This window comes from Achromobacter sp. 1014246743 (assembly GCF_059760725.1).
The window spans coordinates 54,500-109,049 of sequence record NZ_JCBANA010000006.1 but is presented as its reverse complement, the minus strand read 5'-3'; the positions used below and the strand labels follow the sequence as shown (position 1 = coordinate 109,049).

The 54,550-nt window shown below is 64.4% G+C and carries 59 protein-coding genes (2 of these 59 cut by a window edge); 43 read left to right on the top strand and 16 right to left on the bottom strand.

The annotated features are described in order from the left end of the window. The 16 genes from rplE to rplQ form a co-directional block, all read left to right on the top strand. Positions 1-469, top strand: partial view of a 50S ribosomal protein L5 gene (gene rplE / locus AC6LJ2_RS04550; RefSeq protein WP_263913059.1) — the 3' portion only. It extends 71 nt beyond the left edge of the window; 469 of the gene's 540 nt are visible here — the last part of the coding sequence; the start codon falls outside the window, past its left edge; it ends in the stop codon at positions 467-469. Positions 470-481: 12 nt separating this feature from the next. Further along, a complete protein-coding gene (gene rpsN / locus AC6LJ2_RS04545) occupies positions 482-787 on the top strand; it encodes a 30S ribosomal protein S14 (RefSeq protein WP_006227037.1) in 306 nt (101 codons plus the stop codon). Positions 788-797: 10 nt separating this feature from the next. Next, positions 798-1,193 (top strand): 30S ribosomal protein S8, encoded by a 396-nt coding sequence (rpsH, locus tag AC6LJ2_RS04540; protein WP_006216525.1) that lies wholly within the window; start codon positions 798-800, stop codon positions 1,191-1,193. Positions 1,194-1,205: 12 nt separating this feature from the next. Beyond that, complete coding sequence (gene rplF / locus AC6LJ2_RS04535; protein ID WP_025136329.1) at positions 1,206-1,739, top strand: 50S ribosomal protein L6; 534 nt, start codon at positions 1,206-1,208, stop codon at positions 1,737-1,739. A gap of 21 nt (positions 1,740-1,760) precedes the next feature. Continuing rightward, the gene (rplR, locus tag AC6LJ2_RS04530; protein WP_013397004.1) at positions 1,761-2,126 is read left to right on the top strand and encodes a 50S ribosomal protein L18; all 366 of its coding nucleotides are present in this window, start codon (positions 1,761-1,763) and stop codon (positions 2,124-2,126) included. Positions 2,127-2,141: 15 nt separating this feature from the next. Further along, positions 2,142-2,663 (top strand): 30S ribosomal protein S5, encoded by a 522-nt coding sequence (gene rpsE, locus AC6LJ2_RS04525; protein ID WP_006389628.1) that lies wholly within the window; start codon positions 2,142-2,144, stop codon positions 2,661-2,663. Positions 2,664-2,666: 3 nt separating this feature from the next. Next, positions 2,667-2,852, top strand: coding sequence for a 50S ribosomal protein L30 (gene rpmD, locus AC6LJ2_RS04520; protein ID WP_006216520.1), 186 nt, complete (start codon positions 2,667-2,669; stop codon positions 2,850-2,852). 9 nt (positions 2,853-2,861) lie between these two features. Continuing rightward, positions 2,862-3,302, top strand: a complete 441-nt coding sequence (gene rplO / locus AC6LJ2_RS04515) for a 50S ribosomal protein L15 (protein WP_043541568.1) — start codon at positions 2,862-2,864, stop codon at positions 3,300-3,302. 14 nt (positions 3,303-3,316) lie between these two features. Further along, positions 3,317-4,642 carry a preprotein translocase subunit SecY gene (secY, locus tag AC6LJ2_RS04510; RefSeq protein WP_025136326.1) on the top strand — a complete coding sequence of 442 codons (1,326 nt, stop codon included), beginning with the start codon at positions 3,317-3,319 and terminating at the stop codon, positions 4,640-4,642. A gap of 8 nt (positions 4,643-4,650) precedes the next feature. Continuing rightward, positions 4,651-4,869, top strand: coding sequence for a translation initiation factor IF-1 (gene infA / locus AC6LJ2_RS04505; RefSeq protein ID WP_003806927.1), 219 nt, complete (start codon positions 4,651-4,653; stop codon positions 4,867-4,869). 34 nt (positions 4,870-4,903) lie between these two features. Next, positions 4,904-5,017, top strand: a complete 114-nt coding sequence (gene rpmJ / locus AC6LJ2_RS04500) for a 50S ribosomal protein L36 (protein WP_003806928.1) — start codon at positions 4,904-4,906, stop codon at positions 5,015-5,017. A gap of 43 nt (positions 5,018-5,060) precedes the next feature. Beyond that, positions 5,061-5,426 carry a 30S ribosomal protein S13 gene (gene rpsM / locus AC6LJ2_RS04495; RefSeq protein WP_006216517.1) on the top strand — a complete coding sequence of 122 codons (366 nt, stop codon included), beginning with the start codon at positions 5,061-5,063 and terminating at the stop codon, positions 5,424-5,426. A 15-nt stretch (positions 5,427-5,441) separates the two neighbouring features. Further along, positions 5,442-5,843 carry a 30S ribosomal protein S11 gene (rpsK, locus tag AC6LJ2_RS04490; protein WP_006216516.1) on the top strand — a complete coding sequence of 134 codons (402 nt, stop codon included), beginning with the start codon at positions 5,442-5,444 and terminating at the stop codon, positions 5,841-5,843. Between the two features lie 11 nt (positions 5,844-5,854). After that, complete coding sequence (gene rpsD, locus AC6LJ2_RS04485; protein WP_263913058.1) at positions 5,855-6,478, top strand: 30S ribosomal protein S4; 624 nt, start codon at positions 5,855-5,857, stop codon at positions 6,476-6,478. Positions 6,479-6,694: 216 nt separating this feature from the next. After that, positions 6,695-7,681, top strand: a complete 987-nt coding sequence (locus tag AC6LJ2_RS04480; RefSeq protein ID WP_006216514.1) for a DNA-directed RNA polymerase subunit alpha — start codon at positions 6,695-6,697, stop codon at positions 7,679-7,681. A gap of 186 nt (positions 7,682-7,867) precedes the next feature. Continuing rightward, positions 7,868-8,263, top strand: a complete 396-nt coding sequence (gene rplQ / locus AC6LJ2_RS04475) for a 50S ribosomal protein L17 (protein WP_025136324.1) — start codon at positions 7,868-7,870, stop codon at positions 8,261-8,263. A 195-nt stretch (positions 8,264-8,458) separates the two neighbouring features. Here rplQ and AC6LJ2_RS04470 read toward each other — a convergent pair whose 3' ends face one another. Beyond that, complete coding sequence (locus tag AC6LJ2_RS04470; protein ID WP_263913057.1) at positions 8,459-8,896, bottom strand: HIT family protein; 438 nt, start codon at positions 8,894-8,896, stop codon at positions 8,459-8,461. A 130-nt stretch (positions 8,897-9,026) separates the two neighbouring features. Here AC6LJ2_RS04470 and cutA point away from each other — a divergent pair, with 130 nt between their 5' ends. From cutA to AC6LJ2_RS04455, 3 genes are all read left to right on the top strand, one after another. Further along, positions 9,027-9,374, top strand: coding sequence for a divalent cation tolerance protein CutA (cutA, locus tag AC6LJ2_RS04465; RefSeq protein WP_263913056.1), 348 nt, complete (start codon positions 9,027-9,029; stop codon positions 9,372-9,374). Next, entirely contained in the window at positions 9,374-11,242 is a 1,869-nt protein-coding gene (gene dsbD / locus AC6LJ2_RS04460) for a protein-disulfide reductase DsbD (protein WP_498150888.1), read from the top strand. The genes cutA and dsbD overlap by 1 nt, the downstream gene beginning before the upstream one ends. A gap of 131 nt (positions 11,243-11,373) precedes the next feature. After that, positions 11,374-12,225, top strand: coding sequence for a DMT family transporter (locus tag AC6LJ2_RS04455; protein WP_263913089.1), 852 nt, complete (start codon positions 11,374-11,376; stop codon positions 12,223-12,225). Here the strand turns inward: AC6LJ2_RS04455 and hemB are convergent. Next, positions 12,222-13,238, bottom strand: coding sequence for a porphobilinogen synthase (hemB, locus tag AC6LJ2_RS04450; RefSeq protein ID WP_263913054.1), 1,017 nt, complete (start codon positions 13,236-13,238; stop codon positions 12,222-12,224). The genes AC6LJ2_RS04455 and hemB overlap by 4 nt on opposite strands. Then, entirely contained in the window at positions 13,235-13,858 is a 624-nt protein-coding gene (gene yihA, locus AC6LJ2_RS04445) for a ribosome biogenesis GTP-binding protein YihA/YsxC (protein WP_025136320.1), read from the bottom strand. Before yihA ends, hemB begins: the two co-directional genes overlap by 4 nt. Positions 13,859-14,091: 233 nt before the next feature. On the opposite strand from yihA, the gene AC6LJ2_RS04440 reads away from it, so the two are divergent. The 3 genes from AC6LJ2_RS04440 to ccsB all read left to right on the top strand — a co-directional run bounded on the left by AC6LJ2_RS04440 (position 14,092) and on the right by ccsB (position 18,372). Next, entirely contained in the window at positions 14,092-14,793 is a 702-nt protein-coding gene (locus AC6LJ2_RS04440; RefSeq protein ID WP_498150887.1) for a c-type cytochrome, read from the top strand. 118 nt (positions 14,794-14,911) lie between these two features. After that, complete coding sequence (locus AC6LJ2_RS04435) at positions 14,912-16,990, top strand: cytochrome c biogenesis protein ResB (protein ID WP_263913052.1); 2,079 nt, start codon at positions 14,912-14,914, stop codon at positions 16,988-16,990. Positions 16,991-17,037: 47 nt separating this feature from the next. Next, positions 17,038-18,372 (top strand): c-type cytochrome biogenesis protein CcsB, encoded by a 1,335-nt coding sequence (gene ccsB, locus AC6LJ2_RS04430; RefSeq protein WP_263913088.1) that lies wholly within the window; start codon positions 17,038-17,040, stop codon positions 18,370-18,372. Positions 18,373-18,438: 66 nt separating this feature from the next. Here the strand turns inward: ccsB and lysA are convergent, their stop codons facing one another. After that, positions 18,439-19,731, bottom strand: coding sequence for a diaminopimelate decarboxylase (gene lysA, locus AC6LJ2_RS04425; protein ID WP_498150886.1), 1,293 nt, complete (start codon positions 19,729-19,731; stop codon positions 18,439-18,441). Continuing rightward, positions 19,728-19,895, bottom strand: coding sequence for an LPS translocon maturation chaperone LptM (gene lptM / locus AC6LJ2_RS04420; protein ID WP_263913087.1), 168 nt, complete (start codon positions 19,893-19,895; stop codon positions 19,728-19,730). The genes lysA and lptM overlap by 4 nt, the downstream gene beginning before the upstream one ends. 55 nt (positions 19,896-19,950) lie before the next feature. Between lptM and cyaY the strand changes: the two genes are divergently transcribed. After that, on the top strand, positions 19,951-20,280 hold the full coding sequence (cyaY, locus tag AC6LJ2_RS04415) for an iron donor protein CyaY (protein WP_025136314.1): 330 nt from the start codon (positions 19,951-19,953) through the stop codon (positions 20,278-20,280). 49 nt (positions 20,281-20,329) lie between these two features. On the opposite strand, the gene AC6LJ2_RS04410 is transcribed toward cyaY, so the two are convergent. Beyond that, the gene (locus tag AC6LJ2_RS04410) at positions 20,330-22,777 is read right to left on the bottom strand and encodes a PBP1A family penicillin-binding protein (RefSeq protein ID WP_263913050.1); all 2,448 of its coding nucleotides are present in this window, start codon (positions 22,775-22,777) and stop codon (positions 20,330-20,332) included. A 115-nt stretch (positions 22,778-22,892) separates the two neighbouring features. Here AC6LJ2_RS04410 and AC6LJ2_RS04405 point away from each other — a divergent pair, with 115 nt between their 5' ends. From AC6LJ2_RS04405 to AC6LJ2_RS04395, 3 genes are read left to right on the top strand one after another with little or no spacing between them, the layout of a single operon-like run. Next, positions 22,893-23,534, top strand: coding sequence for a shikimate kinase (locus AC6LJ2_RS04405; RefSeq protein ID WP_498150885.1), 642 nt, complete (start codon positions 22,893-22,895; stop codon positions 23,532-23,534). After that, complete coding sequence (aroB, locus tag AC6LJ2_RS04400) at positions 23,531-24,607, top strand: 3-dehydroquinate synthase (RefSeq protein WP_263913049.1); 1,077 nt, start codon at positions 23,531-23,533, stop codon at positions 24,605-24,607. Before AC6LJ2_RS04405 ends, aroB begins: the two co-directional genes overlap by 4 nt. 23 nt (positions 24,608-24,630) lie before the next feature. Continuing rightward, complete coding sequence (locus tag AC6LJ2_RS04395; protein WP_263913048.1) at positions 24,631-25,758, top strand: deoxyguanosinetriphosphate triphosphohydrolase; 1,128 nt, start codon at positions 24,631-24,633, stop codon at positions 25,756-25,758. A 50-nt stretch (positions 25,759-25,808) separates the two neighbouring features. Here the strand turns inward: AC6LJ2_RS04395 and AC6LJ2_RS04390 are convergent, their stop codons facing one another. Together AC6LJ2_RS04390 and uvrA are read right to left on the bottom strand one after the other, a co-directional pair. Then, positions 25,809-26,471, bottom strand: coding sequence for a glutathione S-transferase family protein (locus AC6LJ2_RS04390; RefSeq protein ID WP_263913047.1), 663 nt, complete (start codon positions 26,469-26,471; stop codon positions 25,809-25,811). Between the two features lie 29 nt (positions 26,472-26,500). Next, positions 26,501-29,356 (bottom strand): excinuclease ABC subunit UvrA, encoded by a 2,856-nt coding sequence (gene uvrA / locus AC6LJ2_RS04385; protein ID WP_445657852.1) that lies wholly within the window; start codon positions 29,354-29,356, stop codon positions 26,501-26,503. 179 nt (positions 29,357-29,535) lie between these two features. On the opposite strand from uvrA, the gene AC6LJ2_RS04380 reads away from it, so the two are divergent. From AC6LJ2_RS04380 to AC6LJ2_RS04355, 6 genes are all read left to right on the top strand, one after another. Beyond that, positions 29,536-30,720, top strand: coding sequence for an MFS transporter (locus AC6LJ2_RS04380; protein WP_263913046.1), 1,185 nt, complete (start codon positions 29,536-29,538; stop codon positions 30,718-30,720). A gap of 289 nt (positions 30,721-31,009) precedes the next feature. Continuing rightward, positions 31,010-31,531, top strand: coding sequence for a single-stranded DNA-binding protein (gene ssb / locus AC6LJ2_RS04375; RefSeq protein ID WP_263913045.1), 522 nt, complete (start codon positions 31,010-31,012; stop codon positions 31,529-31,531). A 432-nt stretch (positions 31,532-31,963) separates the two neighbouring features. Further along, the gene (locus AC6LJ2_RS04370) at positions 31,964-32,692 is read left to right on the top strand and encodes a class I SAM-dependent methyltransferase (protein ID WP_263913044.1); all 729 of its coding nucleotides are present in this window, start codon (positions 31,964-31,966) and stop codon (positions 32,690-32,692) included. A gap of 201 nt (positions 32,693-32,893) precedes the next feature. After that, positions 32,894-33,199 carry a DUF4148 domain-containing protein gene (locus AC6LJ2_RS04365; RefSeq protein ID WP_263913043.1) on the top strand — a complete coding sequence of 102 codons (306 nt, stop codon included), beginning with the start codon at positions 32,894-32,896 and terminating at the stop codon, positions 33,197-33,199. A gap of 119 nt (positions 33,200-33,318) precedes the next feature. Then, positions 33,319-33,624 (top strand): DUF4148 domain-containing protein, encoded by a 306-nt coding sequence (locus tag AC6LJ2_RS04360; protein WP_445657851.1) that lies wholly within the window; start codon positions 33,319-33,321, stop codon positions 33,622-33,624. Positions 33,625-33,750: 126 nt separating this feature from the next. Then, positions 33,751-34,341 (top strand): TetR/AcrR family transcriptional regulator, encoded by a 591-nt coding sequence (locus tag AC6LJ2_RS04355; RefSeq protein WP_263913041.1) that lies wholly within the window; start codon positions 33,751-33,753, stop codon positions 34,339-34,341. 87 nt (positions 34,342-34,428) lie between these two features. Here AC6LJ2_RS04355 and AC6LJ2_RS04350 read toward each other — a convergent pair whose 3' ends face one another. The 3 genes from AC6LJ2_RS04350 to AC6LJ2_RS04340 all read right to left on the bottom strand — a co-directional run bounded on the left by AC6LJ2_RS04350 (position 34,429) and on the right by AC6LJ2_RS04340 (position 38,505). Further along, positions 34,429-35,283, bottom strand: a complete 855-nt coding sequence (locus tag AC6LJ2_RS04350) for a cysteine hydrolase family protein (RefSeq protein WP_498150884.1) — start codon at positions 35,281-35,283, stop codon at positions 34,429-34,431. 309 nt (positions 35,284-35,592) lie between these two features. After that, positions 35,593-36,210: a TetR/AcrR family transcriptional regulator gene (locus AC6LJ2_RS04345; RefSeq protein WP_025136300.1), complete on the bottom strand. Its 618-nt coding sequence runs from the start codon at positions 36,208-36,210 to the stop codon at positions 35,593-35,595. Positions 36,211-36,330: 120 nt separating this feature from the next. Then, positions 36,331-38,505 (bottom strand): malate synthase G, encoded by a 2,175-nt coding sequence (locus AC6LJ2_RS04340; protein ID WP_498150883.1) that lies wholly within the window; start codon positions 38,503-38,505, stop codon positions 36,331-36,333. 235 nt (positions 38,506-38,740) lie between these two features. Between AC6LJ2_RS04340 and glcC the strand changes: the two genes are divergently transcribed. After that, a complete protein-coding gene (gene glcC, locus AC6LJ2_RS04335; RefSeq protein ID WP_263913037.1) occupies positions 38,741-39,502 on the top strand; it encodes a transcriptional regulator GlcC in 762 nt (253 codons plus the stop codon). 18 nt (positions 39,503-39,520) lie between these two features. Here the strand turns inward: glcC and AC6LJ2_RS04330 are convergent, their stop codons facing one another. From AC6LJ2_RS04330 to AC6LJ2_RS04310, 5 genes are all read right to left on the bottom strand, one after another. Beyond that, positions 39,521-40,639, bottom strand: a complete 1,119-nt coding sequence (locus tag AC6LJ2_RS04330) for a saccharopine dehydrogenase family protein (RefSeq protein ID WP_263913036.1) — start codon at positions 40,637-40,639, stop codon at positions 39,521-39,523. 205 nt (positions 40,640-40,844) lie between these two features. After that, on the bottom strand, positions 40,845-41,237 hold the full coding sequence (locus tag AC6LJ2_RS04325) for a DUF4148 domain-containing protein (protein ID WP_263913035.1): 393 nt from the start codon (positions 41,235-41,237) through the stop codon (positions 40,845-40,847). A 317-nt stretch (positions 41,238-41,554) separates the two neighbouring features. Further along, a complete protein-coding gene (locus AC6LJ2_RS04320; protein ID WP_263913034.1) occupies positions 41,555-41,959 on the bottom strand; it encodes a DUF1090 domain-containing protein in 405 nt (134 codons plus the stop codon). Positions 41,960-42,030: 71 nt separating this feature from the next. Next, positions 42,031-42,957 carry a 4-hydroxybenzoate octaprenyltransferase gene (ubiA, locus tag AC6LJ2_RS04315; protein WP_498150882.1) on the bottom strand — a complete coding sequence of 309 codons (927 nt, stop codon included), beginning with the start codon at positions 42,955-42,957 and terminating at the stop codon, positions 42,031-42,033. 100 nt (positions 42,958-43,057) lie between these two features. Next, entirely contained in the window at positions 43,058-44,260 is a 1,203-nt protein-coding gene (locus tag AC6LJ2_RS04310) for an aminotransferase-like domain-containing protein (protein ID WP_498150881.1), read from the bottom strand. Positions 44,261-44,429: 169 nt separating this feature from the next. Here AC6LJ2_RS04310 and AC6LJ2_RS04305 point away from each other — a divergent pair, with 169 nt between their 5' ends. The 10 genes from AC6LJ2_RS04305 to aspS all read left to right on the top strand — a co-directional run. Next, on the top strand, positions 44,430-44,915 hold the full coding sequence (locus AC6LJ2_RS04305) for a free L-methionine (R)-S-oxide reductase MsrC (protein ID WP_263913031.1): 486 nt from the start codon (positions 44,430-44,432) through the stop codon (positions 44,913-44,915). A 307-nt stretch (positions 44,916-45,222) separates the two neighbouring features. Continuing rightward, on the top strand, positions 45,223-46,116 hold the full coding sequence (gene dapA, locus AC6LJ2_RS04300) for a 4-hydroxy-tetrahydrodipicolinate synthase (RefSeq protein ID WP_263913030.1): 894 nt from the start codon (positions 45,223-45,225) through the stop codon (positions 46,114-46,116). A gap of 137 nt (positions 46,117-46,253) precedes the next feature. After that, the gene (locus AC6LJ2_RS04295) at positions 46,254-47,030 is read left to right on the top strand and encodes a sterol desaturase family protein (protein WP_263913029.1); all 777 of its coding nucleotides are present in this window, start codon (positions 46,254-46,256) and stop codon (positions 47,028-47,030) included. After that, the gene (locus AC6LJ2_RS04290) at positions 47,014-47,922 is read left to right on the top strand and encodes a fatty acid desaturase (RefSeq protein ID WP_263913028.1); all 909 of its coding nucleotides are present in this window, start codon (positions 47,014-47,016) and stop codon (positions 47,920-47,922) included. The genes AC6LJ2_RS04295 and AC6LJ2_RS04290 overlap by 17 nt, the downstream gene beginning before the upstream one ends. Positions 47,923-47,957: 35 nt before the next feature. Further along, positions 47,958-49,889 (top strand): iron-containing redox enzyme family protein, encoded by a 1,932-nt coding sequence (locus AC6LJ2_RS04285; RefSeq protein ID WP_263913027.1) that lies wholly within the window; start codon positions 47,958-47,960, stop codon positions 49,887-49,889. Next, positions 49,886-50,782, top strand: a complete 897-nt coding sequence (locus tag AC6LJ2_RS04280; protein WP_263913026.1) for a DUF6999 family protein — start codon at positions 49,886-49,888, stop codon at positions 50,780-50,782. The genes AC6LJ2_RS04285 and AC6LJ2_RS04280 overlap by 4 nt, the downstream gene beginning before the upstream one ends. A 172-nt stretch (positions 50,783-50,954) precedes the next feature. After that, positions 50,955-52,238, top strand: coding sequence for a putative Na+/H+ antiporter (locus tag AC6LJ2_RS04275; RefSeq protein WP_263913025.1), 1,284 nt, complete (start codon positions 50,955-50,957; stop codon positions 52,236-52,238). A 245-nt stretch (positions 52,239-52,483) separates the two neighbouring features. Beyond that, positions 52,484-52,813: an FmdB family zinc ribbon protein gene (locus AC6LJ2_RS04270; protein WP_498150880.1), complete on the top strand. Its 330-nt coding sequence runs from the start codon at positions 52,484-52,486 to the stop codon at positions 52,811-52,813. A 17-nt stretch (positions 52,814-52,830) separates the two neighbouring features. Beyond that, positions 52,831-53,496, top strand: a complete 666-nt coding sequence (locus AC6LJ2_RS04265) for a DUF502 domain-containing protein (protein WP_498150879.1) — start codon at positions 52,831-52,833, stop codon at positions 53,494-53,496. Positions 53,497-53,535: 39 nt separating this feature from the next. Continuing rightward, positions 53,536-54,550, top strand: the 5' portion of a protein-coding gene (gene aspS, locus AC6LJ2_RS04260; RefSeq protein ID WP_263913022.1) for an aspartate--tRNA ligase. It continues 773 nt past the right edge of the window; the window shows 1,015 of its 1,788 coding nt (coding positions 1-1,015); it begins with the start codon at positions 53,536-53,538; its stop codon lies off the right edge, out of view.

The following is a 54,550-nucleotide window of genomic DNA, read 5'->3' as shown; positions in this document are numbered from 1 at the left end:
CGTCATGGAAGTGCCGCGCATCACCAAGATCACCCTGAACATGGGTGTCTCGGAAGCCGTCGCCGACAAGAAGGTCATCGAACACGCTGTGGGTGACCTGACCAAGATCGCTGGCCAAAAGCCGGTCATCACCAAGACCAAGAAGGCTATCGCCGGTTTCAAGATCCGCGAAAACTACCCGATTGGTTGCATGGTCACGCTGCGTGGTCAACGCATGTACGAATTCCTGGATCGCCTGGTGGCGGTTGCGCTGCCTCGCGTGCGCGACTTCCGCGGTATCTCGGGTCGTGCGTTCGACGGCCGTGGCAACTACAACATCGGGGTGAAAGAGCAGATCATTTTCCCCGAAATCGAGTACGACAAGATCGACGCGCTGCGTGGGCTGAACATCAGCATCACCACCACCGCGAAGACCGACGAAGAAGCCAAGGCGCTGTTGACGGCCTTCAGCTTCCCGTTCCGTAACTAAGGGGCTGATGACGTGGCTAAACTTTCCCTCATCAATCGCGACATCAAGCGCGCCAAGCTGGCTGACAAGTTCGCTGCCAAGCGCGCTGAGTTGAAGTCGATCATCGACGACCAGTCGAAGACCGACGAAGAACGTTACCAAGCTCGGCTCAAGCTGCAACAGCTGCCGCGCAATGCCAACCCGACGCGTCAACGTAACCGTTGCGTGGTCACCGGTCGTCCGCGCGGTGTGTTCCGCAAGTTCGGCCTGACGCGCCACAAACTGCGTGAAATGGCGATGAAGGGCGAAATCCCCGGCATCACCAAGGCCAGCTGGTAGGAGAAACAATATGAGCATGAGCGATCCCATCGCCGATATGCTGACCCGCATTCGCAATGCGCAGCAAGTGGACAAAGTTACGGTGAGCATGCCCTCCTCGAAGCTGAAGGCGGCTATTGCCGCTGTGCTGAAAGACGAAGGCTACATCGACAGCTTTGAAATCAAGGGCACCCAGGCCAAGCCTGAGCTCGAGATCACCCTGAAGTACTACGCTGGCCGTCCGGTTATCGAGCGCATCGAACGCGTCTCGCGCCCTGGTCTGCGTATCTACAAGGGCCGTACCAGCATTCCTCAGGTCATGAACGGCCTGGGCGTGGCTATCGTTTCGACCTCGCGCGGCGTCATGACCGACCGTAAGGCTCGCGCCAACGGCGTCGGCGGCGAAGTGCTGTGCTACGTGGCCTAAGGAGAAATTCGAATGTCACGTATCGCTAAGTATCCGGTCGAACTGCCCAAGGGTGTCGAAGCTGACATCAAGCAGGATCAGATCACTGTCAAGGGCCCGCTGGGTTCCTTGACCCAAGCCCTGACTGGCGACGTCACGGTTGCGTTGGACAACGGCAAACTCACGTTTGTCGCCGCCAACGAAACCCGTCACGCCAACGCCATGTCGGGTACCGTGCGCGCGCTCGTGGCCAACATGGTCAACGGCGTGAGCAAGGGATTCGAGCGCAAGCTGAATCTGGTTGGCGTGGGTTACCGCGCCTCGATTCAAGGCGACGCCGTTAAGCTGCAGCTCGGTTTCTCGCACGACGTTTTGCACCAGTTGCCGGCCGGTATCAAGGCCGAATGCCCCACCCAGACGGAAATCGTCATCAAGGGCTCCAACAAGCAAGTCGTCGGTCAGGTGGCCGCTGAAATCCGCGCGTACCGCGAACCCGAACCCTACAAGGGCAAGGGTGTGCGTTACTCGGACGAACGCGTCGTCATCAAAGAAACCAAGAAGAAATAACGGCGCACGCAAGGACGAATCATGGACAAAAAAGTTTCCCGTTTGCGTCGTGCGGTTCCGACCCGCCGGAAGATCAACGAGCTGCGCGTTCACCGCCTCTCGATCTTCCGCTCGAACCAGCACATCTACGCCAATATCATTTCGCCGGAAGGCGATCGCGTTCTGGTCAGCGCCTCGACGGTGGAAGCCGAAGTGCGTGCGCAACTGGCCGGCCAAACCGGTCAGGGCGGCAACAAGGCCGCTGCTTCGCTGGTTGGCAAGCGCGTGGCCGAAAAGGCCAAGGCTGCCGGTATCGAACTGGTCGCTTTCGATCGCTCGGGCTTTCGTTACCATGGCCGCGTGAAAGCGCTGGCCGATGCCGCGCGTGAAGCCGGCCTGAAGTTCTAAGCGAGGATCTGTCAAATGGCTAAAGTACAAGGCAAGAACGCCGCGGAAAAAGAGAACGATGACGGCCTCCGCGAAAAGATGATCGCGGTCAACCGCGTGAGCAAAGTGGTCAAGGGTGGTCGCACCATGAGCTTTGCCGCGCTGACCGTGGTTGGCGATGGCGATGGCCGCGTCGGCATGGGCAAGGGCAAGGCGCGTGAAGTGCCGGTGTCCGTTCAGAAGGCTATGGAACAGGCCCGTCGCGGCATGTTCAAGGTGGCCCTGAAGAACGGCACGCTGCACCACACCGTGGTCGGCAAGCATGGCGCCGCTACCGTGCTGATTTCGCCCGCTGCTGAAGGTACCGGCGTTATCGCCGGCGGCCCGATGCGCGCTATTTTCGAAGTGATGGGTGTGCGTAACGTGGTTGCCAAGAGCCTGGGCTCGAGCAACCCCTACAACATGGTTCGCGCCACGTTGAATGGCCTGCGCGCCTCCCTGACCCCGGCGGATGTTGCTGCCAAGCGCGGCAAGACCGTCGAAGAAATCCTGGGGTAAATCATGGCTCAGAAGCAGATCAAAGTGACCCTCGTGCGCTCCGTGATCGGTACCAAGCAATCGCACCGTGACACGGTTCGCGGTTTGGGCTTGGGCCGCATCAACAGCAGCCGCGTGCTGGTCGATACGCCCGAGGTGCGTGGGATGATCCGTAAGGTGGATTATCTCGTTTCCGTCTCGGAAGCCTAAGGAATCACCATGTCGGATATGCAACTTAATTCGCTGAAGCCCGCTGAGGGCAGCAAGCACGCCAAGCGCCGCGTCGGCCGTGGTATCGGTTCGGGTCTGGGTAAAACCGCCGGCCGTGGCCACAAGGGTCAGAAGTCGCGCTCGGGCGGTTTCCATAAGGTTGGCTTCGAAGGCGGTCAAATGCCGCTGCAGCGTCGCCTGCCCAAGCGTGGTTTCACCCCGCTCGGTCAGCACCTGTACGCCGAAGTCCGTCTGTCGGACCTGCAAGCCCTGCCCATCGACGAAGTCGACGTGCAAGTGCTGAAGGCGGCTGGCGTGATTGGCCAGGCGGTTCGTTACGCCAAGGTCATCAAGTCGGGTGAACTCTCGCGCAAGGTCGTGCTCAAGGGCATTACCGCGACGGCTGGCGCTCGCGCCGCCATCGAAGCCGCGGGCGGCTCGCTTGCTTGATCACGAGGTGACGAGTGGCTAACGCGCAGGCATTGGGCAAAACCGGAGCACGGTACGGCGACCTTAAACGCCGCCTCGTGTTCCTGGTGCTCGCCCTGGTGGTTTACCGTTTGGGTACACACATCCCCGTACCGGGTATCAACCCGGATGCGCTGGCGGACTTGTTCCGTCAGAACCAGGGCGGGATCCTGGGCCTGTTCAACATGTTCTCGGGCGGGGCGCTCTCGCGCTTCTCGATTTTTGCCCTGGGGATCATGCCGTACATTTCGGCATCCATCATCATGCAGTTGATGTCGGTGGTGGTGCCGTCGCTGGAAGCGCTCAAGAAAGAGGGCGAAGCCGGTCGTCGGAAGATTACCCAATACACCCGCTACGGCACGGTCGTGCTGGCGCTGGTGCAGGCTGTGGGCATTTCGGTAGCGTTGGAGTCCCAGCAGGGACTGGTGATCGATCCGGGCATGCTGTTCCGCTTTACGACCGTCGTGACCCTGGTCACTGGCACCATGTTCGTCATGTGGCTGGGTGAACAGATCACGGAACGTGGTCTTGGCAACGGGATTTCCATCCTGATCTTCGCAGGTATCGTTGCGGGTCTGCCCGCGGCGCTGGCTGCACTGTTGGACCTGGTCCGCACCAACGCGATGTCTGTGCTTTCCGCACTGTTCATCGTGGCTCTGGTGGTGCTGGTTACCGCTTTTGTGGTGTTCGTGGAACGCGGACAGCGCAAGATCACGGTGAACTACGCCAAGCGTCAGGTCGGCAACAAGGTCTACGGTGGTCAAAGCTCGCACTTGCCGCTGAAGCTGAACATGGCCGGGGTGATTCCGCCGATCTTCGCGTCGTCGATCATCCTGTTCCCGGCAACGATCACGAGCTGGTTCTCCAGCAGTGAGAACATGCGCTGGCTTAGCGACCTGGCTGCGGCCCTGTCGCCTCGTCAACCGCTCTACATCACGCTGTACTCGGTCGCGATTATTTTCTTCTGCTTTTTCTACACGGCTCTGGTGTTCAACAGCCGCGAAACGGCGGACAACCTGAAGAAGAGTGGTGCGTTTGTTCCGGGCATTCGTCCGGGTGAACAAACAGCGCGCTACATCGACAAGATCCTGATGCGTCTGACGCTCGCAGGTGCCATCTACATCACGTTGGTGTGCCTGTTGCCGGAATTCTTGGTGATGCGCTGGAACGTTCCCTTCTATTTCGGTGGTACGTCTCTGTTGATTATTGTGGTGGTGACGATGGATTTCATGGCGCAGGTTCAGGCCTACATGATGTCTCACCAGTACGACTCGTTGCTCAAGAAGGCTAACTTCAAGGGCGCGGGTTTGCCGATGCGGTAAGCAAAAGAATGTCCAAGGACGACGTCATTCAGATGCAAGGCGAGGTTCTTGAGAACCTCCCGAACGCGACATTTCGCGTCAAGCTCGAAAACGGCCACGTGGTGTTGGGCCATATTTCCGGCAAGATGCGTATGCATTACATCCGGATCCTGCCGGGTGACAAGGTCACAGTGGAGCTCACGCCCTATGATCTGACGCGAGCCAGGATAGTTTTCCGCTCCAAATGAGCGGAACCGGATTACGGAAAATTAGGAGTCAACCATGAAAGTAATGGCATCGGTTAAGCGGATCTGCCGCAACTGCAAAGTTATCAAACGTCACGGCGTGGTGCGTGTTATCTGCACCGACCCGCGTCACAAGCAGCGTCAAGGCTAACTCGGGTTAGCGACTACGCAACAGATTTATTCAAGGAATAGTCATGGCCCGTATTGCTGGCATTAACATCCCGCCGCAACAGCACGCCGAGATCGGCCTGACCGCCATTTTTGGCATCGGTCGTACGCGCGCTCGCAAGATTTGCGAAGCGGCAAACGTACCCTTTGACAAAAAGGTCAAGGATCTGAACGACGCTGAATTGGAACGCGTCCGCGAACATGTTGGTTTGTTCACGGTTGAAGGCGACCTGCGTCGTGAAGTACAGCTCTCGATCAAGCGTTTGATCGACCTGGGAACCTACCGCGGTATGCGTCACAAGCGCGGTTTGCCCGTGCGCGGCCAGCGCACTCGCACCAACGCCCGGACCCGCAAGGGCCCGCGTCGTGCTGCTGCGTCCCTGAAGAAATAATCGAGGAACTGGATTATGGCGAAAGCTTCCACCAGCGGCGCTTCGCGCGTGCGCAAAAAGGTCAAGAAGAACGTCTCGGACGGCATCGCGCACGTTCACGCTTCGTTCAACAACACCATCATCACCATCACCGACCGTCAGGGCAACGCTTTGTCGTGGGCCACTTCGGGCGGTGCTGGCTTCAAGGGTTCGCGTAAGTCGACCCCGTTCGCCGCGCAGGTCGCTGCTGAAACGGCTGGCCGCGTTGCGCTGGAATACGGCATCAAGACGCTGGAAGTTCGCATCAAGGGCCCCGGTCCTGGCCGCGAATCCTCCGTTCGCGCTCTGAACGCGCTGGGCATCAAGATTTCGAGCATTGCCGACATCACGCCCGTTCCGCACAACGGCTGCCGTCCGCCGAAGCGTCGTCGTATCTAAAGGGAATCCACATGGCACGTTATATTGGACCCAAATGCAAGCTCTCGCGCCGCGAGGGTACTGACCTGTTCCTGAAGAGCGCCCGTCGCTCGCTGGATTCCAAGTGCAAGCTGGATTCCAAGCCTGGCCAACACGGCCGCACTTCGGGTGCCCGCACTTCCGACTACGGCCTGCAGCTGCGCGAAAAGCAAAAGCTCAAGCGCATGTACGGCGTGCTGGAAAAGCAATTCCGCAAGTACTTCGCTGAAGCCGAGCGTCGCCGTGGCAACACCGGCGAAACGCTGATCCAGCTGCTGGAATCGCGCCTGGACAACGTCGTCTACCGCATGGGCTTCGGCTCGACCCGCGCTGAAGCTCGCCAGCTGGTGAGCCACCGCGCCATCGAACTGAACGGCCATACCGCCGACATCGCTTCGATGCTGGTCAAGGCTGGCGACGTGGTCTCGATCCGTGAAAAGGCCAAGAAACAAGGCCGTATCAAGGAATCGCTCGACCTGGCCACCAGCATCGGCATCCCCCAGTGGGTGGAAGTCGACACGACCAAGCTGACCGGTACGTTCAAGTCGGTCCCCGATCGCGCTGACGTCGCTCGCGACATCAACGAATCGATGGTCGTCGAACTGTACTCGCGTTAATCACGCCTGCCGGCGCCTCCTTCGCAAGGCGCTGGCGAGCTGGTCTCGCGACCCGTTTGCATGTCCCGCAGCAGCCCGCTTTCCGCCTTTTGGCGGCGGCGGGCTTTGCGGTAAGTATCGGCCGGTGTTTTTTGCACCGACCGAGTTTCATGTTTCACCCTGTCCATCAGCCTTATCGGTGTAACGAGCCGAGGGTATTGAAAAGGAACACAGTACATGTCCACTCAAGGTTTCCTGAAGCCGCGCTCCATTGAAGTCGAACCGGTCGGCACCCACCATGCCAAGATCGTGATGGAGCCGTTCGAGCGTGGCTACGGTCATACGCTGGGCAACGCCCTGCGCCGCATCCTGCTGTCTTCGATGACCGGCTACGCGCCGACCGAAGTCCAGATGACGGGCGTGGTGCACGAATACTCGACCATCCCGGGCGTTCGCGAAGATGTCGTCGACATCTTGCTGAACCTGAAGGGCGTGGTCTTCAAGCTGCACAATCGTGACGAAGTCACCCTGGTCCTGCGCAAGACCGGCGCCGGCACCGTGCTGGCCAGCGACATCGAGCTGCCGCACGACGTCGAGATCATCAACCCCGGCCATGCCATCTGCAACCTGACGGACGCAGGCAAGCTGGAAATGCAGATCAAGGTCGAAAAGGGCCGCGGCTACGTGCCGGGCAACGTGCGCGCGCTGTCGGAAGACCGTACCCACACCATCGGCCGCATCGTGCTGGACGCGTCGTTCAGCCCGGTTCGCCGCGTGAGCTACGCGGTTGAAAGCGCCCGTGTGGAACAGCGCACCGACCTGGACAAGCTGGTCCTGGACATCGAAACCAACGGCGTGATCTCGCCCGAGGAAGCGGTGCGTCAGTCGGCCCGCATCCTGATGGACCAGATCTCGGTTTTCGCTGCCCTGGAAGGCGCTGGCGATTCGTACGAAGCTCCGGTTCGCGGCACGCCGCAGATCGACCCGGTCCTGCTGCGTCCGGTCGACGACCTGGAACTGACCGTGCGTTCGGCCAACTGCCTGAAGGCCGAAAACATCTACTACATCGGCGACCTGATCCAGCGTACCGAAAACGAGCTGCTCAAGACCCCGAACCTGGGTCGCAAGTCGCTCAACGAGATCAAGGAAGTCCTGGCTGCACGTGGCTTGACCCTCGGCATGAAGCTCGAGAACTGGCCGCCCCTGGGCCTGGAGCGTCCCTAAGTCTTGAAGGGTGGCGCCTCTGGAAAGGGGCGTCTCCCGCAGCGCCCGGCCTCACCGCCGGGCGGTTTGCGAAACCGTCGTAAAATGCACCGTTTTCTACCGGACCGCGGCCTGATTGCAGGTTGATAGAAGAGCCGGACAACCCGATGGCGGAAACGCCTTCAATAGATTCAAAGGATACTTATCATGCGTCACGGTAATGGCTTGCGTAAGCTCAACCGCACCAGCAGTCACCGTCTTGCCATGTTCCGCAACATGGCCGTTTCGTTGATCACCCACGAAGCCATCAAGACCACGCTGCCGAAGGCGAAAGAATTGCGCCGCGTCATCGAACCCCTGATCACGCTGGGTAAAGAACCCACCCTCGCGAACAAGCGTCTGGCTTTTGCCCGTCTGCGCGATCGCGACGCCGTGGTGAAGCTGTTCGCCGAAATCGGCCCGCGCTACGCGGCCCGTAACGGCGGCTACACCCGCGTGCTGAAGATGGGTTTCCGTCAGGGCGACAACGCTCCCATGGCTTTCATGGAGCTGGTCGACCGTCCGGAAGTCGATGAAGCCGCTGAGGACAGCGCCGCCGAATAAGCTTCGGTTGCGCGATGAGTAGCAAGGGCGGGTCTTCGGACCCGCCCTTGTTTTTTGTGGCGTCCGGATAAGCGCCGTCCGAGTGAGGGGCAACGGGTACAAGATCCGGTCACGGGCTCAAGTGAAGCGGCGCAGGGCCCGGGATCAGATCAGCGCGTTGGCTGACGGCGCCAGAACGGTCTCCGGGAGCGCCCGCTACGACGCGTGCAGTTCGCCCCGCAATTGTGCCGCGGCGGCCTCCAGCGCCTCTTTAGACGCCTGTGGCGGCATCCGGAAGGTCAGGTCCTGCTGCGCGATGTACTGGGTCGAGGTGACGTCCTGCGGATGGTGCATGGGAATCACGTGCGCATGGGTGTGAGCCACGTGTATGCCCGTGAACGCGAATGCCACGCGGTCTACGTTGTACAGGCGCTTCATGTGCCGCCCCAGCTTCTGGCCCAGGTTGACGATGTGCCCGGCCAGGTCGGCTGGCATGTCTTCGTAGTAGGGGTAGTGCTGCTTGGGGATGATGAGCGTGTGCCCCGCGCGCACCGGCTGGATGTCCAGGAACGCCATCAGGCGGTCGTCTTCGTGGATGATGTGGGCCGGGATTTCGTGGCGGGCGATGCGGCAGAACAGGCAGTTATCGGACATGCTTGCCTCGGTGGGTACGGAGACGCGCGACGGCGCGGCGCAGCCGCAAGTCCGGCCGTGGAGGGCGGTGGCGGCAATACCGATAAAATACCCCGAGTTACATCCCACACGGCTACCCCAAGGAGGCCCCATGTTGCGCGATGACGACGTCGTGCTGGTCATCAGCAACGCGCCGGACCTGCTGCTGGCCAAACGTATCGCCCACGTGCTGGTCGAAGACGGACTGGCGGCCTGCGTGAACCTTGGCGCCCCGGGCCTGTCCATCTACCTGTGGCAAGGCGTGGTCGAGGGGACGGAAGAAATCCCCATTCACATCAAAACCACCTACGCGCGCCACCAGGCCGTGGTCCAGGCCCTGGCGCAGATGCATCCCTACGACGTGCCCGAAATCATTGTGCTGCCGGTCATCGGCGGCGCCGCGCCCTATCTGGATTGGGTGCGCGAGCAGACGGCCGTCCAGCAGAACAAGAGAGACTGATGTTGCAACTCGCGGTTCCAGCCGGCGCACCGGCGCGTGCCTTTTTCTCCAGAATGCTGGCCCTGTTGGCAATGTCGCTCTTGCTGTGGGGTTGGAGTGCGTCGGCGCGCGCCGATGCCGAATTTCTCGAACCGGAAAAGGCCTTTGTCTTCAGTGCGGTGATGGCGGCGCCGGATACGGTCGAGCTGCGTTTTCGCGTCGCGCCCGGCTATTACATGTACCGCGAGCGTTTCGGTATCACGATCAGTCCGTTGGGTGCGGCGACCTTGGGCGAGCCTGTCTATCCGAAGGGGGAGGTCAAGTACGACCCGACCTTCGAAAAGGACATGGAGGTCTATCACAAGGATGTCGTGATCCGGGTGCCGGTGGCCCCAGGCGGCCAGCCTTTCACGCTGACGTTGACCGGCCAGGGCTGCGCCGATGCCGGCCTGTGTTACCCCCCGATGGACAGCAGCGTGAAGCTGACGCCCGTGGCGGGGGGCTATGCCGTGGCGGGCGCCGGCGCGTCCGCCGCGCCGGCATCGTCCGGCGGCCTGAGCGCGCTGGTGAATGCGGGCGATACCGGCCTGGCCGATGCGTTGGGCGGGCTGGGCTGGGTCAAGACGGCCGGCGTGTTCCTGGTGCTGGGCTTGTTGCTGGCGTTCACGCCGTGCGTATTGCCGATGATTCCCATTCTTTCGTCGATCGTGCTGGGCGGGGCCAGCCAGGCCCGCCCGAGTCGCGGCCGGGGCCTGGCGCTGGCCGCGACCTACGTGTTGGGCATGTCCGTGGTCTATACCGCGCTGGGCGTGGCGGCCGGCTTGAGCGGCGCGGGTCTTGCCGCCTGGCTGCAGACGCCCTGGATCCTGACCTTGTTCGCGATTTTGCTGGCGGTGCTGGCGCTCGCGATGTTCGATGCCTTCACCTTCCAGATGCCGTCGGGCATCCAAGCCAAGTTGGCGGAGCGCTCGTCGCGCGTGCCGGGCGGCCGCTACACCGGCGCGTTGGTGATGGGCGCATTGTCGGCCCTGATCGTCGGGCCCTGCGTGGCCGCGCCGCTGGCCGGCGCGTTGCTGTACATCTCGCAGACCGGCGACGTGGTGCTGGGCGGTTCGGCCCTGTTCGCCATGGCCTGGGGCATGGGGGTGCCGCTCTTGATCGTGGGAGCTTCGTCCGGCGCACTGCTGCCCAAGGCGGGCCCCTGGATGGATGGCGTCAAGCGCCTGTTCGGCATGTTGTTGCTGGCGACGGCATGGTGGATGCTGATCCCGGTCGTGCCCACCTGGATGCAAATGACCGGCTGGGCCTTCCTGGCGATTGTCGGGGCCGTGATGCTGCGGGCGTTTGATGCGCTGCCAGCCGGCGCTGGCTCGGCGCGCATGTTCGGCAAGGGCCTGGGGCTGCTGTTGGCCCTGGCCGCCGCGGCGTGGCTGGTGGGGGCGGCCAGCGGCGGGCGCGACGTGCTGCAGCCCTTGTCCCATCTGGCATCGGGCGGCCCGGCCGCGGCCGGCGTGTCGGCCAATGCCGGTGAAGTGCATTTCAAGCGGGTGCGCAACAACGCCGAGCTCGACGCGCTGCTGGCGCAGAGCCAGCAGCCGGTGATGCTGGATTTCTATGCTGACTGGTGCGTGTCGTGTCGCGAGATGGAGCGCTTCACCTTCACCGATCCGGGGGTGGCGCAGCGCATGGCGGGCATGTTGCTGGTGCAGGCCGATGTCACGGCCAACAACGCCGACGATCGCGCACTGCTCAAGCGGTTCCGGCTGTTCGGCCCCCCGGGCATCATGTTCTTCGAGCCGGGTGGCAAGGAATTGCCCGATGCCCGCGTGGTGGGCTTCCAGGACGCCAAGCGTTTCACCGAGTCGCTGGACCGCGTGCTATTGCGCTGAGCGGCGCCCGGCCGCTACCATGAGGACTTGCGTCGCGTGGGCGGCGCCCTCCATCCACCAGGCCGGCGCCCGTGACGTCTTCGACAGTTGCTGCAAGCCAGGACCGCACCGGTCTGATCTATCTTCAATTGATGTTCGTGATGGCCACGTGGGGCCTGAACATCGTCTCTATCAAGTACCTGACACAACACATGGACATCCGGGCCCTGGCGGCCGTGCGGATCGCCGTGGCGTTCGTTGCGGTCACGCTGATCGTCAAGGCCCGTCGTGGCCGCATTCCCCGGCTAGGTCGCGTGGAACTGGGCTGGGTGGCGCTGGCGGGCTTTCTGGTGGTGTACGCGCACCAGACCGCGTTGGTCTACGGCTTGCAGTTCTCGTCAGCCGCCAATGGCACGCTGCTGATGGCCACCAGCCCGCTGTTGTCGGCGCTGCTGGCGGCCTTGTTCTACCGTGAAAAGCTGACGTGGTTGCGCATTGCGGGCGCCTTGCTGGGCCTGGCCGGCGTGGCGATGGTGGTGATCGGCAGCGGCGCGCAGCTGGGCCTGACCGGCTGGGGCGACGCGATCGTGTTCCTGGCGGTCGCGGTGTTCGTGTTCGGCGGGCTGGTGATCCAGCGCATTTCGCGCACGCTCGATCCGCTGGCGATGCTCTGGTACATGTACCTGGCCGGTGGGCTGATGCTGGTGGTGCATGCCGTCCTGACGCCTGGCGCTTACGACACCGAGGGCTGGCGCATGACGTGGTGGCCGTGGATGGTGCTGCTGTTTTCGGCCGTGATCGCCTCGGGCGTCAGCAACATCATCTGGAATGCAGGCATCGCGCGGCTGGGGATCAGCCGCGCGGCGCTGTTCGTGAACTGGCTGCCGATCTTCGGCCTGCTGTTCGCCGCGCTGTTCCTGGACGAACACGTGACGCTGGTGCACGTGGCCGGCCTGGCCTGCATCTTGAGCGGGACCTGGCTCGGCCTGCGCCGCAGCGCCTAGTCGCGGTTCTTGAGCAGCTTGGCCGCCTCGATGGCGAAGTAGGTCAGGATGCCGTCGGCGCCGGCGCGCTTGAACGCCAGCAAGGCTTCCATCATGACCTTGTCGTGGTCCAGCCAGCCGTTGGCGGAGGCGGCCTTGATCATCGCGTATTCGCCGCTGACCTGATAGGCGAAGGTCGGCACACGGAAGGTGTCTTTCACGCGGCGCAGCACGTCCAGGTAGGGCATGCCCGGCTTGACCATGACCATGTCGGCGCCTTCCTGCAGGTCGGCAGCGACTTCGCGCAGGGCTTCGTCCAGGTTGCCCGGGTCCATCTGGTAAGCCATTTTGTTGGACTTGCCCAGGTTGGTGGCGGACCCCACGGCGTCGCGGAACGGGCCGTAGAAGGCGCTGGCGTACTTGGCCGAGTAGGCCATGATCTGGGTGTGGATGTAGCCGTTGGCCTCGAGCGCACGGCGCACGGCGCCGATGCGACCGTCCATCATGTCGCTGGGGGCGACCATGTCGACGCCGGCGGCGGCTTGCGTGAGCGCCTGCTTGACCAGGATCTCGACGGTAGGCTCGTTGACGACGTAGCCGTTTTCATCGATGACGCCGTCCTGGCCGTGGCTGGTGTAGGGGTCAAGCGCTACATCGCACAGCACGCCCAATTCAGGGAAACGTTTTTTCAGCTCGCGAACGACGCGCGGGATCAGGCCGTCGGGATTGGTGGCCTCGATGCCGTCGGGCGTCTTGAGCGACGGATCGATGGCGGGGAACAGCGACAGCACCGGGATGCCCAGCGATACGCATTCTTCGGCCACCGCCATCAGCGTGTCCGGCGAGTAGCGGACCACGCCGGGCAGCGACGGCACGGCTTGCTTCAAGCCCGTGCCTTCGGCCACGAACACGGGGTAGATCAGGTCGTCCACCGTGAGGGTGTTTTCGCGCACCAGGCGGCGGGTGAAGGCGTCGCGACGCAGGCGGCGGGGGCGGGAAACCGGGAAGTCGGGGGTGATGATCTGCGGGTTCATGGTACGACCTTGGGAGAAATCCAGTTTTCTATGTGCGCGCCAGCTTCTTCCAGGCCGATGCGCTCGGGCGCCGAGAAGGGGATGGTGTGCAGGGCGCCGATGTCCGCCAGGTCTTTGCGCACGGAAAACACGGTGCGCATGCGCTGGCCGTAAGGCAGCTTGTCGGCTTTGGTGAGCAACGCCAGCACCGGGCGTCCGGTGGGGGCGATGAAGTTGGCCAGGCGCCGATCCAGTTCGGTGACGCCGCGGCGGATGTCGATGAGCAGCACGATGCCGACCAGCGATTCACGGTCGCGCAGATAGCCGCCCAGGATGTCGGCCCATTTTTCCTTCTCGTTGCGGGCGACCGACGCGTAGCCGTAGCCGGGCAGGTCGACGAGATAGCCGATGTGGCTTTCCGGATCCAGCGGATCGGGCAGGCTGAACATGTTGATCAGGCGCGTGCGGCCCGGCGTCTTGCTCGAGAAGGCAAGGCGGCGCTGGTTGCACAGCACGTTGATGGACGTGGATTTGCCCGCGTTGGACCGGCCGACAAAGCAGACCTCGGGTGCGCCGGCGGGCGGCAACTGGTCGAGGCGAGCTGCCGACGTGAGAAAAGAGGCGCGATGTAGGAGGGACACGGATGGCTTTGGATACGGTTGGTTTCGAGCCCTATTGTATAATCCGGCGTTTGCAACAGTGGTCCCCGTGCGCGGAGCCGTCTCTTTTGCTTACCGTTAAGGGCATTTCGGTACCTACCGGCATGTTCCAGGCAGGCAAAACGGGCAAATCAGGTTCGATACGGTTTTCCAGATGTGCGGGTAGGCGTGGGCGCCTTTTTGCGCCTTGAGCGATGCGATTCGTCGAGGTCTTCATGAAGCGTGTGCTGTCCCGGATGTTGGTTGCGAGCGGGCTGTTGCTCGGCGCCTCCGCCTTATCTACTACGAGTTTCGCCGCCGACGGTGCTGCGGGCCCGGCCAAGCCAGATGCCGCCAAGGGCGGACAGCTGTTTGACCAGGGTGACGCCTCCCGAGGCATCATCGCCTGTGCCTCCTGTCATGGCGCGGCGGGCAACAGCACCATCCCGGTGAACCCCAACCTGGCCACGCAACCCCACGAATACCTGGTCAAGCAACTGACCGATTTCCAGGTCAAGGCGGGCGCCAAGCTGCCCGTGCGCAATGGCCCGGGCGGCAATCCCACCCCCATGACCGCCATGGCGCAGAACCTGACGCCGGCCGACATGCAGAACATCGCGCTGTACCTGGCGCAGCAGCCCCTGAAAGAGCCTGCCACGGCCGGCTACGAGAAGCTGGTTGATCTGGGTCAAAAGATCTGGCGCGGCGGCTTGCCCGAACGCAATGTTCCCGCGTGCGCGGCATGCCATTCTGCCAACGGCGCGGGCATTCCGGGCCAGTACCCCCGCTTGTCGGGTCAGTTCCCCCTGTATATTGAAGAACAGCTCAAGCTGTTCCGCAGCGGCGATCGCGCCAACGACGTGATGCACGCCGTGGCCGACAGGATGTCGGATGCCGACATCAAGGCCGTGGCGGATTACGCGGCTGGCCTGCGGTAGCCGCTTGCCGGCAACGCGCGCGGCTGGTCCGCGTTCACGCAACCTGAGCGTACGGAACCTGGTTCCGTTACGCGCTGTCTACGAGGGGGGTAGCCGATAGCGCGGCCCCCCTTTTTTCATGAATTCGACTCAGACACACTCTCGTCCTTCCCTGCGCAGCCTGCCCCGCGACCTATTCGAACTGCTGGGGTCGATGCGTTTTGCCGTCAGCCTGCTGATGTTCATCTGCGTGGCCAGTCTGGTGGGGACGGTACTGCAACAGAACCGGTCGTCCAGCAATTACATCGACCAGTTCGGCCCGTTCTGGTACGAGGTGTTCGACAAGTTCTCCATCTGGCACGTCTACAACAGCTGGTGGTTCCTGTTGATCATGGCATTCCTGGTCGTGTCGACGTCGGTCTGCCTGATCCGCAATGCGCCCAAGATGCTGCGCGAGGCCAGCTCGTTTCGCGAGCACGTGCGTGGCAGCAGCTTGCGGGCGTTTCCGCACCGCGTCGAAACCGAGGTGCCCGGCGATGTGCCTCAAACGGCGGCCGGCCTGACGGCGCTGCTCAAGCGCATGGGCTATGCGGTGCGTGAGCGCCAGGACAATACGGGTGTGCTGCTGGCGGCCAAGAAGGGTAGCGCCAACCGGCTGGGCTATGTGTTCGCGCACGCCGCGATGGTCATCATCTGTATTGGCGGGCTGCTCGACAGCGAGCTGCCCGTGCGGCTGCAGGTCATGTTCGGCGGCAAGAAGCCGATCGTCGAGAACATGCTGATTTCCGAGGTGCCGGAAAGCGGCCGCCTGTCGGTCGACAACCCCAGCTTTCGCGCCAGCGTACTGGTGCCCGAGAACGGCCAAGCCAGCACGGCGGTCGTGATGGTCGGCGACGGCGCGCTGGTGCAGCCGATGCCGTTCACGCTGAAGCTCAAGAAATTCGTCGTCGACTACTACTCGACGGGCATGCCCAGCCGCTTTGCCAGTGAAGTGGAAGTGACGGACCCGGATACCGGCAAGTCGTTCGATTCCACCATCGAAGTGAACGAGCCGCTGCGCTTCAAGGGCATGACGGTGTATCAGTCCAGCTTCGACGATGGCGGCAGCACGGTGGTGCTCAAGGGCTATCCGCTGGTTGGCGCCGACAGCGCCACCTTCAAGGTCGACGGCACGGTGGGCAAGACCGCCGAAGTCAGTGCCAATACGGCAAAGGGCCCGCGCAGCATGGGCGTGGAAATCACGGCGCTGCGCCCGATCAACGTCGAAGACCTGACTCGTGGCGACCCCAAGGGCGCCAACCAGAGTTTTGCCGAGCATGTGGCGTCGGTGTCCGGCAGCGCGGCCGGCAAAAAGAACGAAAACCTGCGCAACGTAGGCCCCAGCGTCGAATACAAGCTGATCGACGACGCGGGCCAGGCGCATGAATTCCAGAACTACATGTTGCCCGTGCAACTGGACGGCGCCAGCGTGTTCCTGGCCGGGGTGCGCAACAATGCGTCCGAGCCCTTCCGCTACCTGCGCATTCCAGCGGACGACGACAGTTCGGTCGCGGAATTCATGCGGCTGCGCGCCACGTTGGCCGATCCGAGCGCACGCCAGGAAGCGGCCCGCCGCTTCGCGGAGCGCAACAGCCCCAGTGGTGCCGACCGCCAGCCTCTGCAGACGGCAGCCGAGCGTGCGCTGGAAACCTACGCCGGGGGCGGCCTGCAGGCCGTGGCCGCGTTCCTGCAGGCCAATACGCCGCCCGCCGACCTGGAGCGCGCGGCTGACGTCGTGATCCGGCTGATCGGCGCCAGCATGAATGAACTGCGGGGCGTAGAACGCGAACGCGCCGGCTTGCCGCCCGTGCCGACCGAGGGCGCCGAAGGCGAGCGCGCCGCGGTGTGGTCGCGCCTGGCGGTGGCGGCCTTGTCCGACCTGACCGTCTACCCGGCTCCGGTGTTCTTCTCATTGGCCGATTTCAACCACATCCAGGCCAGCGTGTTCCAGGTCAGCCGCACCCCGGGCAAGAACACGGTCTACCTGGGCAGCCTGCTGCTGGTGCTGGGGGTGTTTTCGATGTTCTATATTCGAGATCGCCGCGTCTGGATCTGGGTCCGGCCGCAAGACGGCGGCAGCGGCATCCTGGCGGCGATGACTTCGCAGAAGCGTACACTCGACTTCAACCACGAGTTTGATCGCTTCAAGCAGGCGCTGCTGCGCCAGAAAGGGTCTTAAGGTTTCTTATGTCCACGACGACCACCACGCACTCCCCTACGCCCGACATGCCCGTGCATGCGGCTTCGCCAGGCAGCTCCTGGGACGAAAGCCTGTCCGAAACCGGTGACAACCGCGCACAACGCGGCAAACCCGACTGGACCGACGTCGTCTTCTTCCTGTTGCTGGCGGTGGGGGCGGGCTTTGCGCTGACCCGCTACGCCGGCGCCATGGACTACTACGAGAAGATCATCCTGTGCGGTACGGTGCCCGCGCTGGCCTGGCTGGGCTGGCTGTGGCGCCCCTTGCGCCGCCTGATGGTGGCCTGTGCCATCGCGGCCGGCCTGGCGCTGATGCTCTACGGCAACGACCTGGCACGGGCCGAGCAGGTGTTCTTCCTGAAGTACCTGTTCTCGTCGCAGTCGGCCATTCTCTGGATGAGCGCGCTGTTCGCGCTGGCCATGGTCTGCTACTGGATCGGCGTATTCAGCCCGACGGCCGCGTGGCTGGGCACCGCCCTGACCTGGGGGGCGGTGTTCGCGGGTGTGACGGGCTTGCTCGTGCGTTGGCGTGAAGGCCACTTGATGGGCCCGGACCTGGGTCACATCCCGGTCAGCAACCTGTATGAAGTGTTTGTCCTGTTCTCGCTGATCACGGCGCTGTTCTACCTGTACTACGAACGCAAATACAAGACCCGTGCGCTGGGCGGCTTCGTGCTGCTGGTGGTGACCTCGGCCGTGGTGTTCCTGCTCTGGTATTCGTTCACGCGCGATGCCGGGCAGATCCAGCCGCTGGTGCCGGCGCTCAAGAGCTGGTGGATGAAGCTGCACGTGCCGGCCAATTTCATCGGCTACGGCACGTTCTCGCTGGCGGCCATGGTCGGCTTTGCCTACCTGGTCAAGCAGCATGGGCAGACCACGTCCTGGTTGAAACTGGCGCCGCTGTTCGTGCTGGGCGTGCTGCTGTGCGCCGAACCGATGGTGTTCCGCACCGATGGGCTGTCGGCCACCTGGATGCTGTATTTCGGTATCGGCGCCGTGATCGTGGGCGCGATCCTGCTGGGCCGGCGCCATATTGCCGCCGCGCTGCCGCCTTTGGAGGTGCTGGACGACATCATGTATCGCGCCATCGCCATCGGTTTCGCCTTCTTCACCGTGGCCACCATCCTGGGCGCGCTGTGGGCAGCCGATGCCTGGGGCGCGTACTGGCAATGGGACCCCAAGGAAACCTGGGCGCTGATCGTCTGGCTGAACTACGCGGCCTGGCTGCACATGCGCCTGATCAAGGGCCTGCGCGGCACCATGGCGGCCTACTGGGCGCTGACGGGCCTGTTGATCACGGGCTTCGCCTTCCTGGGCGTGAACATGTTCCTGTCGGGCCTGCATTCCTACGGTCAGCTCTGACGTCGTCACTCCCAACGAAAAAGGCCCCGACGACGGGGCCTTTTTCGTATGCGGATGGCGCGCAGCTCAGGGCAGCGTCGACTCTGCGCGCAGCAGGTCGTCCAGCGTCTCGCGTTGACGTACGACGTGATAGTGGTCGCCGTCGACCATGACTTCGGCCGCGCGGGGGCGCGTGTTGTAGTTGCCGGCCATGGTCATGCCGTAGGCGCCGGCCGATTCCAGCGCCAGCACATCGCCCTGTTCGAGGGCCAGCACGCGCTGTCTGGCCAGCCAGTCGGCGCTTTCGCAGACCGGGCCGACGATGTCGTATTCGGTGGCATCGCCGCCGCGCGGCCGCAGGGGGCGCACTCCGTGCCAGGCCTCGTACAGCGCCGGCCGCAGCAGGTCGTTCATGCCGGCATCGACGATGGCGAAATTGTGTGCTTCGTTGTGCTTGAGGTACTGCACGGTGGTCAACAGCACGCCGGCATTGCCGATCAGCGACCGACCGGGTTCCAGCACCACGTGCAGGTGACCTTGGCCGCGGGCCTGCAGGCGCTGGAATACCTGGTCCAGCAGCGCCTTGGGCGAGGGTGGGGTCTCGTCGGTGTAGCGGATGCCCAGGCCGCCGCCCAGGTCCAGGTGCGACAACCGGATGCCGATACCGTCCAGCTGTTCGACCAGATCGAGCAGCTTTTCCAGGGCATCTAAATAGGGACTGATGTCGGTCAGCTGTGACCCGATGTGGCAATCCAGGCCGGTGATGTCCAGCCCCGGCAGCAGACGGGCGCTGCGGTAAGCGTCCAGCGCGGCGTCGATGGCGATGCCGAATTTGTTTTCTTTCAGGCCCGTGGAAATATAGGGATGGGTCTGCGCGTCGACGTCCGGGTTGACGCGCAGCGACACCCGGGCGCGCTGGCCCATTTCTTCGGCCACGTCGGACAGGCGCTGCAGTTCGGCCTCGGATTCGACGTTGAAGCAGAACACGCCGGCCGCCAGCGCCGCCCGCATTTCCCAGGCTTGCTTGCCCACGCCTGAGAACACGATCTTGGCCGGGTCGGCCCCCACGGCCAGGGCGCGCTTGAGTTCGCCGCCTGAGACGATGTCGAAGCCGGCACCCAGGCGGACGAATTCCTTCAAAACGGCCAGGTTGGAATTGGCCTTCATGCCGTAGCAGACCAGCACGGGCCGCTGGCCGACGGCGCTGCGATAGATGTCCCAGGCGCCCTTGAGCGCGGCGCGGGAGTAGACGTAGAGCGGCGTTCCCAGCTTTTCGGCCAGATGGTCCAGTGGCACGTCTTCGGCGTACAGCACGTTGTTGCGGTACTGGAAGTAGGGGTGCCCGGCCAGCTCGGGCGGAACTGGGAACGCGGCGTTCATGGCAGCGAGGGCGCTGCCGGAATCTGCGGCACTTGGGGCGCAGACTGGGATTGGGTGCGCGGTGGCGGCTTGCCGTCAGGCGTCGGCATGTACAAAGGACCCTTGTACCCGCAGGCCGCAACCATGCCGGTCGCCACAAGCGTGGCTACAATGCGAAGAGACATGCGGCTGAATGCCAATTGGAACACTGGGAACTCCGTAATTCTTGCAGGCTCGATTATGACCGAAACCGAATTTCTTGCGTTGATCGACCAGGTGCTGGAAAGCATCGAAAGCCAGGCCGATGACTGGGCGGCTTCGCTCGACGTCGACGTCGAAACCAGCCGCAGCGGCAATGTGCTGACCATGGTGTTCGAAGACAATACCCACGTGGTGGTGAACAGCCAGGCCGCCATGCAGGAACTGTGGGTGGCCGCGCGCAGTGGCGGCTTCCATTACCGCTACGACGGCCAGAACTGGAACGATACCCGAGGCGGTCCGAAATTGCCGGACGCGCTGTCCCAGATCTGTTCCGCGGCGGCGGGCGTGCCCGTCACGATCCGCCTGTAGCGCTCAATGAAAAAGGCCGGTTCTCAGGAACCGGCCTTTTTTTTCCCCGTCAGAACGGAATTTTCTGCGACCAGGGCTGGGCATTCTGCGTACCCACGCCCGGCCCGACCTTGATGCGGTTGTCGGCGCCGCTGTCGTTGTTCAGGCCGTTCAGGAATTCGCCCAGCGTATCGGCTTGTGGCAGGCCCAGGCGTGCAACGGCTTGTCCGGGCGGGAATTCCGAGAAATAGTATTCGCCGTTCTCGACGATGATGCCATCCGGACGGGGACGCGGCTTTTCTTCCGGCACGCCCTTGAGCACGTCCTGCATGTAGTCGACCCAGATCGGCATGGCAACACCGCCGCCGGTTTCGCGCGAACCCAGCGACTTGGGCTGGTCAAAGCCCAGCCAGGCGGTGGCCACCAGGGACGGGGTGTAGCCCGAGAACCAGGCGTCCACGGACTCGTTGGTGGTGCCCGTCTTGCCGGCGATGTCGTTGCGCTTGAGCAGCGCCCGGGCGCGGGCGGCGGTGCCGAAGGTGGCCACGCCACGCAGCACGTCGTCCATGATCCAGGCGGTGCGCGGATCGATCGCGCGGGCCGCGGCGTCGCCCGCCACGACGGGCTTGGACTGCATCACGATCTTGCCGCTGCTGTCGGTGACGCGGTCGATCAGGTAAGGCGTGATGCGATACCCGCCGTTGGCGAACACCGAGAACGCGCCGGCCAGTTGCAACGGGGTCACGGAGCCCGCGCCCAGCGCCAGCGGCAGCACGGCCGGCTGACGGGCCTTGTCGAAGCCGAAGCGGGTCAGGTAGTCCTGTGCGTACTGCGGGCCGATCGCCTGCAGGATGCGGATCGAGACCATGTTCTTGGACTTGTACAGGCCCTGGCGCAGCGTCAGCATGGGTTCGTACTGGTTGCCGTAGTTCTTCGGGTTCCAGGCCTTGGAGCCCGTTTGCGCGGCGGTCAGTTCGAACGGCTGGTCGGAAATCTGCGTGGCCGGCGTCAGGCCGCGTTCGAGCGAGGCGGCGTAGATGAACGGCTTGATGTTCGAACCCGGCTGGCGCCAGGCTTGCGTCACGCGGTTGAAGTTTCCGCGGTAGAAGTCGAAGCCGCCGACCATGGCGCGGATGGCGCCGTCTTGCGGCGACAGGGCCACGAACGCGGCCTGCACGGACGGCAGGTTGATGATTTCCCAGTTGTCGCCGAGCTTGCGGATATAGACCACGGAACCACGCTTGATGCGTTGTTCGGGCTTGGCTTTGTCGTTGAGCGCACGCGCCACGACGCCCAGCACCTTCTTGTCGGTGACGGTGATGACTTCGCGCGAGCTGCGGGCCAGCTTGACCTCGGTGGGGCTGGCCGACAGCACCAGCGCGGTCAGCAGGTCGCCGCTGTCGCTGAACTTGTCGAACACGCCGTCCAGGAATTCGTCCAGGGCTTGAGGGTTGTTTTCGGTGCCGGGGGGCAGATCGAGCTGCTCTTCGGGGCCGGGGTAGGGCGCGCGGCGGGTGTACTCCAGCACGCCTTCGCGTACGGCGCGGTAGGCGGCTTCCTGGTCCTTGGATTGGACCGTGGTGTAGATATTGATGCCGCGCGAGTAGACGTTGTCCTGGTAGACATTGAACAGCAGCTGGCGGGCCAGTTCGGCCACGTACTCGCCGTGGATGGCGTAGCCGCCAGCCGGCGTGCCTTCCGCCGACTTCATGACGATCTGCTGCGCCATCGCCTGCTTGTATTCAGGTTCGGTCAGGTAGCCCAGCGACTGCATGCGGCCCAGCACGTAGCGCTGGCGCAGTTCGGCGCGGGGGCGGTTGGAAATCGGGTTGAAGCGCGAAGGGGCCTTGGGGATGCCGGCCAGCATCGCGGCTTCGGCCGGCGTGACTTCCGACAGGGGCTTGCCGAAATACGTGCGCGACGCGGCGGCGAAGCCGTAGGCGCGGTGCCCCAGGTAGATCTGGTTCATGTAGAGCTCGAGGATCTGGTCCTTGGTGAGCTCGGATTCGATCTTGAACGTCAGCAGCAGTTCATAGAACTTGCGCGAGTAGGTCTTTTCGGACGACAGGTAGAAGTTGCGCGCCACCTGCATGGTGATCGTGCTGGCGCCCTGCGTCTTGGACATGTTGATCAGGTTGGTCAGGCCTGCCCGCACCACGCCCGTCCAGTCGATGCCCCCGTGCTGGTAGAAGCGGTCGTCTTCGGCGGCCAGCACCGCGGATTTCATGACGTCCGGGATTTCGTTGAAGCGCAGCACGTTGCGGCGTTCTTCGCCGAATTCACCGATGAGCACCTTGTCGGCGGTATAGACGCGCAGCGGCACCCGCGGGCGGTAATCCGTCATGGCGTTCAGGTCGGGCAGGTTGGGCCACGCCAGCGCCAGGGCCATCCCTGCCAGCAGCACGCCGCACAGGAACAGGCCGACACAGAAAATGCCGGTCTTGACGAAAAATCGCAATATCGGGGAACCGCTCTTGGCGGGCTTGTCTTTTTTGGAGGAATTCTGGGGCTTGCTCATCGCGGCGATTTTACGGGTATCTCCGGTCCCGCCTCAGCGTGGCGGATCGGTTTCTGTAACAAGATAGTTCAGTGTGGTGCGCGGGCAACTTGGCGGCAGATGTGATAATGCCGTCATGAACTTTTCCGCTCACTCATGTCCGGAGGCTGACCCGGACCTGGCGCCCTCCGGCGAGGCGCCCGAAAACTTGCCTTGCGCCTCGGAATGCGCAGGCAAGACCGTGTCGTTGCCGCATGACCTGCCCGTCTTCCTGGTAGGGATGATGGGGGCGGGCAAAACGACCATCGGCCGTGGCCTGGCGCGTGCCCTGGGGCGCGAGTTTATCGATCTGGATCATGAGCTCGAGGCGCGTTGCGGCGTACGGGTGCCGGTAATCTTCGAAATCGAGGGCGAGGCCGGTTTCCGTCGCCGGGAGTCCGCCGCTTTGGAAGAGTGTACCCAACGGCGCAACATTATTCTTGCCACGGGCGGTGGCGCCATCCTGGCCACCGAAAACCGCCTGCGCTTGCGCCAACGGGGCATCGTGGTCTATTTGAGGGCCAGCGTGGACGAATTGTTCCGCCGTACTTGCCGCGACCGCAACCGTCCCCTGCTGGCGACCGCCGATCCCCGCGGCACGCTGCGCGACCTGATGACCCTGCGCGAACCCCTCTATAAAGAAGTGGCCGACCTGGTGGTGGAAACGGGCTCGATGCCCGTCCATACGCTGGTCAAGGCCCTGCTGCCGCAATTACAAGCCTTCGAGAAGCAGATATGAACGTTGTTGAGGTCGACACCCCGGGCGGCCAGTACCCGATCCGCATCGCGCCGGGCCGCCTGGACGCCCTGGACCAGAGCATTCCCGCCGACGCCACCGCCATCGCCGTGGTCACCAACCCCACCGTGGCCGCGCTGTACGGCGAACGCGCCGAGGCCGCGCTGGCACGCACCGGCAAGCGGGTGTTGCGCATCGAACTGCCCGACGGCGAGTCCTATAAGGACTGGCAGTCGCTGAACCTGATCTTCGACGCCCTGCTGACGCATCGTCTGGACCGGCGCTGCGTGCTGGTGGCGCTGGGGGGCGGCGTGATCGGCGACATGACCGGTTTTGCCGCCGCGGTGTACATGCGCGGCGTGCGTTTCGTGCAGGTGCCCACGACGCTGCTGGCGCAGGTCGATTCGTCGGTGGGCGGCAAGACGGCGGTGAACCATCCGCTGGGCAAGAACATGATCGGGGCTTTCTACCAGCCGCTGGCAGTGGAAATCGATACCGACGTGCTCAACACGCTGCCGGCGCGCGAAATCTCGGCGGGCCTGGCCGAAGTCATCAAGTACGGCCTGATCCTGGACCCGGCGTTCTGGACCTGGTGCGAGGAAAACGCGCCCAAGCTGCGCAGCCTGGATCCCCAAGCCGTCGCCTACGCCATCCGGCGCTCGTGCGAACTGAAGGCGCAGGTGGTGGGCAAGGACGAACGCGAATCCGGCCTGCGCGCGATCCTGAACCTGGGTCATACCTTCGGCCACGCCATCGAGGCCGGCCTGGGCTATGGCGCCTGGCTGCACGGCGAGGCCGTGGGCTGTGGCATGGTGCAGGCCGCCGAGCTGTCCGCTGACGTGGCAGGGTTTCCGCGCGCCGATGTGGCGCGCGTTCGCGATCTGGTTGCGGCCATCGGTTGCCCCGTGGTGGCGCCCGACCTGGGCGCCGACCGTTGGCTGGACCTGATGCAGGTCGACAAAAAGACCGAAGGCGGCGAAATCCGCTATGTGCTCATGACCCGCATCGGCGAAGCGATGATGCGGGCGGCGCCGGCAGACGCCGTGCGCGCCGTGCTGGCCCGAACCACCGAGTAACGACAGGAGTGACGGTGTCGCAGATGAAAGAACTGGCTTCCTATGCATCCGACCCGTCCCGATCGCGCGGCCGGACCTACGCCGAGCCGCCGCCGGAAAACCGCAGCGAGTTCCAGCGCGATCGCGACCGCATCGTGCATTCAAGCGCCTTTCGGCGGCTGGAATACAAGACCCAGGTCTTCGTGAACCACGAAGGCGACCTGTTTCGCACCCGGCTGACGCACAGCCTGGAAGTGGCGCAGATCGCGCGCACGCTTGCCCGCAGCCTGGGGCTGTCCGAAGACCTGACCGAAGCCATTTCGCTGGCGCACGACCTGGGCCACACGCCCTTTGGCCATGCGGGCCAGGACGAGCTCAATGCCTGCATGCGCGAGCTGGCGCCGGAGGCCGGCGGTTTCGAGCACAACCTGCAGAGCTTGCGGGTGGTGGACGAGCTTGAAGAGCGCTACGCCGACTTCAATGGCCTGAACCTGTGTTTTGAAACGCGCGAGGGCATCCTCAAACATTGCTCGGCGGCGCATGCGCGGCAGTTGGGCGCCGTGGGTGAACGCTTCCTGTCGCGTACCCAGCCGTCGCTCGAGGCGCAGTTGGCCAACCTGGCCGATGAAGTGGCCTACAACAATCACGATATCGACGACGGCCTGCGCTCGGGCCTGATCACGCTCGAACAATTGCAGGACGTCTCGATTTTCCAGCGGCACCATGCCCAGGTGCTGGACCGTTATCCTGGCCTGGCTTCGCGCCGGGCCGTGGCCGAGACCATCCGCCGCATGATCAACACGTTGATCACGGACCTGACGCAGACCTCGCTTGCGCGTATTCGCGATGTGGCGCCGGCCAGCGCGGACGACGTGCGCCGCTCGCCGCCGCTGGCGGGTTTTTCAGGCGAGATTCGCCGCGAAGCCGACGAACTGAAGAAATTCCTGTTCGACAACCTGTACCGGCACTATCGGGTGCTGCGCATGACCACCAAGGCGCGGCGCATCGTGCGTGAACTGTTCGCGGCCTTCCTGGATGACCCGCGCCTGTTGCCGCCGGACTATCGTCGTGCCGCCTTCAACGAGCAGGCCCGTGCCATTGCGGACTACATCGCCGGCATGACCGACCGCTACGCCATTCGCGAGCACAAGCGCCTGTTCGACATGGCGTAGTCCAGACCGCTGACGGTTTGCCGCAAGGGCAAGCCGTCCGGCCCCCCGTTTCAGCGATGCTTGCGGTAAGGTTCGTCGGCTTCGACGAAGGTGGCCTCGGCGCGCGCATCGCGCATCCATTCCTGCATCGCTGGCAGCGCCAGCACGGCATCCATGTAGTCGCGCACCGGGCCGGCCGCAGTGATGCCATAGGTGGTGAAGCGGGACACGACCGGCGCGAAGAACGCGTCGGCGATCGAGAACGCACCGAACAGGAACGGCCCACCCTGGCCGAATTCGGCACGCGTGTCTTGCCAGATGGCATGCATGCGCGAGATGTCCTGGCGCGCGGCTTGCGGAATGTCGATGCCGGGCAGATGGGCTTCGATGTTCATGGGCAGGGCCTGGCGCAGGGCGCCAAAGCCGCTGTGCATCTGGGCGGACAGCGAGCGCGCTCGAGCGCGGGCGTGGGCATCCTGCGGCCACAGGCGGGCCTTGGGGTGTTGCTCGGCGACGTATTCGCAGATGGCCAGCGAATCCCACACGGCGAATTCGCCGTCCAGCAGCACCGGCACCAGGCCGGCTGGGGTCAGCGGGCCCAGGCTGCGGGCGAAGTCCTCAGTGAACAAGCCCAGCTTTTGCTCGGTGAAAGCGACACCGGTGGCGCGCAGGGCGAGCCAGGGGCGCAAGGACCACGACGAATAGTTCTTGTTGCCGATGATCAAGGTGTACATGCCGTTTCCCCTTTGTGGCGCCGCGCCCGTCAAGCGCCAGGCGTGCGGCGCAGCAGTTTGCCCAGATAGTGTCCCGTATGGCTGCCCGGGGCGTCGGCGACGTCTTCGGGGGTGCCTTGTGCCACCACGCGGCCGCCGCCGTCGCCCCCCTCGGGGCCCATGTCGACCAGCCAGTCCGCCGTCTTGATGACGTCCAGGTTGTGTTCGATGATGAGCACCGTATTGCCGCTGTCCACCAGCTGGTTCAACACTTGCAGCAGCAGTTCGATGTCGCGGAAATGCAGGCCGGTGGTGGGTTCGTCCAGGATGTACAGCGTGCGGCCGGTGCTGCGCCGCGATAGTTCCTGAGACAGCTTGACGCGCTGGGCTTCACCGCCGGACAGCGTGGTGGCGCTTTGGCCCAGCCGGATATACGACAGACCCACGTCGATCAGCGTATGCAGCTTGCGCGCAATGGCCGGCACAGATTCGAAGTACTCCAGCGCCTGCTCGACGGTCAGGTCCAGCACCTCGCTGATGTTGCGGCCGCGGTAGCGGATTTCGAGCGTTTCGCGGTTGTAGCGCTTGCCGTGGCAGACGTCGCAGGGCACGTACATGTCGGGCAGGAAGTGCATTTCCACCTTGACCACGCCGTCGCCCTGGCAGGCTTCGCAGCGTCCGCCCTTGACGTTGAAGCTGAAGCGGCCGGGATCGTAGCCGCGCGTGCGCGCTTCGGGCACGCCCGCGAACAGTTCGCGGATCGGCGTGAACAGGCCGGTGTAGGTGGCCGGGTTGCTGCGGGGCGTGCGGCCAATGGGGCTTTGGTCGACGCTGATGATCTTGTCGAAGTTCTCCAGCCCCTGCATTGCCACGTACGGAGCGGGTTCGCTTTGCGCGTGATGCAGCGCCCGCGACACCGCCACGGCCAGCGTATCGTTGACCAGGGTCGACTTGCCCGAGCCCGACACGCCGGTCACGCAGATCAGCCTGCCCGCGGGCAGGCGCAGATCCACGGTCTTCAGGTTGTTGCCGCTGGCGCCGGTAAGCGTCAGCCAGGGCAGGTCGTCGGTGACTGGACGGCGCTGCGGAATGGCGATGGCGCGCTTGCCGCTCAGGTACTGGCCCGTGAGCGAATTGGGGTCGCGCTGCACGGTGTCGGGATCGCCTTGCGCCACGACTTCACCGCCATGTTCGCCCGCGCCCGGCCCCATGTCCACGACCCAATCGGCCATGCGGATCATGTCTTCGTCATGTTCGACCACGATGACGCTGTTGCCCAGGTCGCGCAGGTGCTGCAGGGTGCCGATGAGGCGGTCGTTGTCGCGCTGGTGCAGGCCGATGGACGGTTCGTCCAGCACGTACATGACGCCGGTCAGGCCTGAGCCGATCTGGCTGGCCAGGCGGATGCGCTGCGCCTCTCCGCCGGAAATGGTGTCGGCGCTGCGGTCCAGCGACAGGTAGTTCAGGCCGACGTTGTTCAGGAAGCTCAGGCGCGCCTCGATCTCGCGCACGATGCGTTGGGCGATCTCCTGTTTGGCGCCGGTCAGCGTCAGGTCACGGAACCACGTCAGGCAGGTCGACAGCGGCATGGCTTCGACCTCGTAGATGGCCTGGCCGTGGCGTTCGCCGCCGCGCGGATCGTGGCCGATCAGCACGTTGCGGGCCTCGGGCCGCAGGCGCGAGCCGCCGCAATCGGGGCAGGTCTTGATGTTGCGGTACTTGCCTAGCTCTTCGCGCACGGTGGCCGAATCGGTTTCGCGCCAGCGGCGTTCCAGGTTCGGGATCACGCCTTCGAAGGTGTGGCGCTTGACGGTGCTGCGGCCTTTTTCGTTCAGGTAGAGGAACGAGATTTCTTCTTCGCCCGAGCCGTACAGCACCTTGTCGCGCAGCGCTTCGGGCAGGTCTTCGAAGGGCGCATCGATATCGAATTCGTAGTGCGCGGCCAGGCTGGTCAGAAGCGAATGGGTAAAGGCGTTGCGGCGGTCCCAGCCGCGGATGGCGCCGGCCGCCAGGCTGAGTTCGGGAAAGGCGACCACGCGCTTGGGGTCGAAGAATCCGACCTGGCCGATGCCGTCACAGCTGGGGCAGGCGCCCATCGGATTGTTGAAACTGAACAGGCGCGGTTCCAGTTCCGGCAGGCTGTGGCTGCAGACGGGGCAGGCGTAGCGGCTGGAGAAGACCTGTTCGCGGGTGCTGTCCATGTCCAGCGCCAACGCGCGGCCATCGGCCAGCTGCAGCGCGGTTTCGAAGCTTTCGGCCAGGCGCTGCTTGCTTTCGGGCTTGATGCGCAGGCGGTCGATCACCACGTCGATGTCGTGCTTCTCGGTTTTCTTGAGCGGCGCCATGCCGTCGATCTCGACCATCTGGCCGTCCACGCGCAGGCGCACATAGCCTTGCGCCTGCAGGCTGGCGCATTCGTCTTCGAAGCTGCCTTTCTTGCCCCGCGCGATGGGGGCCAGCACCGCCAGCCGGGTCTCTGCCGGCCAGGACAGCACCGCGTCCACCATCTGGCTGACGCTTTGGGCTTGCAACGGCAGGCCGTGGTCCGGGCAGTAGGGCGTACCCACCCGCGCATACAGCAGGCGCAGGTAGTCGTGGATCTCGGTGATGGTGCCGACCGTGGAGCGCGGATTGTGCCCCGCGGCCTTCTGCTCGATGGAGATTGCGGGCGACAGGCCTTCGATCAGGTCCACGTCGGGCTTGTCCATCAGTTGCAGGAACTGGCGCGCATAGGCGGAAAGGCTTTCGACGTAGCGCCGCTGCCCTTCCGCGTAGAGCGTATCGAACGCCAGCGAGGACTTGCCCGAGCCGGACAGGCCCGTCACCACCACCAGCTTGTGGCGCGGCAGGTCCAGCGAGACGTTCTTGAGATTGTGGGTGCGAGCACCCCGAATGCGTATGGTCACGTCTATCGGGCTCTTTTAAGCGGTTGCAAAGGCCAACTTGGTACTATAGCGCGCCGAGTCCTCCCCCGTACGGGGGCGTTCGCCAAGATGGCTTGATGCGGACCCGGCGCCCAGGATCAGACCGCAAGCGCATGACAACCGTCAGCGCGGGCGGCCCTCGTCATCGTTTAGATTTCCGCATGCCGGCAGATACCAAACTGAAATTGACCCCTTCCGAGCGCCGCGCCAGCGTGGCGCTGGCCGGCCTGTTCGCCGCACGGATGCTGGGGTTGTTCCTGTTGTTGCCCGTTTTCGCTGTCGCCGCCCGTGGCTTGCCCGGGGGCGACGATCCCGCGCGCGTGGGCCTGGCCCTGGGCATGTATGGCCTGACCCAGGCTTTCATGCAGATTCCGTTCGGCCTGGCGTCAGACCGCTGGGGCCGCCGGCCCGTGGTGATCTTCGGCCTGCTGCTGTTCGTGGCGGGCAGCATCGTCTGTGCCCAGGCGACCGACGTGTTCTGGATCACCATCGGCCGAGCGATCCAGGGCGCTGGCGCCATTTCGGCCGCGGTGACGGCCTGGCTGGCCGATGCCACTCGCGACGAGGTCCGTACGCGGGCCATGGCGATGGTTGGTGGATCGATCGGCCTGTCGTTTGCGGTATCGCTCGTGCTTTCGCCCGTCCTGGTCGGCTGGTGGGGGCTGTCGGGCCTGTTCTGGACCATCGCCTGTCTGGGCGTGATCTGCCTGGGCGTGGCGCGCTGGGTCGTGCCGGTAGTGCCGCGCACGCAGGCCCGCAGCATGCAGGCGGCCAGTCCGCGCCAGGTGCTGACGCATCGCGACCTGCTGCGGCTCAATTTCGGGGTATTCGTGCTGCACCTGATCCAGGTGTCGCTGTTCGTGGTGGTGCCTGCGCTGCTGGCCAAGGTGGGCGGGCTGGACGCTCGCGAATTGTGGAAGGTCTATCTGCCGGTCATCCTGGTCTCGTTCGTGTTGATGGTGCCGGTGGTGTTCGTGGCCGAAAAGCGCCGCGCGCACCGTGGCGCCTTGCGTGCGGCGGTGGCCGGCCTGGTGCTGGTGTGCGCATTGCTGCCGGCGGCCAGCCACGGTTTTTACACCCTGGCAGTGGCGTTGACCGGCTTTTTCGTAGCGTTCAATGTGCTCGAAGCCTTGCAGCCGTCGCTGGTGTCGCGGGTGGCGCCGCCGGCCTACAAGGGACTGGCCCTGGGGTTCTACAACACGGCCCAGGCCGCAGGCCTGTTCACGGGCGGCGCGCTGGGCGGCTGGGTGGCCTCGCATTCGGGCGCGGGAGCGGTGTTTGTGGGCGCTGCGGTGCTGGCGGCCTTGTGGCTGGCCGTGACCTGGGCGCTGAAGCCGCTGGCGTAGCCGAGGAGCCTTGCCGCGGGCGGAAAGCCGCGGATCGCGCCGCCAACGGTGTCCAACCGCGCTGAAATCGATTCCCGAGCAGGACAGCTTTGTCACGATTCCGGTTTGGCGTGGCAGGCGCTTTTCGTCGATAATACAAGCCAAATTAGGGCTTCACCGGCATCGCCGGTCATCGCTATGATGACCGGCGAGTTTCATGAAGCCGGTCTTCAACATTGCTATTTATGTTGTTGCCGGCGTATCCGCGGTAACGCGTGGCGCAGGCTGTCAACAACAGAGGGACAACGGCATGGCATCGGTTAACAAAGTCATTCTCGTGGGCAACCTGGGTCGCGACCCGGAAGTCCGCTACAGCCCCGACGGGGCCGCAATCTGCAACATGTCCATCGCCACCACCTCGTCCTGGAAGGACAAGGCCAGCGGCGAGAAGCGCGAAGAAACCGAATGGCACCGTGTCGTCATGTATAACCGCCTGGCCGAAATCGCCGGCGAATACCTGAAAAAGGGCCGTTCGGTGTACATCGAAGGCCGCCTGAAGACCCGCAAATGGCAAGACAAGGACACCGGCGCCGACCGCTACAGCACCGAAATCGTCGCTGACCAGATGCAGATGCTGGGTGGCCGCGAAGACGGCGGCGGCGGTGGCGGCAACTACGGCGGCGGCGGTGGCTACGACGATGCGCCCGCGCGCCAGCCGCAGCAACGCGCCCCGGCCCAACGCCCGGCGCCGCAGCAGCGTCCGGCTCCCCAATCGGCCCCGGCCGGTGGCGGCGCCAACCTGGCCGACATGGACGACGATATTCCGTTCTGATCGCGCCATCACGATGGTGCGCCGACCGCGCGTCATCAACCACAGCCCGGCAAGCCTTGCGGCCGCCGGGCTTTTTTGTGCCTGTTGCTTGACCGTACCCGCGCCTGTCCACAGGCTACGCACAGCCTGTCCACAGCTTGCCCACCGATTTTCGGGGCTTGTCCACCGGTTATGCACAAGGGGGCGGGCGGGCAATGAGTGGGCGGGAATCCGTTCACGCAGGCAAACTACCTGCCCGGATTCCGGCTTTTCAACTAGCCTGGCCTGGATCGCCGCAGCCCATCTGGGTTTGCCGGCCATGCATCGGTGCGCTGTCCACAGGCTGCGCACAGCATTTCCACAGTTTGCCCACCGATAATCAGGGCTTTTCCACAGCTTGTTAACAGGGGTAGGCTGGAAGGCCCGCCCCTTCAAGCCCGCCAGAGAACAGCAATGACCCAGAACATCTACGACACGCCGGAATTCTTTGAAGGCTATAGCCAGATGGCCCGCTCGGTGCATGGCCTGGATGGCGCGCCCGAATGGCCTGCGCTACGGGCGCTGGTGCCGGATGTCAAAGGCCGTGCCGTGGTTGACCTGGGCTGCGGTTTCGGCTGGTTCTGCCGCTGGGCTCAAGAGCAGGGCGCCGCTGAGGTGTTGGGGTTGGACGTATCCGAGAACATGCTGGCGCGGGCGCGAGACACCACCCGCAGCGCTACGATCCGGTACCAGCGGGCGGATCTGGACCAGTTGCAGCTACCGCCCCAAAGCGTCGACCTGGCCTACAGTTCGTTGACGCTGCATTACCTGGAATGCTTGCCCGCGCTGTTTGCCACGGTGCATCAGGCGCTCAAACCGGGTGGGCGCTTCGTGTTTTCTGCCGAGCATCCGATCTACACGGCGCCGGCACGGCCTGGTTTCGTTCAGGACGAGTCGGGGCGGCGCATCTGGCCGTTGAATCAATACGCGTTGCGGGGTCCGCGCACCACGGATTGGCTGGCCAAGGGTGTGATCAAACAGCATCGCACCGTGGGAGACTACGTGAACCTGTTGATCAAGGCGGGCTTCACCCTGGCGCATCTGGACGAATGGGCGCCTACTGCCGCCCAGCTTGCCGCGCAGCCGGCGCTGGCCGAAGAGCAGGACCGGCCCATGATGCTGCTGGTGGCCGCGCAACGCTGAAATATCTGGTTTCACAATAACCGCTTGCGTTGTCTATCTAGTAGTAGGTAAGATTCATCCATCGACGCAGCAAACTCAGCAACACCGCAGCGTCGCCCCAACCAGAAATACAGTAGTCGCCTTTTTTATTTACCTTGTTATCTACCTATAAGTAGATAGTTTAACTGAAACAACCTAGCCATCGTTATCTGGAGATCCACCATGAAGACCCTCGTATCCGCCCTCATCCTGTCCGCCTCGTTCATCGGCGCCGCCCAAGCTGGCGAACTGGATTACCCGCCCGCCGCCAATACCCAAAGCACGGTGACCCGCGCGCAAGTGCAGCAAGAGCTGGCCGCCGCCCGCGCCAACGGTGAATTGGCCTCCGGCGAAGAAGGCTACGCAGCGACCGCGTTCGCCAGCGCCAGTGACAAGAGCCGCGCCCAGGTGAAGCAGGAACTGGCTGCTGCCCGCGCCCAAGGCCTGACCGAAAGCGGTGAACTGGACTACCCGCCCGTCCAAGGCTGAGTTTTTTATCGACTGCGAGTCTATCTATAGATAGATAGCTTCTTGATTCACGTAGCAAGCGCAAGCAGTCACCCAAACAGCAAGCCAAGCATTACCCCTATCCCTACTGGAGATCCACCATGAAGACCCTCGTATCCGCCCTGATCCTGTCCGCTTCGTTCATCGGTGCCGCCCAAGCCGGCGAACTGGACTACCCGCCTGCCGCCAACACCCAAAGCACGGTGACCCGCGCCCAAGTGCAGCAAGAACTGGCCGCCGCCCGGGCCAACGGTGAACTGGCCACCAACGAAGAAGGCGCCGTCGCCACGACGTTCGCCAGCGCTGGCGACAAGAGCCGCGCCCAAGTGAAGCAGGAACTGGCTGCTGCCCGCGCCCAGGGCCTGACCGAAAGCGGTGAACTGGACTACCCGCCCGTTCAAGGCTGAGCCTGATGCCGAGCGATGCGGACTCCGGGGGGCGGGATATTTCCCGGCCGGAGTCCGCACGGTTGTTCCGGACCGGGGGCAAACCCGCCGATGACGAACCGATCTATTAGTAGGTAATATTCAGCCATGGACACTCCCACTCCCAATACCACCCGCGACCAGCTGCTGGCTCACGCCGAGAAGCTGATCCGCACCCGCGGTTGCAATGGCTTCAGCTATCGCGACCTGGCTGAGCACGTGGGCGTGAAGACGTCCAGCATTCACTATTACTTTCCGGGCAAGGACGATCTGCTCTACGAGGCTGTCGAAGCCTATAGCGCCCGTGCCCTGGCCTCGGTGCGCAGCATCGATACCACCCAGCCGGCCCACGCCCAGCTTGAAGCCTATCTGTCGATGATGGAATCGAAGGCGTGCGGCAGCGGCGAGTTGTGCCTGGGCGGCATGTTGGCGGCCGAAATGATGAGCTTGCCCGATCGCGTGCGAGGTGCATTGCAGGGATTTTTCCGGGCGCACGAAGTGTGGCTGACCCGGGTGCTGGCGCAAGGCGCCGAAGAAGGCACGCTGAAATTCTCAGGTAGCGCCGAAGCGGCCGGCCGGGCGGTGTTCGCCACGGTGCAGGGCTGCATGCTGGTATCACGGCTGTTCCAGGCACCGCCGGCCCTGTGCGAGGCGATCAGCGCCTTGTACGTCGAGTGCCAGGATAAGCCGGCCGCCTGATCTGCCCGCCTGGTTATTTGCACGGCCGCAATGCGCAAGCTTGCGGCCGTTGTCTTTGAGGCACCGTTGGTGTGTCGGAGCAGGGCGTCAGGCCAGGGCCCGGGCCATGTCCACGCTGCTGCGCCCCTGCATGCCGAGATCGCGCATGCGTTGCAGGAAGCTGGTTTGGGCGTCATCAAAGCCGGTCACCGGGCTGATGCAGTCGGTGAGCAACACCACGCGAGAGAAGTTACCGCCTGGCAGGTACTCGCCCAGGTGCTCGACGGTGGCCTTGACGCAGTGGCTGCCCGCCACGCCCGCGACGACGATCAGATCGGCGCGGCCCAGCGAGTCGAGCAAATTGCGGTTGAGCTGGCTGCGGGGGTCGTCAGCGTCGGGCACCTCGGCCATCAGCGCGCTGTAGTGCTCCGTCCAGGGATTGGTGCCCTTGGGCACCTTGCGCACGATGAATTGGCCCTCGTCTTCCCAGCGGCTGTAGGCGGCGCGCACGTCCGCGTGGACATTATGGCCCCACGTGCCGATCTCGCAATGCACGGGCCACACCATCAGCGTGTAGCGGCCGCGCGCCTCCAGTTCGTCCAGGTAGGACAGTGTGCGCGGCAGGTCGTCTACGTGACGAGGCTGGAAGGCGCCCGAGCGCACCTGGCCGGCGGTGATGGGCGTGAAGGGGGCGACCGGGCGACCGTCACCCGTGCGCCAGAACGTGGGGTGCGCGATGTCCAGTCGGTGATGAGAATCCAGCGTAACGGTAATGGCGGTTAACGCCGGCGCGGTCGCGTCGATGAACCGTGCCAACCGTTGCATATCGGCATGCGCGCCAGGTACCGGCAGCGCGGGCGCAATGGCCTGGCCGGTCAGCGGATCGGCGGGCAAGTAGCCCTTCGGCAGATCGCAGAAATCGTTCTGCGGATCGATGATCAGTAGATGAACAGAGCGCGACATGGGGGCAGGGGCGGGGGGTGAATAAGGAATATAGACCGGGATACCCGCGCCGGGCGAGTTCATTGCGCCCGCGCGTCCAGGAGCGGCCGTCCTGCGAAGAAGGGCTGGCTAGAACAGCACCAGGTGGCGGGCGCAGTCGGGCAATTGCCGCAACAGGGCTCGCCACAGCAGCCAGATGCGTACCAGCGCCACCACTCCGACTGCCGCTGCGATGTAGAAAATCATGACCCGCTCCGTTCTTCAATAAATTCGCACGACCGTGCGAAATTGGCCGCAAGAAATGCCGGCTTGAGCCGGCGCCTGGGTGCACTACTCGATGTACTTGAAACTGCGATACGTGGAAATCAGGCGCTCATAGGCGGCGCGTACCCGCTCATGAGCCTTGGGGTCCCGCAGGAAACGGGCGTCGTGCATCAGCCCGATCATCAGACTGTAGACCTCGAACACCAACTGCTCGGGATCCGTGTCCGGACGCAGGTGACCGGCTTCCAGCGCCTGCTGCACCGTGCGGACCATCGCGGCGCGCCAGCCCCGCAGATGTTCTTCCACCACCGAGCGCAATGGCGTGTCGACGTCGTCGTATTCAAAGGCGCCGGCAACATAGATGCAGCCAGTCAGCAGTTCGACATTGCAGGCGCGTTCGATCCAGTGAGCCACCAGCGCATTCAGACGCGGCAGCCCGCGGGGTTGCGCCATGGCGGGGGTGAACACGGCGGCGACGAAGCGGCGGTCGTATTCGTCCAGCACGGCTTGCTGCAGCGCTTCGCGTGACCCGACCCGGGAGAACACGCCGCTCTTGCTGATGCCCAGCCGTTTGGCGACCTGGCCGAGCGACAGGCTCTCCAGCCCCTGGGCGGCGGCCATGTCCAAGGCCGCGTCCACAATGGCCGCGAAGGTCAGTTCGCTCTTTTCAGTCAAGGCAGTCATGCACGAAATTTAGCACGATCGTGCGAAATTGGGGGTTTTTATCTTATCGCTGTCGGCGGCTGAAAAAAAGCCGGACAGCTTGCGCTGCCCGGCTGGATCATGCAGGTTCTGGCGGAATGATCAGGCTTGGGCCGCCTTGAATTCCAGGCGGAACTTGTGCAACAGCGGCTCGGTGTAGCCGTTGGGCTGGGTCAAGCCTTCGAACACCAGCGCGCAAGCGGCCTTGAACGCCAGCGAGCCGTCGAAGTTGCCCGCCATGGGCAGGTAGTGGGGGTCGCCCGCGTTCTGGCCATCAACCACCTTGGCCATGCGCTTGAAGGTTTCCATGACCTGGTCGCGGTTCGTGACGCCGTGGCGCAGCCAATTGGCGATGTGCTGGCTGGAGATGCGCAGCGTGGCGCGGTCTTCCATGAGGCCGACGTTATGGATGTCGGGCACCTTGGAGCAGCCGACGCCCTGGTCGATCCAGCGCACCACGTAACCCAGGATGCCCTGGACGTTGTTGTCGAGTTCCTGCTGGATGTCGGCGGCGGACCATTTCGAGCGGTCGCCCACGGGCACCGTCAACAGGCCGGCCAGCAGATCGTCGCGCACGCTGTCGAGCTTGGTGCGTTCGAGTTCCTGTTGCACGGCCTGCACATCCACCTGGTGGTAGTGCAACGCGTGCAGGGTGGCGGCGGTGGGCGACGGCACCCAGGCGGTGTTGGCGCCGGCCTTGGGGTGGGCGATCTTTTGTTCGAGCATGGCGGCCATCAGGTCGGGCATGGCCCACATGCCCTTGCCGATCTGGGCGCGGCCGCGCAGGCCGGCGTCCAGGCCGACCAGCACGTTGTTGCGCTCGTAGGCGGTGATCCAGGCGGTGGACTTCATGTCGCCCTTGCGCAGCATGGGGCCGGCTTCCATGCTGGAATGCATTTCGTCGCCGGTGCGGTCCAGGAAGCCGGTGTTGATGAACGCCACCCGCGCAGCTGCGGCCTGGATGCAGGCCTTCAGGTTGATGCTGGTGCGGCGCTCTTCGTCCATGATGCCCATTTTCAGGGTGTTGCGTGGCACACCGAGCAGGTCTTCGACGCGGTCGAACAGTTCGCTGGCGAAGGCGGCTTCGGCCGGGCCGTGCATCTTGGGTTTGACGATATAGACCGAGCCGGTGCGCGAATTGAGCTTGCGTTCGCGGTCGTGCAGGGCGGCCAGGCTGGTGACCACGGCGTCCAGGATGCCTTCCGGGATTTCCTGCCCATCGCGGTCGAGCACCGCCGGGTTGGTCATGAGGTGGCCGACGTTGCGCACGAACATCAGCGAGCGGCCGTGCAGGCTCAGCGGGGCGCCGTTGGCGCCGGTGTATTGGCGGTCGGCATTGAGCTTGCGGGTGAAGGTCTTGCCGGCCTTGGTGACGGCTTCGGTCAGGTCGCCCTTCATCAGGCCGAGCCAGTTGCGGTAGATGTGGACCTTGTCGTCGGCGTCGACGGCCGCGACCGAGTCTTCGCAATCCATGATGGTGGTCAGCGCGGCTTCGACCAGGACGTCCTTGACGCCGGCAGCATCGGTGGCGCCGATGGCGTGGCTGCGGTCGACCTGGATTTCGAAGTGCAGGCCGTTGTTCTTGAGCAGCACGGCCGTGGGCGCGTCGGCATTGCCTTGGTAGCCCACGAACTGCGCCGGCGTCTTGAGCGTGGTGGCGCTGTTGGCGAGTGCGATGCTGAGCTGGCCGTTCTTGACGGCGTAGCCGCGGGCATCGGCATGCGAGCCCTGGGCCAACGGGGCGGCGGTATCCAGGAAGCCGCGGGCGCGGGCGATGACGGCGGCGCCGCGTTCGGGGTTGTACCCCTTGCCCGTGTCGCCAGGCGTGGCCGGGATGGCGTCGGTGCCGTAGAGCGCGTCGTACAGGCTGCCCCAGCGGGCGTTGGCGGCGTTCAGGGCGTAGCGCGAGTTCGACACCGGCACCACCAGTTGCGGGCCGGCTTGCTGGGAGATTTCGGTATCGACATGGTCGGTCGTGGCGCGCACGCTGGCCGGCTGCGGCAGCAGGTAGCCGATGCCTTCCAGGAACTTGCGATAGGCGGCCGGGTCGGCGATGGGGCCGGGGTGGGCGCGGTGCCAGGCGTCGAGTTCAGCCTGCAGGCGGTCGCGTTCGGCCAGCAGGGCGCGATTCTTGGGGGCCAGGTCATGCACCAGGGCCGAGAACCCCTTCCAGAAGGCGTCGGCATCCAGGCCCGAGCCGGGCAACGCTTCCTTTTCGATGAACTGGCTGAGATTGGCCGCCACTTGCAGGCCGTGGTGCTGGGTGCGTTGAGTCATGCGAGTCTCTGGTAAGGAGGTCTGGGCGGCGCGCGCGCCGGGCGAATCTGTCGTGACATCATCGTTCGCGGCTGCGCCAAAGTCCATATCAAAACCCGCTGGTCATACCAGTTTATTCACGCCCCACCCGGCAAACATTGTTTTTTTATGGTTTTATATCAGCCACTTACAGTTGGCGTGAAAAGCGTGCTCGTCTAGGACGAAAGCTTGGTCATACCACTGGTACGGAGAACGCATGCACGCCGAAATCGAAACTAAACCCCGCCAGGTGGCGGACGAGGTGGCCGAGCGCATCGAGCGCCTGATCCTGGACGGCGTCCTGAAGGCCGGCCAGGCGCTGCCGTCCGAGCGGCGCCTGACGGAAAAGCTGGGCGTGTCGCGTACGGCGCTGCGCGAGGGGCTCAAGCTTTTGCGCGCGCGCGAGATCATCCACACGTCGCAGGGCAAGGGTTCGTTCGTGGCGCGCATTTCCAAGGTGGATGCGGGCCCGTTGATGCACCTGTTCAACTCGCAGCCGCGCACGCTGTACGACCTGCTCGAGGTCCGTTCGCTGTTGGAGGCCGATTCAGCCCGGTTGGCGGCGCTACGCGGCACCGAGGCCGATTTCATCATGATCCGGCGTCGCTACGAAGAGATGGTGCATGCCCAGGCGGATGCCGATACGGCCACGCACGCGCACTTGGATCATGCGTTTCATCTGGCTATCTGCGAGGCTTCGCACAACCCGGTGCTGGTGCATACGCTGCAATCATTGAACGACCTGATGCTGGGATCGGTGTTCGCCTGCGTCAATAACCTGTACCACCGCGAGCCCGAAAAGCGGCAGATCGACAAGCAGCACGCCAAGCTGTTCAACGCGGTGATCGGGCGCCAACCCGAGCAGGCGCGCCGCGCCGCCGCCGACCATGTCGACAGCGTGCGGCAGAACCTCGCTGAAATCGAGCAGGAAGAACAGCGCCTGGTGCGCGCCACGTTGCGCCTGGAAGGCTGGACGTAGCGCGCAGCGGGCAGACCTTTACCGGTCTTCAGTCATCGCGGCCGCCAGGGCCAGCGGCTTGCCGGCGTAGACGCGGCCGAAGCGGTTGCCGAGCAACGCTTCCAGCGCGATCTGCTCTTGCCCCACGAAGCCCTTCTGCGGCAGCACGCCTTGCGCGACCAGGTCCAGCGCCGCGCAGATGCCGGCGGCGGTCGACAGCTGGATGGCGCTCAGGCGATGGCCGTCGACGTCGGCGCCGAAGACGCGAATGGGGTACGACTCTTCTTCCAGCCGGCCGTGGCGATGCCCGGACGCCTGCGCCTGGATGACGATCACATCCTGTTCGGTGGTGGGGATGGCCGTTTCGAAGATGTCTTTGAGCAGGTCGCGGCGGTCGCGCAGGCGCAGGTCATTGAGCAATAGCTTCATCAGGTTGCAATGGCCCGGGTAACGGACTGACTTGTAGTCCACGTTGCGGGCGCGGCCCAACAACGTGGCGGGCAGCGTGCCCAGCCCGCCCGAGGTGTTGAAGGCTTCGTATTCGACGCCGTCCAGCGCAAAGGTCTCATAGCCTTCCAGCGCGGGCACGCTGGTCAGTTCACCATCGACGATGGCTTCGCACGGGTTGCAGTATTCGTTGATCAACCCTTCGGTGCTCCAGGTCAGGTTGTAGCGCAGGCTGTTGGACGGGTAACGCGGCAGTGCGCCCACGCGCATGCGCAGGTCCAGCAACGTGTCGAAGCGACGGGCCAGCGCGTTGCCGACGATGCCGATGAAGCCCGGCGCCAGGCCGCACTGCGGCATCAGCACGCTGTGGCTGTCAGCGGCCAGCGCCTGGATGGCATGGGTGCTGGCTACGTCTTCGGTCAGGTCGAAGTAATGGACGCCGGCCTTCGCGCACAGTCCCGCCACCGCGATGGCGCGATGGAACGGCAGCGCATTGACCACGGCGTAACGGCCCTCGAGGCAGGCCGCGATCGAGGCGTCATCGGAAATCTGGCGCGTTTCGCAGCCCAATTCGGCCACGGCGCGCAGGCGCGCGGGGTCCTGGTCGGCAACCAAGACCGAATAGTCGCCGCTACGCTCAAGCATCAGGGCGATGGCGAAGCCGATTTTTCCGGCGCCCAACAAGAGGACGGGCTTGGTAGAGGTGGACATGGTGCGCTCCTGCATAGAGAGGGGGAAGGGTTGGCCTCATCCTATGCGCGAGCGTTGTCGATTTGTAGATGCTAAAGCGTCGTAACGGTTTTAACTAACGTCGTTATGACTTAATTGGGTGTCGATTCGTCAAAAGAAAAGCCCCTCGGCCAGGGCCGAAGGGCTTTGCAGGGCGATTGCCGGGCCTGGAAGCCAGGCCTTGCAATCAGCTGCCCATGGGGGGGTAGTCCATGTTGCCGAAGGTGACCAGGCCTTCCGTCTTGGCTTGGGCCAGTTCGGTTTGCACTTGGGCGCGGGTCAGCGACGAGGCAGCGGCGTGGGCAACGGGCGGGTAGTCCATGTTGCCGAAGGTGACTTCACCGGCGTTCTTGGCTTGGGCCAGTTGCTCTTGCACTTGTTGCGCGGTCAGGCTGGACTTCTGGGCGATGGCGGCGGGGTAGCCTTCTTCGCCGAAGGTGTATTGGCCCGAAACCTTGGCTTGTTGCAGTTCGGCTTGAACCTGGGCACGCGACGGGCCTTGGTCGGCTTCGGCGGCTTGGGCGCCAGCGGCAGCCAGAACGGACATGGACAGCATCAAAGCGGTAGCAAGGGTTTTCATAGCAGACCTCCATATGTCTTGAGCTTGGGATCCGAACCTCTGGCCTGATTGCTGGGGGTTCGCTTGCTGTGTCCCGATGAGATGCATTCTGTGCCTAAACAACCCTGGGATAAACCCTTATTACCTGAAAACATCTTTCCAAAATACGTACTAATCGGTCTGGAACTTCTCAAATGGCACCATAGGTGGCGATATTTCCATTTGATGACGCAATAGGTGGTGGTCGGCCCGGGCAGGGGCCAAGGCCGGCGAATCAAGGGGGAGGGGGAAAGCGGCGCGCAGCCCCGGAAGGGTTCCGGGGCTGGCAGGGGGAAGGATCAGCGGTTCAGGTCAGCCAAAGCGGCGTCGTATTCAGCGCGTGCTTCGTCCAGCTTGCGCTGGGCCTTGTCGATCTTGTCTTGCTTGCCCTTGGCGCGGGCGGTCTTGAGCTCGGCCTCGCGTTCGGAGACCTTGTTCTGCTTGTCGCGCACGTCGGCTTCGCGCTGGGATTGCAGGCGGCTGTCGGTGCAGTGCGCCTTCGCCTCAGCCAACGCTTTCTGCAAGCCGGCCACCTTGCGGGTGTTGTTGTCGGCCTTGGCCGCGGCGATGTCGTTTTCGATCTGGCAGAACTTGGCGGCGCAACCGCGCTGCGCCGAGCAGTCGGTCGCGGCCTGCGCGGGCAGGGCGCCGAGCAGTGCGCAAACCGAAGCCAGGGCCGTCAGGGTTTTGGTCAAAGCGGGCATGCGGTGTCTCCGTAAGGCGTGTCGGGAGCTGCCATCTTCGCCCAAGCGGCCGTGGCTCGCAATGCGCGCGGTCAACGGATCAGCGTGCCTGCCAGCGCTGCCGCAACCAGCAATGCGCCCAGCCACAGGTTGGCGCGGAACAGCATGAAATTGCGGTCGGGGCGCTGGATGTCGAAGACCTTCAACTGCCAAGCCAGGTGCACGGCGATGGCGGCAATGCCCACGTAATAGGCCGCGGACATGCCGATGGCATAGCCGCCCCAGGCCCACAGCACGACGTTGGCCAGGTAGAACCCGCCGATCCAGAGCTTGCCCTGGTCGCCAAAGCGCATGGCCGTGGAGTGCAGCCCGAGGCTGCGGTCGTCGCGCACGTCGACGTAGGCGTAGATGCTGTCGTAGCCCACCTGCCACAGCACCGCGCCCAGCCACATGGCCACGGCGGCCAGGGGCACGTGGTTCTGCGTGTCCGACCAGGCCATGAGCATGCCCCAGTTGAAGCAGATGCCCAGTACCACCTGCGGCCAGTAGGTGACGCGTTTGCATAGCGGATAGATGAAGACGAAGGGCAGGACGGCCACGGCCAACCAGCGGCTCATGCCGTTCAGGAAGAACAGCAGCGAACCGCAGACGAGCAACTGGCCGATCAGGAACCACACCGCCTTGCGCATCGTCAGCTGGCCGCTGGTCAGCGGGCGAAAGCGGGTGCGTTCGACGTGTTTGTCGAAGTTGCGGTCGCACATGTCGTTGACGGTGCAGCCGATGCCGCGCATCAGCAAGGCGCCCAGCGAGAAAACGATCAGGCGTTGCAGGTCGGGCAGGCCACCGGCGGCCTGGATCAGCGCAGCGATGCAGGGCAGCAGGGTCAGCCAGGTGCCGATGGGGCGGTCAAGCCGGCACAGGCGGGCGTAGGGCCGCCACGATCGGGGCAGCCAGCGTTCGACCCAGTCGGTGAAGACGATGTCGCTGAGGTCGACGGGAGGTTGTTGCGGGGCGCTCACTGTCACGGCGAAAGAAAGGGGAGGAAAGCCGACAGCATAAAACAACGGCCGGGCATGGTGCCCGGCCGCGGTGCCGTCAAGGGTGGTCAGGGCCGGGTTTTCAGGCCGTGTATTCCTTGAGCAGCTTGCCCAGGATGGCGATGCCGGTGCGGATCTTGTCTTCGGGCACGGTGGCAAAACTGAGGCGCAGCGTGTTGGCGCGGCCGGCGCCGCTGTAGAACGGCGCGCCGGGCACGAACGCCACGTTCTGGGCAATGGCCTTTTCGAGCAGCTTGGTGCTGTCGATGTGCTCGGGCAGCGTCAGCCAGATGAACATGCCGCCTTCGGGCTTGGTCCAGGTGACGGTGGCGGGGAATTCGCGCTGGATGGCTTCGAGCATGCAGCTGCCCTGGGCGCGGTAGATTTCGCGCACGTTGGGCAGGTGCTCGTCCAGGAAGCCGTCCTTGACGATTTCGTACACGGCCATCTGGGTCAGCGTGGGCGTGTGCAGGTCGGTGGCTTGCTTGGCCTGCACCAGCTTGTTGATCAGCGGACGGGCGGCGGCGATGTAGCCCAGGCGCAGACCCGGGGCCAGCACCTTGGAGAACGTGCCCAGACGGACGACATTGGCGCCGTACTCGGAGGCCAGCGCGATCAGGCCAGGCTGCGGTTCGCCTGCGTAGCGCAGTTCGCCGTAGGGGTCGTCTTCGATGATGGTCAGGTTCAGTTCGGCGGCGCGCTTGACCAGCGCAATGCGGCGCGCCAGGCTCAGCGTGCGGCCGGTGGGATTCTGGAAATTGGGCAGGGCGTACAGGAAGCGCGCGCCATCGGCCAGTTCGGGGGTGATGGCATCGGGGATCAGGCCGCCGTCGTCGGTGGGCACCGGCACGAACTTGGGCTGGTACAGGCTGAACGATTGCAGGGCGCCCAGGTAGCTGGGGTCTTCGACCAGCACTTTGCTGTCCTTGTCGATCAGGACCTTGCCGAGCAGGTCCAGCGCTTGTTGCGAGCCGGAGACGATCAGGATCTGGTCGGCGGTGACATTGGCGCCCGCGCTGTTGAGGTCGTCCGCGACCCATTGGCGCAGCGGCGCAAAGCCTTCGGTGGGACCGTATTGCAGGGCGGCGCGGCCGTTGGTGGCCAGGACCTTGTCGAATGCCGCTCGTACCACTTCTACCGGGAAGCCGCCGGGCGCCGGCAGACCGCCTGCGAACGAGATGACTTCGGGCCGCTCGGTGACCTTGAGGATCTCGCGGATGGCGGAACTGGTGAGTTGCTGAGCGCGTTCCGAGAAGGAAAACGCAGGTTCGAAAGGCTTGTCCATGGCTTGCTTCTTAATCAAGAAGAGGGGTGGCAGGGGTAACGGCAACGAGGCAGAAAAGACGTTACTGCGTAAACTATTGTCCCACAGCGAGGCGAGCCGGCCCCTTTATCGCGGCGCGCCCCTAAAATCACTTGCATCGATAATCGCCTGTACAGTTACATTTATACATATGTTTGAAGCTGCCCCGATTGCCGCCGAATCCAAGGCTGCGTTGTACGCCGAACTGGTCAAGCAGGCTCGCGCGCTGCTCGAAGGCGAGCACGACCGCATTGCCAATGCCGCCAACCTCGGCGCGCTGGCCTACCAGGCCCTGCCCGACCTGAACTGGGTGGGCTTTTACTTCTTTGATGGCACGGAACTGGTGCTGGGTCCCTTCCAGGGCAAGCCGGCCTGCGTGCGCATTGCGCTGAACCGCGGCGTGTGTGGCGCGGCGGCGAGCCAGCGCCAGACGCAACTGGTGCCGGACGTGCACGCGTTTCCGGGCCATATCGCCTGCGACGCCGCCTCGCGCTCCGAGATCGTGGTGCCGCTGGTCCATCAAGGCCAGCTCATTGGCGTATGGGACGTCGACAGCCCGGTGCCCGACCGCTTCGACGAAGACGACCGGCGCGGCATGGAAGCACTCTGCGAGGCGTTCCTGGCCAGCCTGCGTTGACAGGCCCGCGGCAGCCCGGTAGATTTGCGCATCGGCCGGTTGCGGCCGATTTTGCCCCTTTATTCCTTTCATGATTCATCAGGCCAACCAATCCGCTTACCTGTTCCGCGCCCTGGGCGTGGCGACGGTCTGCGTCGGCCTGAAATCCAAAAAACAGCCGCTCATCTGACCGGAGCATGCTGTTCCGTCAGATGGGCGACGGAACAGCGGCCTCTCGGCGGCGCCATGGCGCCTTCGCGCGCACCCCAAGTATCCCGAGCACTTCTGTACGGTCCAACCACGGTCCGCTTACACCGAAGGAGTGTTCATGCAAACTCGTCAATCCCTCTTCCAAGGCGTCTGGGTTCCCCTGGTGACGCCGTTTTCCGGCGGCGCTGTCGATGGCGGGGCCCTGCGCCGCCTGGTGCGCCATTTCGTGGCCGCCGGGGTGGATGGCCTGGTCGTCTGCGGCAGCACCGGCGAAGCCGCGGCGCTGGATGATGCCGAGCAACTGGCCGTGCTCGACGCCGTGCTGACCGAAGCTGGCCGAATGCCCGTGGTGATGGGCCTGGCGGGCAACCACCAAGGCCATGTGCTGCAGCGCCTGTCGGCCTTTGGTACGCGTCCGCTGGCGGGCATTCTGGCACCCGCGCCGTATTACGTGCGCCCTGGCCAGGACGGCGCTGCCGCCTATTTCCGCTGCCTGGCCGATGCCTCGCGCTTTCCCCTGGTGCTGTACGACATTCCGTACCGAACCGGCACATCGCTGGAGACCGCCACATTATTGGCCTTGGCGGCGCACCCGAACATCGCCGCCATCAAGGACTGCGGCGGGTCGCTGGACAAGACGCTGGCGTTGATCGCCGACGGCAACATGCGCGTGCTGGCGGGTGAAGACCTGCAATCACTGTCGCTGCTGTGCCTGGGGGGCGCTGGCATGATCGCGGCGGCCGCGCATATCCGCCCCGATCTGTTCGTGGCCATGTACCAGGCGGTGCAGGCGCAGCAGCTGGACCTGGCCCGCCGCCTGTTCCAGGCGCTGGTGCCCATCATCCAGCTGACGTTCGCCGAGCCCAATCCGGGCCCCGTCAAGGCGCAATTGGGTCGCCAGGGCCTGTTGACCGACGAATTGCGCCAGCCGATGCCCAGCGCCAGTGCGGCCCTGGCGTTGCGCATGGATGCCGCGGTGGCGGGATTGAACCGGCAGTTCCCCTGCCAGTAACAGGCGTCTGGTCAAAGGCTTGGGCCGAACGTCATGCGGCCCGTCGGGAGGCGGATTCATTTTGTAATAAATGTCTCACCTTGATCCTGACGGATTGCTTATGATGCGGCCATTCTCCGGGGTGAAACAAAACGTTCATGGCCCAAGCTTTCGTCGCGTTGTCCGCCTGGCAGGTCATGCTGGCAGGCCTGCTGTTCTTCGGCGGCATCTATCTGGTTTTCGGTGCTGCGACCTGGCTGCTGACCCAGCACATCCTGCCGGCGCTGGGCATCGGCCGTCCGCTGGACCCGCGGCCGTTGGCGCCGGGGCAACTGCGGCGCGAGTTCGCCCAGTCTGGCCTGTCGATCCTGCTGTTCGGCACCGGCATGATCTTTCCATGGGGCCTGCTGCAGCTGGGTTGGGCGCACCTGGATCCGGATGCCAGCTGGCAGAAGATCACGCTGGAAATCCTGGTGCTGGTGGCCTGGAACGACGTGCACTTCTGGATCAACCACCGGTTGCTGCACACCAAGCTGCTGCGCCGCTTTCACCTGCCGCACCACCGCTCGGTGGTGACCACGCCATTTTCGACCTACAGCTTTCACCCCATCGAGGCGCTGATGCTGGGCAATGTGATCATGCTGCCGATGGTGCTGCACGATTTCAGCTTCTGGTCGCTGGCATCGGTGCCGCTGTTCAGCCTGTTCTTCAATTGCATCGGCCACGCCAATTACGACTTCTTTCCCAACGTGTCCTATTCGCACTGGTTCGCCGCGAGCCGCCGACACCATCTGCACCACGCCTGCTATCACGGCAATTTCGGGTTCCAGTTCACCTTCATGGATCGCCTGTTCCGCACCCGGCTGCAAGCCGAGGCGGCCACGCCCCAACTGGAGGCTTTCCGTAAGCGAGAATCGCTTGGCGGACGCGCTTAGCAAGCCGCGCCGGCTGCCCACGCTGCGTAACCGGCGCGATTGGCAGAGCCTGGCCTACCTGGCCGCGTTGCCCGCGCTGGCGGCGTGGCAGTGGCTGCACGGCTTCTGGTGGCCGCTGTATGCGCTGATGCTGTTCCTGACGCTGGGCATCGGTGTGATTCACCACAACCACACGCACATCCGCATGTGGCGGGGGCGCTGGACCAATCGCGCCACCGACTTCTGGATCACGCTGTTGCAGGGACACCCCACCTTCGTGTTCTACCCGGCGCACGTGGCCAATCACCATCGCTACAAGCACGGCGCGCTCGACGCGGCGCGCACCTATCGGTTCGGCGGCGATACCAATCACCTGTGGGGCTACCTGATCCACCCGGCGCAGGCCGTGTGGGTGCTGTATCCGTTGTTTTTCGCCTGGCTGGGCCGGCTGCGCCGGCATTGGCCGGGCGCGTGGCGCTACTGCATGTGCCAATACGGCGCGTGGCTGGGGCTGTGGGGCGCACTGCTGGCCCTGAACCCGGTCAAGGCGCTGGTGTTCGTCATCATTCCGCAGCTGCATGGCCTGCACTGGTTGCTGGCCACCAACTATCTGCAGCACGCGCATGCCGATGGCGGCCCGCGGGCGGTGGCCGGCCTGAACTACGCCCGCAATTTCGAAGGAATGGTCAATCCGCTGCTGTTCAATATCGGGCTGCATACCGCGCACCATGAACATCCGCGCGCGCACTGGTCGGAACTGACCGGCTTGCACCGCGATCATTACCGGGCCCGCGTGACGCCCGCGCTGAACGAGGGCGGCCTGACGCCCTACATGTTCCGCGTGTTCGTGCTGGGCACTTTCCTGCCGCGTTTCCGCACCCGCTCGTGCATGGCGCCCGAGCACGTGCGCTAGCGCCGCCTACCCATACCTGCCACTAGAGACCCGCCATGCCTATCGCGTTCAATCGTGTCTACCTGGAGAGTGCCGGCTACTTCATGCCGGGCGAGCCCGTGTCCAACGAGGCCATGGACAGCTACATCGCACCGCTGAACCGCATGTCCAGCCGCATCAAGAGCCGCATCCTGGCCGAGAACGGCATCAAGCAGCGCTATTACGCGATCGATCCCGAAGGCGCCACGGTGTTCACCAATGCGCAGCTGGCGGCCAACGCCATCCGCGATTGCCTGCGGCGCAACGACAGCGACCTGGCGGACGTGTCGCTCTTGACCAGCGGGTCGTCGGGCGGCGACGCACTGATGCCTGGGTTCGCCAACATGATCCAGGGCGAATTGGCCGCGCATCCGATGGAAACCTTGTCAGTGCATGGCATCTGCGCGGCCGGTGTTTCAGCCATCCAGTCGGCGGCGCAGGGCGTCGAGATGGGCGGGCATGCCCGCGCGCTGGCCGTGGCGGCCGAATTGCCGTCGCGGATGTTCAAGCGCTCGCGCTTCGCGGCGCGCGGCTACGACGCGGATTTCGATGCGCATTTCCTGCGCTGGATGTTGTCGGACGGCGCGGGTGCTGTGCTGCTGGGGCAGGGCGGGCAGCCGTTGCCGGGCGCGTCCAGCGGCGTGCGGTTGCGTCTGAAGTGGGTGCACCAGCGTTCGTTCTCGGGCGATTACCCGGTCTGCATGCAGCTGGGCCTGTCGGCCGATCGGCAGAAGGGGCACCTGGACTATCCGTCCTGGAACGAGGCCGAGGCGGACGGCGCGCTGTCGCTGCGCCAGGACATCCGGCTGCTGCCGCATCTGTTCGACATCGGCATCCACGAGTACGCCAAGCTGGTGCGCGACGGGTGGCTCGACCCGGACCAGGTGGATCATTTCCTGTGCCACTACTCGTCCGAGAAATTCATTCCGGTGGTCGAAGACCTGATGGAGAAGGCCGGCCTGGTGATTCCGCGCGAACGCTGGTTCAGCAACCTGGCCTGGCGCGGCAATACGGGGGCGGCATCGATCCTGATCATGCTGGCCGAGTTCCTGGAAACGCGCGAGGTCAAGCCGGGCGAGCAGATCTTCTGCTACATCCCCGAGTCGGGCCGATTCATGGCTGCCTACATGCTGCTGGAAGCCGAGGCCGTGCAGGGCGCCGCCGTGCCCGTGTCGACCGGCGCGGTACAGACCGCGGCCGGGCGCGAAGACGCCCATAGCGCCGATGCTGATGCCATCGCGCCGCCGCACGATCCGGACATGGCGCCGCAAGGCCTGGGCCAGTTGCTGACCGAGCTGGCGGCCATCTGGCACGACTACCGTTCGCGTGTCTGGCGCACGCCGGTGGTGCGCCGCCTGCGCAACCGCCAGTTCCAGACCGCCGACTACCTGAACTGGATGGAAAACTGGATTCCGCAGGTGCGTGAAGGCAGCAAGTGGATGCGTGAAGGCGCGGCGTCGCTCACCGAGCAGTACCAGCCGCTGGCCGCGTTGATCGACATGCACGCCGGCGAGGAACAGAACGATTTCCAGATCCTGTTCCAGGACTACCGCACGGCCGGCGGCCCGATCGACAATATCGACCTGCTGCGCCGCAACCCCGGCGGCGAAGCGCTGAACGCCTACCTGCACAGCCTGGCCGCCACCCGCGACCCGATCGGCCTGCTGGGCGCCATCTACATCATCGAAGGCACCGGCCAGCGCATCGTGCCGGCGCTGCTGCCGTTGCTCAAGGCCAGCCTGAAGTTGCCGCCGGACGCGTTCCGCTTCCTGGAATACCATGGCCACAACGACGAGAACCACCTGGCCCGCTGGTTGACCGCCGTGGAACTGGCGCTGGACTGCGATGAAGATGGCCGCGCCGAGCAACGCATCGTCGACACCGCGCGTCGCACGGCGGCGCTGTACCTGATGCAGTTTCATCACGTGATGGAGGACGGCGCGGCATGAACACGGAACCGGATTTCCTGGCCAAGGCGCACGATCCCGCCGATCCCAGCCCGTGGCTGGCCTTGTACCTGGACCGCAGCACGCCGTTGCCGGACAAGGTCAAGAAAGCCTGGCTGACGGATTCCAGCTGCGCTTCGCGCCAGTATCTGTTGCCGTTCTTGCGGCCGCTGGCGCGCGCCTTCATCATCCTCATCCAGGTCGTGAAGACGTTCCTGCCGCGCCGCTGGTCGCATTCGCGGCTGCTGCACCGCATCCTGGCGTGGGGCCTGAAGCGTTTCGTGTCGCCCGAAGCCAATTGGCTCATCCTGCGCCACTTTCACCTGGGCGCGCAGGCCCTGTCGTTCATTGCGGCCAATTCGCCGGTGCGCATCACCACCACGCCGCTGGAGCCGATGGAGATCGACGACCTGAAGGACGAATTGTTCGTCAAGCACGACCTGAACCTGTTCAACTTCGTGATCCGGCTGAACCAGGCGTTGCGCGATGCCGGCGTCGAGATGCATGCGCCGGAGCAGGTCGATTTCTCGATGATCCGCGATCCCGATCTGCGGCTGGAAGACATGCCACGCGGCAAGCTGAATTTCCTGGATCTGCAAAGCGCGATCGAGCTGTTCACGCCGCTGTACCAGCTGATGCTGACCGACAACGATTTCTGGCGCGCGGCCAATTCGCTGCAGCTGGACGAAACCATCGGCATCTACGCGGCCAAGTTGCTGGGGGCGCCGCAGCACCTGATCCTGGTGAACAACAGCCATCCGCTGGTGCCGATGTCGACATTGCGGGCTGGCTACCGGCTGGTGCTGCACGGCCTGTCCACGGAAATGCTGCACAGCCTGTTGATGGAAATGAAGGCCGCGCAAGCCGGCGCCGAGCCGCCGGCACCGATCGCCTGAGGGGGGCGCCGCGGTCCTCAGGGCCATCGGCGGTGTCCATTGGGGCGCGCAAGCCCGGGTTGTCACTGTAGAAGGCGGCAAAGTCGCTGCGCTATATTGCGACCCTTGCCCGCCGAGCCTCGCGGGGGCCGTGTCCACATGGCCTGAATCCCTGTTCCCGGAAGCACTTTCAATGCCCCAGCCCATCGAAGTCCTGGCCACTGTCTTGTTCGTCGTGGCGGTGCTTCACACCTTTTCCGTGCCCGTGTTTGCTCGTCTTGCCCATCGGGGCGGGCCGCATGCGGGCTTCTGGCATCTGTTCTCGGAAGTCGAGGCCGTCTTCGGCGTCTGGGCGTTCGCGTTGATCGTGGCGATGGCCGCGTTGTCGGGGCCAGCCGAAGCCATCGGCTACATGGACACGCGCAACTTCACCGAGCCGCTGTTCGTATTCGCCATCATGGTGGTGGCGGCCAGCCGGCCGATCCTGGAACTGGTGGGGTTGCTGGTGCGCATGACGGCGCGCGCGGTACCCCTGCCACGTGAGCTGGCGACGTTTTTCGTGGTGATGTCACTGGTGCCGCTGGGCGGCTCGTTCATTACCGAACCGGCAGCCATGACGCTGGCGGCGATCCTGTTGCGCGACGCGTATTTCCGCACCAGCGGCCGCGCGGGCTTCAAGTACCTGACCCTGGGCGTGCTGTTCGTCAACGTGTCCATCGGCGGGGTGCTGACCTCGTATGCCGCGCCGCCGGTGTTGATGGTGGCGTCCACCTTTGGCTGGGATTCGGCCTACATGGTGCAGCACTTCGGTTGGCGGGCGGCGGTGGCGGTCTGCCTGAATGCCGGCATCCTGACGTTCGTGTGCCGCAAGGCCCTGCTTGAACGGACGGTGGGCACCGGCGCCGGCGTGGATGGCGCCGAGGGCCATGACAAGCGTCCGCCCGTGCCGCCGTTGGTGATGCTGATCCACCTGGTATTCCTGGTGGCCGTCGTGCTGACCGCGCACCATCCCGCCATTTTCCTGGGCCTGTTGATGATGTTCATCGGCTTTGCCGAAGCCTACAAGCGGCACCAGAACCGTCTGTTGATCAAGGAAGGCCTGATGGTTGGGTTCTTCCTGGCCGGCTTGGTGGTGCTGGGCGGCCTGCAGAAATGGTGGCTGCAGGACTTGCTGGGGGGCCTGCAACCTTTCGTGCTGTTCTGGGGCGCCACGGCCCTGACGGCCGTGACCGACAACGCCGCGCTGACCTACCTGGGCTCGCTGGTGGAGGGCACGGGCGAGGCCTGGCGCTACATGCTGGTGGCCGGGGCGGTCACGGGCGGCGGCCTGACGGTCATTGCCAACGCGCCGAACCCGGCGGGGTTCGCCATCCTGAAAAACCATTTTCCGGACGGCAGCATCTCGTCCGGACGGCTGTTTTTGTCCGCACTGGGGCCTACGTTGGTGGCTGCGCTGATGTTCCTGCTACCCGTCTGACGGGGCGGGGGTGGGCGCCCCGGCGACGGCCCCACGGACCCCGCCGTGAGGTTGCCGCCGGCCCTTCATGAAAAACCGCTAAAATTCAAGACTTTCCCGTATTTTTCCGGCCTTGCCCGCCCGTTGTCCGGTCTGGCGCCAGTTCCGGCCCCGTGTCCTGCTTTGCAAGACCCGCCGGCGAACCTGGCTCCGCACCGTCCGGCCGACGGTTATTGAACCGCCGGGCCCGCGCCAGGGAGCCCTCGATGCCCATCTACGCTTATAAGTGCAGCGCCTGCGGCCATGCCAAAGACGTCTTGCAGAAGATTTCCGACGCGCCGCTTTCGGTTTGCCCCGAATGCGGCCAAAGCACGTTTTCCAAGCAGGTGACCGCGGCTGGATTCCAGCTCAAGGGCTCCGGCTGGTACGTCACCGATTTCCGCAACGGCAGTGGCGGCAATCAGGCCACCGGCGCCGCTGCGCCGGCGTCGTCGTCCGATAATGCCGCCCCGGCGGCCAGCCCGGCCCCCGCCGCCAGCGCGCCGGCCCCGGCGGCTGCCCCCGCGGCCGCCGCCGGCTCGGCTTCCGCTTCCTGAGACCGCGCGCGATGCGTATGCGCGTCATCAAAAAGTACTTCATCACCGGCCTGCTGATCTGGGTTCCCCTGGTCATCACGGTGTGGGTGCTGGGGCTGCTGGTCGCGACCCTCGAAGGGTTCGTGCCTGGCTTCCTGTCGTCCGAATCGCTGTTCGGCGTCGACATTCCCGGCTTCCGCTTCGTCCTGGTCATCGTGGTGGTGCTGTTGACGGGCATTTTCGCGGCCAACCTGATCGGCCGCACCATGGTGGACCAGTGGGAAAACCTGCTGGGCCGCATTCCGCTGGTGCGCTCGATCTACAACTCGGTCAAGCAGGTCAGCGACACCGTGCTTGCCCCCAATGGCCAGGCGTTTCGCCGCGCGGTGCTGGTGCAGTATCCGCGCGTGGGCAGCTGGACCATCGCATTCGTGACCGGCACGCCCAGCGGCGAAGTGGCCGACCTGCTTCCGGGCGACCACATCAGCGTGTACGTGCCGACCACGCCGAATCCCACGTCCGGCTTTTTCCTGATGGTGCCCCGTGCCGACACGGTGGACTTGCAGATGAGCGTGGACGCGGCCCTGAAGTACATCGTTTCCATGGGCGTCGTCGCCCCGGGTCCGGCGGTTGCGCCGGGCGTCCGGCCGGCGCCGCTCTCTCCGGCACCTGGCGCGCAGAACGCGCCAGGCGCCGATTCGTAACCCTTACGCTATAACCAAGCACACAACGGAGTTATCCCGATGCGTACCTGCTACACCGGCCAGGTTTGCCGCGACCATCTCGGCCAGACCGTCACCCTGTATGGCTGGGTGAACCGCCGCCGCGACCACGGCGGGGTCATCTTCATCGACTTGCGCGACCGCGCGGGCCTGGCGCAGATCGTGTTCGATCCGGATAACGCCGCCTTTGCCACCGCCGAGCGCCTGCGCAACGAATTCTGCGTGCGCGTCACGGGCCTGGTGCGCGAGCGTCCGGCCGGCACCGCCAACGCCGAGCTGGCCTCGGGCGAAATCGAAGTGCTCTGCAAGGAAGTCGAAATCCTGAACGCGTCGGTCACCCCGCCGTTCCAGCTGGACGACGACAACCTGTCGGAAACCACCCGCCTGACGCACCGCGTGCTGGACCTGCGCCGTCCGCAGATGCAGCGCAACCTGATGTTGCGCTACCGCGTGTCGATCGAAACGCGCAAGTTCCTGGACCAGCTGGGCTTCATCGACATCGAAACCCCGATGCTGGCCAAGAGCACGCCCGAAGGCGCCCGCGACTACCTGGTGCCCTCGCGCGTGAACGCCGGCCACTTCTTCGCGCTGCCGCAATCGCCCCAGCTGTTCAAGCAGATGCTGATGGTGTCGGGCTTTGACCGCTACTACCAGATCACCAAGTGCTTCCGCGACGAAGACTTGCGCGCCGATCGCCAGCCGGAATTCACCCAGATCGACTGCGAAACGTCGTTCCTGAACGAATTCGAGATCCGCGAGATCTTCGAAAACCTGATCCGCCACGTCTTCAAGGTGGTGCAGGGTGTTGACCTGGCCCAGCCGTTCCCGATCATGACCTGGACCGAAGCCATGCGCCGCTACGGTTCGGACAAGCCCGACCTGCGCGTGCAGCTCGAGTTCACGGACATCACCGATGTCATGCGTGACGTGGACTTCAAGGTGTTCGCCGCCGCCGCCACGGCGCCCGGCAGCCGCGTGGTCGCCCTGCGCGTGCCCGGTGGCGCCGAAATGTCGCGTAGCGAGATCGACGCCTACA

Excerpts from the sequence above, each read along its gene's own strand:
- rpsH (WP_006216525.1), top strand. The coding sequence starts at position 798 with ATGAGCATGAGCGATCCCATCGCCGATATGCTGACCCGCATTCGCAAT.
- rplF (WP_025136329.1), top strand. The coding sequence starts at position 1,206 with ATGTCACGTATCGCTAAGTATCCGGTCGAACTGCCCAAGGGTGTCGAA.
- rplR (WP_013397004.1), top strand. The coding sequence starts at position 1,761 with ATGGACAAAAAAGTTTCCCGTTTGCGTCGTGCGGTTCCGACCCGCCGG.
- rpsE (WP_006389628.1), top strand. The coding sequence starts at position 2,142 with ATGGCTAAAGTACAAGGCAAGAACGCCGCGGAAAAAGAGAACGATGAC.
- rpmD (WP_006216520.1), top strand. The coding sequence starts at position 2,667 with ATGGCTCAGAAGCAGATCAAAGTGACCCTCGTGCGCTCCGTGATCGGT.
- rplO (WP_043541568.1), top strand. The coding sequence starts at position 2,862 with ATGTCGGATATGCAACTTAATTCGCTGAAGCCCGCTGAGGGCAGCAAG.
- infA (WP_003806927.1), top strand. The coding sequence starts at position 4,651 with ATGTCCAAGGACGACGTCATTCAGATGCAAGGCGAGGTTCTTGAGAAC.
- rpmJ (WP_003806928.1), top strand. The coding sequence starts at position 4,904 with ATGAAAGTAATGGCATCGGTTAAGCGGATCTGCCGCAACTGCAAAGTT.
- rpsM (WP_006216517.1), top strand. The coding sequence starts at position 5,061 with ATGGCCCGTATTGCTGGCATTAACATCCCGCCGCAACAGCACGCCGAG.
- rpsK (WP_006216516.1), top strand. The coding sequence starts at position 5,442 with ATGGCGAAAGCTTCCACCAGCGGCGCTTCGCGCGTGCGCAAAAAGGTC.
- rpsD (WP_263913058.1), top strand. The coding sequence starts at position 5,855 with ATGGCACGTTATATTGGACCCAAATGCAAGCTCTCGCGCCGCGAGGGT.
- AC6LJ2_RS04480 (WP_006216514.1), top strand. The coding sequence starts at position 6,695 with ATGTCCACTCAAGGTTTCCTGAAGCCGCGCTCCATTGAAGTCGAACCG.
- rplQ (WP_025136324.1), top strand. The coding sequence starts at position 7,868 with ATGCGTCACGGTAATGGCTTGCGTAAGCTCAACCGCACCAGCAGTCAC.
- AC6LJ2_RS04470 (WP_263913057.1), bottom strand. The coding sequence starts at position 8,896 with ATGTCCGATAACTGCCTGTTCTGCCGCATCGCCCGCCACGAAATCCCG.
- cutA (WP_263913056.1), top strand. The coding sequence starts at position 9,027 with ATGTTGCGCGATGACGACGTCGTGCTGGTCATCAGCAACGCGCCGGAC.
- dsbD (WP_498150888.1), top strand. The coding sequence starts at position 9,374 with ATGTTGCAACTCGCGGTTCCAGCCGGCGCACCGGCGCGTGCCTTTTTC.
- AC6LJ2_RS04455 (WP_263913089.1), top strand. The coding sequence starts at position 11,374 with ATGTTCGTGATGGCCACGTGGGGCCTGAACATCGTCTCTATCAAGTAC.
- hemB (WP_263913054.1), bottom strand. The coding sequence starts at position 13,238 with ATGAACCCGCAGATCATCACCCCCGACTTCCCGGTTTCCCGCCCCCGC.
- AC6LJ2_RS04440 (WP_498150887.1), top strand. The coding sequence starts at position 14,092 with ATGAAGCGTGTGCTGTCCCGGATGTTGGTTGCGAGCGGGCTGTTGCTC.
- AC6LJ2_RS04435 (WP_263913052.1), top strand. The coding sequence starts at position 14,912 with ATGAATTCGACTCAGACACACTCTCGTCCTTCCCTGCGCAGCCTGCCC.
- ccsB (WP_263913088.1), top strand. The coding sequence starts at position 17,038 with ATGCCCGTGCATGCGGCTTCGCCAGGCAGCTCCTGGGACGAAAGCCTG.
- lysA (WP_498150886.1), bottom strand. The coding sequence starts at position 19,731 with ATGAACGCCGCGTTCCCAGTTCCGCCCGAGCTGGCCGGGCACCCCTAC.
- lptM (WP_263913087.1), bottom strand. The coding sequence starts at position 19,895 with ATGTCTCTTCGCATTGTAGCCACGCTTGTGGCGACCGGCATGGTTGCG.
- cyaY (WP_025136314.1), top strand. The coding sequence starts at position 19,951 with ATGACCGAAACCGAATTTCTTGCGTTGATCGACCAGGTGCTGGAAAGC.
- AC6LJ2_RS04410 (WP_263913050.1), bottom strand. The coding sequence starts at position 22,777 with ATGAGCAAGCCCCAGAATTCCTCCAAAAAAGACAAGCCCGCCAAGAGC.
- AC6LJ2_RS04405 (WP_498150885.1), top strand. The coding sequence starts at position 22,893 with ATGAACTTTTCCGCTCACTCATGTCCGGAGGCTGACCCGGACCTGGCG.
- aroB (WP_263913049.1), top strand. The coding sequence starts at position 23,531 with ATGAACGTTGTTGAGGTCGACACCCCGGGCGGCCAGTACCCGATCCGC.
- AC6LJ2_RS04395 (WP_263913048.1), top strand. The coding sequence starts at position 24,631 with ATGAAAGAACTGGCTTCCTATGCATCCGACCCGTCCCGATCGCGCGGC.
- AC6LJ2_RS04390 (WP_263913047.1), bottom strand. The coding sequence starts at position 26,471 with ATGTACACCTTGATCATCGGCAACAAGAACTATTCGTCGTGGTCCTTG.
- AC6LJ2_RS04380 (WP_263913046.1), top strand. The coding sequence starts at position 29,536 with ATGCCGGCAGATACCAAACTGAAATTGACCCCTTCCGAGCGCCGCGCC.
- ssb (WP_263913045.1), top strand. The coding sequence starts at position 31,010 with ATGGCATCGGTTAACAAAGTCATTCTCGTGGGCAACCTGGGTCGCGAC.
- AC6LJ2_RS04370 (WP_263913044.1), top strand. The coding sequence starts at position 31,964 with ATGACCCAGAACATCTACGACACGCCGGAATTCTTTGAAGGCTATAGC.
- AC6LJ2_RS04365 (WP_263913043.1), top strand. The coding sequence starts at position 32,894 with ATGAAGACCCTCGTATCCGCCCTCATCCTGTCCGCCTCGTTCATCGGC.
- AC6LJ2_RS04360 (WP_445657851.1), top strand. The coding sequence starts at position 33,319 with ATGAAGACCCTCGTATCCGCCCTGATCCTGTCCGCTTCGTTCATCGGT.
- AC6LJ2_RS04355 (WP_263913041.1), top strand. The coding sequence starts at position 33,751 with ATGGACACTCCCACTCCCAATACCACCCGCGACCAGCTGCTGGCTCAC.
- AC6LJ2_RS04350 (WP_498150884.1), bottom strand. The coding sequence starts at position 35,283 with ATGTCGCGCTCTGTTCATCTACTGATCATCGATCCGCAGAACGATTTC.
- AC6LJ2_RS04345 (WP_025136300.1), bottom strand. The coding sequence starts at position 36,210 with ATGACTGCCTTGACTGAAAAGAGCGAACTGACCTTCGCGGCCATTGTG.
- AC6LJ2_RS04340 (WP_498150883.1), bottom strand. The coding sequence starts at position 38,505 with ATGACTCAACGCACCCAGCACCACGGCCTGCAAGTGGCGGCCAATCTC.
- glcC (WP_263913037.1), top strand. The coding sequence starts at position 38,741 with ATGCACGCCGAAATCGAAACTAAACCCCGCCAGGTGGCGGACGAGGTG.
- AC6LJ2_RS04330 (WP_263913036.1), bottom strand. The coding sequence starts at position 40,639 with ATGTCCACCTCTACCAAGCCCGTCCTCTTGTTGGGCGCCGGAAAAATC.
- AC6LJ2_RS04325 (WP_263913035.1), bottom strand. The coding sequence starts at position 41,237 with ATGAAAACCCTTGCTACCGCTTTGATGCTGTCCATGTCCGTTCTGGCT.
- AC6LJ2_RS04320 (WP_263913034.1), bottom strand. The coding sequence starts at position 41,959 with ATGCCCGCTTTGACCAAAACCCTGACGGCCCTGGCTTCGGTTTGCGCA.
- AC6LJ2_RS04310 (WP_498150881.1), bottom strand. The coding sequence starts at position 44,260 with ATGGACAAGCCTTTCGAACCTGCGTTTTCCTTCTCGGAACGCGCTCAG.
- AC6LJ2_RS04305 (WP_263913031.1), top strand. The coding sequence starts at position 44,430 with ATGTTTGAAGCTGCCCCGATTGCCGCCGAATCCAAGGCTGCGTTGTAC.
- dapA (WP_263913030.1), top strand. The coding sequence starts at position 45,223 with ATGCAAACTCGTCAATCCCTCTTCCAAGGCGTCTGGGTTCCCCTGGTG.
- AC6LJ2_RS04295 (WP_263913029.1), top strand. The coding sequence starts at position 46,254 with ATGGCCCAAGCTTTCGTCGCGTTGTCCGCCTGGCAGGTCATGCTGGCA.
- AC6LJ2_RS04285 (WP_263913027.1), top strand. The coding sequence starts at position 47,958 with ATGCCTATCGCGTTCAATCGTGTCTACCTGGAGAGTGCCGGCTACTTC.
- AC6LJ2_RS04280 (WP_263913026.1), top strand. The coding sequence starts at position 49,886 with ATGAACACGGAACCGGATTTCCTGGCCAAGGCGCACGATCCCGCCGAT.
- AC6LJ2_RS04275 (WP_263913025.1), top strand. The coding sequence starts at position 50,955 with ATGCCCCAGCCCATCGAAGTCCTGGCCACTGTCTTGTTCGTCGTGGCG.
- AC6LJ2_RS04270 (WP_498150880.1), top strand. The coding sequence starts at position 52,484 with ATGCCCATCTACGCTTATAAGTGCAGCGCCTGCGGCCATGCCAAAGAC.
- AC6LJ2_RS04265 (WP_498150879.1), top strand. The coding sequence starts at position 52,831 with ATGCGCGTCATCAAAAAGTACTTCATCACCGGCCTGCTGATCTGGGTT.